Here is a 57,671-nt window from a genome sequence, read left to right on the forward strand (position 1 = left end):
GCCCGATCCTGAGAGCGGCAAGGCCATCAAGATCAAGGACGGCCGCTTCGGTGCCTACGTGACCGATGGGGTCACGAACGCCACCATCCCGAAGGCCGAGTCCATCGAGGAGATCGATTTCGACCGCGCCGTGCAACTGCTCGCCGACAAGCGTGCGAAGGGGCCGGCGAAGCCGCGCACCACCACCAAGCGAGCGGCCAGCACGACCACCCGGAAGGCCCCCGCCCGAAAGGCTGCTCCCAAAAAGTGACCGATCTCGCCAAGCGCGGCCTCTTCGTCACCATCGAGGGTGGCGATGGGGCCGGCAAGTCCACTCAGGCGGCCCTCCTCGAGGAATGGATGATCGCCGAAGGTCGGACGGTGCTCCGCACCCGCGAACCCGGTGGCACCGACTTCGGGCTCGAGGTGCGGGAGATCGTGCTGCACAGCCGCGGGCACATCACCGATCGCGCGGAGGCCCTGCTCTACGCCGCCGACCGGGCCCAGCACATCGCCACGAAGGTGCGGCCGGCGATCGAGCGGGGTGAGGTGGTCATCCAGGATCGCTACATCGACTCGTCGGTCGCCTACCAGGGAGCCGGCCGCGTGCTCGACGGCTCCGAGATAAGGCGGCTCTCCGAGTGGGCGACCGAGGGCCTGGCGCCCGATCTCACGATTCTCGTCGATCTCGACGAAGATCTGGCACGCGATCGACTGAACAGTGCGCAGAAGCGATTCGACAGGCTCGAAGCGGAGAAGGGCGCGTTCCATGGGCGCGTCCGGGAGTCGTTCCTGTCGATCGCCAGGGAGGAGCCCGAACGGTTTCTCGTTGTCGACGGCGCCCTGCCCCCGCTCGAGATCTCAGCGTTGATCAGGGCCCGTCTTGCACCGCTTCTCTCCAGCCCCGGCAGGTAAGTTGTCTCTATGAGCGTGTGGGACGAACTGACCGGCCAGTCCGAGGCCATCGATGTGTTCCGCGATGCCGCCGGGAACGTGGGCGGCGCGATGACGCACTCCTGGCTCATCACCGGCCCACCCGGTTCCGGCCGATCGAACCTCGCCTATGCCTTCGCCTCTGCGCTCCTCTGCCGCGACGGCGGCTGCGGCCACTGCCGCGACTGCCGGCAGGTCGCCGCGCGAACCCATCCCGACCTCGCAGTGCTCAGCACCGATCGCGTCATCATCTCGATCGAGGAGGTTCGCACCCTCGTGGCGAGTTCCCAGTTCTCGCCGTCGGTGTCGAGGTACCGGGTGATGGTGATCGAAGACGCCGACAGGATGGTCGAACGCACGTCGAACGTGCTGCTGAAGGCGCTCGAGGAACCGCCCGAGCGCACGGTGTGGATTCTCTGCGCGCCGAGCGAGGCGGATCTGCTGCCGACCATCCGATCGCGGGTGCGTTCGGTTCGGTTGCGGGTGCCGAGCACCGAGGATGTCGCGGCTCTTCTCGAACGGCGCGACGGCGTCACCCCGGAGACGGCGCACCGCGCTGCCCGGGAGGCCCAGAGCCACATCGGGATGGCCCATCGTCTCGCCACGAATGCAGACGCCCGCGCCAGGCGTGACGAGACGCTGTCGGTGGCCCTCGGCATTCAGAGCGTGCCGCAGGCGGTCATGGCGGCTGCTCGGTTGCTCGAGCTCGCGAAAGACGATGCGCTGGCCATCACGGACGAACGGGACGCCGAAGAACGTGAGAGCACCCTCCGGAGCCTCGGGGTCGAGCCGGGCCAGGCCGTTCCGTCTGGGCTCCGCTCGCAGGTCAAACAGCTCGAAGACGACCAGAAGCGGCGTGCGACGAGAAGCCTCCGAGACGGGATCGACCGCATCCTGGTCGACCTGCTCTCGCTCTACCGCGACGTTCTGCTGCAGCAGCTGGAGGCGCGGCTCGAGCCGATCAACGCGGCCATCCAGCGGGACATCGACGCGCTTGCGGCCCGCACCGAACCCGCCGACACGCTCGCCGTGATGGACTCCATCGCCGATGCGCGACGCCGTATCGCCCAGAACGTCACCCCAGCCCTCTCGCTCGAAGCGATGCTCATCACGGTCGCCCTGCCGGGCGCCGCACCACGAAAGGCCCACCCGTGACCGTTCCTCCCCGCAGAAGACTGGTCGGCGTCGTCGCTGTCGCCGCCGCTGCCGCCCTCGCTCTGTCGGGCTGCACCACGTGGTTCGCCGGCTCCGCAGACACTGCAGGCGGCGGCTCCGGCTTCTCGACCGGCGGTGCAGCGGCCGGTTCGTCGACACCGACCGGTGAGCAGGTCGATGCCGACCTGAAGCCCTTCTACGACCAGGCCCTGGCCTGGAAATCGTGCGCCAGCGGATTCGAGTGCGCCACGGCGAGTGTTCCGATCGACTGGAGCAACCCGACCGGCGACACGATCGAGCTCGCCCTCATCAAACAGCCCGCCAAGAGCAGCACGCGCCAGGGCACCCTGTTCGTGAACCCGGGCGGCCCCGGCGTCTCCGCGCTCGACTTCGTGAAGGACAGCGTCGACTTCGCCGTCGACCCCGAAGTGCAGCAGCAGTACGACATCGTCGGATTCGATCCTCGCGGCGTCGGCGCTTCGAGCGCGGTGAAGTGCGTCACACCCGCCCAGATGGACTCGTACCTCTACGACATCGTGCCCGGAAAGCGCGGTTCTGCGGAATGGCTCTCCGGCGCGGCAGCGGTCGCCAAGAGCTTCGGATCGGGTTGCGCGTCGGGTACCGGCGCACTCCTCGGGCACATCGACACGGAGAGCACCGTTCGCGATCTGGACGCGCTGCGCGCCTCGGTCGGCGACACCGGACTGAACTATCTCGGCTACTCCTACGGAACCTTCATCGGCAGTGAGTACGCGACGCTCTTCCCGGACAAGGTGCGTCGCATGACGATCGACGGGGTCGTCGACCCGACATCGACAGGTTTCGCCTCGAGTATCGGCCAGGCCAAGGGTTTCGAGGGCGCGCTCCGGGCGTACCTCGCCGACTGCCTGGGCGGCTCGAACTGTCCGTTCTCGGGATCGGTCGACAACGCGTCCAAGCAGGTGCAGACCCTGCTCACCGCGGTCGACACCACGCCCATCACGTCATCTGACGGACGAAAGCTCGGTTCGGCATCCCTGCTGACGGCCATCTTCTACCCGCTCTACACTCAGGACAGCTGGCCCTACCTCTCGCAGATGATCGCGCAGGTGAAACAGGGGGATGCGACGCTCGCCTTCCAGCTTGCCGACGCCTACAACGGTCGGAACCCCGATGGCAGCTATCAGAACAACCAGACCGAAGCGTTCACGGCTATCAACTGCCTCGACTACCCGGCGGTGACGGATGCTGACACCATCGCCTCGCAGAATGCCCAGCTCATCGCGGCCGCACCGACCTTCGGCCCCTGGTGGACCTATGGCGACATCGGCTGCGCCAACTGGCCGGAGGCTGCGACCCGCACGCCCGGCCCGGTGAGCTACAACGGATCCGCGACGATCCTCGTCGTCGGAACGACCGATGACCCCGCAACGCCCTACGCGGATGCGGTCGACGTGTCGAAGCAACTCGCGAAGTCGCAGCTCATCACCTACAAGGGTGAGGGTCACACCGCTTACGGGACATCCTCGTGCGTGCACGCGCTCGTCGACGCGTACTTCCTGACCGGCACCGCGCCGACCAGCGACCCGCAGTGCACCACCTGACCCGGCAGAGAAGTTGCATTGTCTGCAATGATTGACGGCGTGAGCGCAGTGACGAGTACAACGGAGGAGCCGGTCGGGCTGGGTCTTCGCGAGCGCAAGAGGATCGCCACGAGCCGCAGCATCCAGCAGGCCGTTCTCGAACTCAGCCGCGACAAGGGCCTCGACAACGTGACCGTCGACGAGATCAGCAGGCGTGCCGACATCTCACCGCGCACGTTCTTCAACTACTTCTCGTCGAAGGAGGCTGCGGTTCTCGGAGAATCTCCGTTCTCGCTCCCGTCGGCTGAGGTCGAGGCGTTCGTGCACGCCGGCCCCGAGGCGCCGATCTTCGACGGCCTGCTGGCCATCATGCGTGCCATCGCGGACATCGACAGCCAGGACTTCGACATGCACCAGCTTCGAAAGCTGGTCATCCGGGACTATCCGCACCTGCTTGTACAGCGGATCACCAGCATGCGCGAATTCGAGATCGATCTCACGTCGGTGGTGGAACGTCGACTGATCGAGGATGACCGGGTGACTGCCGCATCCGGTGAAATCCCTGATCAGCAGGCGGAGGGTGAGCGTGCTCGGTTGATCGCCCTCGTGGCGATCGCCGCGATGCGGCATGCCTGGGCGTGGTGGGCGGAGAGCCCCGACGGGCAGACGATGTCGAGTCTGTTGAGTCGCTCGTTTCGCGAGTTGCGAACACTCCTATAAGCTTGCTTGCTGTGCCGGTGGAATCCACAGGCCAGGCCGCCTTAGCTCAGTCGGTAGAGCGATTCACTCGTAATGAATAGGTCATCAGTTCGATTCTGATAGGCGGCCCCACGACGGAAGGCCCGGGAAACCGGGCCTTTCTCCGTCTGTGTGGATGTCGTCGCCGAAGATGAGGGAGAATGTGTGATGTCGAGCGGACTGCGCTGGGGAATTCTTGCCACCGGGGGGATCGCTTCATCGTTCGCCACCGACCTTCTGGCGAACGGGTTCCAATTGACGGCGGTGGGCTCGCGCTCCCAGCAGTCGGCGGATGAGTTCGCGGGCCGCTTCGGCGGAATCACGGCTCACGCGAGTTACGAGCAGCTCGTGGCCGACCCCGAAGTCGACGTGGTCTACGTGGCGACACCGCATCCGTTCCACGAGCAGAACGCATTGATGGCCATCGCCGCAGGCAAGCATGTGCTCGTCGAGAAGGCCTTCACCGTGAACGAACGGCAGGCCGAGCGTATCGTCGAGGCCGCGCGCGAAGCAGGCGTCGTCGTGCTCGAAGCCATGTGGACCAGGTTCCTGCCGCACATGGTGCGCATCCGCGAGATCATCGCGGCGGGCACGCTCGGCGATGTGCGCACGGTGATCGCCGACCACAACCAGAAACTCCCGTCTGACCCGCACCACCGCCTGAACGCCCCGGAACTCGGCGGCGGGGCGCTGCTGGACCTCGCGATCTACCCGGTCTCGTTCGCCGTCGACGTGCTGGGTGTGCCGACCGGGGTTCGGGCGAGCGCGAGCATGACGGCAACCGGGGTCGATCGACAGACGGCGATCATCCTCGAGCACGAAGGTGGGCGGCAGTCCGTGCTGCATGCCGCGCTCGACACGGCCGGACCGAACGTGGCCGCCGTGTTGGGAACCCAGGCCAGGATCGAGATCGACCGTACGTGGTACATGGCGACGACCTTCCGCGTGATCGACCCCGAGCAGAACGTGCTCGAAGAGTTCGATCATCCTGTCACCAGCCGGGGCATGCAGTACCAGGCCTGGGAACTCGAGCGGGTGGTCGCCGCCGGTGAATTCTCGAGCCCGCTTCTGCCGGGGTCGGAGAGTGTGGCGATCATGGGTGTGCTCGACGAGGTGCGGCGCCAGATCGGGCTGGAGTTCCCCGGGGAGTAGCCCCGCGGGGCGCGCTGGTACAGTGACCGGATGCCCGGCCATTCCGCTTCGGAGAATCCGCGTCGGCGGCGGTGGCGTGTCGCCGGAGCGTGGGGCGCCCTCGTGGTGCTGTGCGTCGCCTCGTTCGCGGGCGGAGCCGTCTTTGCTTCCGGCCGTGCCGACGTGTCCATGGATGCTCCCGCCCTCGCTGGTGCGCCGACGCCGGCGCTCGACCCGGTTCCCACGGCGACCGGGCCTGCCGTCGAGCGCCGACCCCAGCCGACGGCCGCTGCGGCCCCGGCCGTCGTGCGCACGTGTTCCGTGGACGCTCTGGCTTCGGCCGGCGGCCTCGGCACGTTCCAGGGAACTGTTCGTGACGCATCGACCGGGAGCATTCTGTTCGACCGTGGTGGGGAGCAGTTCTCGCGCACTGCGAGCGTGATGAAGGTGCTGACCTCTGCGGCCGCGCTCGCCGTTCTCGGGCCGGATCATCGAGTCACGACCCGCGTGGTGCGGGGGGCCGCGGCCGGCGAAGTCGTGCTGGTGGGCGGTGGCGACGTGACCCTCGCGAGCGGGGCCTCGAACATCTACAACGACAGCGCGTCGATGGATGACCTCGCGGCCCAGGTGAAGACGGCCTGGTCGGACGACCCGTCGTCGGGTGGCAGTTCCATCTCCACGATCACCCTCGATGCCTCGCTGTTCACCGGCGACACGTGGCAGCCGTCGTGGAACCGTGTCGAGCAGACGGAGGGCTCCACCGCAGAAGTCACCGCCCTCATGGTCGACGGTGACCGGGCCAACCCGTCGGCGGACACCTCGCCGCGGAGCGACGACCCGGTTGCGCGCGCCGGGGAGGCCTTCCGGTCGGCGCTCGGCCCGCTCGCCTCCGGCGCACGGCTCACGGAAGGCGCAGCGACCGCAGGGGCGACGACGCTCGGTTCGGTTCAGTCGGCTCCGGTGTCGACGATGGTACAGGAGGCGCTGCTTCGTTCGGACAACACCGAGGCCGAGATGCTCGCCCGGCTGACCGCCATCGCGCTGGGTGCCGGCTCGTCGTTCTCGTCTCTCCAGATCGCGATTCCCACTGCGCTCCGCGACGCGTACGGGCTCGATCCGACAGGGCTCGTGATCGTGGACGGATCGGGCCTCAGTGACGACGACGCCGTGTCGACGCGGTACATCACCACGCTGATGGACAGGGTCAACGCACGGGAGGCCAACCTGGGCGTGCTTCTCGACGGGCTTCCCGTGGCAGACCAGACCGGCACGCTCTCCTACCGGTTCACCGGCGGGAACTCTGTGGTGAACGGCAGGGTGTTCGCCAAGACGGGGTCGATCGATTCGGGCAACATGCTGGCCGGAGTCGTTCACGCGGCCGACGGCTCGGTGCTCACCTTCGCCTTCTTCGCCCTCGGCAGCCAGCTCGGTTCGGGGCGGGAAGCCCTCGACGCACTGACGGTGGGTGTCTACACCTGCGGCAACGCTCTTTCGAACGGCTGACCCCGTTGTGACCCTGTGCTCGGGACCCCCTGCCCTGCCCAGACGTAAGATTGTTCCGTCAACCAGCGGCTCGCCCCCCGGGCCGCGCATCAGCCAGACGAGGAGTTCACCGTGACGAGAGCGCTGTTCATCATCGACGTGCAGAACGACTTCACCGAGGGCGGCGCGCTCGGCGTGGCGGGCGGGGGAGCGGTGGCCGCGGGCATCTCGATGCTCCTGGCGGAACATCCCCACACCTACGACCTGGTGATCGCCTCGTGTGACTGGCATGACGGCGACAATGACAACGGAGGCCACTTCGCAGGATCCGACGAACCCGACTTCGTCAACACCTGGCCTGTGCACTGCGTGGCGGGAACGCGCGGCGCCGAGTACCACGACGCCCTCACCGAGGAGTCGATCTCGTTCCACGTGCAGAAGGGGCAGGGGGAGCCTGCATACTCGATCTACGAGGGCACCACCGAGGAGGGCGGCACCGTGCACCAGCTGCTCGACGAGCACGGAGTGACCGAGATCGACGTTGCGGGGCTCGCCACCGACTACTGCGTTCGCGCCTCTGCCCTCGACGCGATCGAGCACGGCCGTCATGTGCGCATCCTCACCGACCTGGTCGCGGGCGTCGACCCGCGCTCGAGCGAGGACGCCCTCGCGGAGCTCGGGCATGCGGGTGCCGAGCTCATCACCTCGGCATCGGTCGACGAGGAGTGAGTTCTTCGGGCATCCCGAACCTGGTCGAGATCGACGACCTGGCTGACCCCCGGCTGGCCGACTACTCGCACCAGACCGACGTGGCCCTCCGTAAGGCCCAGGGTACTGAGCACGGCATCTACCTGGCCGAGTCGGCGCTGGTGCTGGAGCGCGCTGTGCGTGCCGGTCATGTGCCTCGCTCTGTGCTGGCCCTCGGAGGCTCGGTCGATGAAGCAGTGGCTGCACTCGGACCGTTCGCGGAGACGACCCCGATCTTCGTGGGGCCGGGGGAACTGCTTGCCGAACTGACCGGGTACATCCTGCACAGGGGAATCGTTGCGGCGATGAATCGGCCGGCGCTGGCCGGCGTCGACGAGCTGTTGGCAGGCACCGGGCTTGTCGTGGTTCTCGAGAACGTGGCAGACCCCACGAATGTGGGAGCGATCTTCCGCTCGGTTGCAGCCATCGGAGCTGACGCGGTGCTGGTGACACCGCGCTGTTCCGACCCGTTCTACAGGCGAGCGATCCGGGTGAGCATGGGCACCGTGCTGCAGGTGCCGTGGACGCGCACGGGCGACTGGCCGGAACTCGGAGCGACCCTTCGCGGGGCAGGATTCGGAATCGCCGCCCTCGCGCTGGCCGAGGGTGCGGTCTCGCTCCGGGACTTCGCGGCACCGGATGCCCGGCCCGCCCGGCTCGCTTTGGTTCTCGGTGCCGAAGGAGAGGGACTGACTGAGGAAGCGTTGGCTGCGGCGGACACTCTGGTAAGCATCCCGATGTCGCACGGAATCGACTCGCTGAATGTGGCCGCCGCCAGCGCGGTAGCCCTCTGGGCGGTCTCCGGCTGATTTCCGTCGGGGCACCCCGGCGAAACCCGTTACCGTTAGAACGACCCATCTCGACCGAGGAGCCTGCCTCACCATGGTGCCCGACCAGCCTGCGTTCACCGACACGCCTCTCGCAACGACCGCCACCGGCCTCGTGCGCCCGCACGACATCGGACGCCTCACGATCCAGTGCGCCGACCAGCCGGGGATCGTCGCGGCCGTGGCCGGATTCCTCGCCGATCACGGCGCCAACATCACAGAACTCGGCCAGTTCTCGACCGACTCCGAGAACGGCGAATTCTTTCAGCGCACCGTCTTCCACTGCGAGGACGTGGCCGACCGCCTGCCTGAGTTCGACCGGGACTTCGCCGCGCAGGTCGGCAGCCGGTTCGGTATGACCTACACCTTCACCAGCGTCGCTTCGCCGAAGCGTGTGGCCATCATGGTGTCGAAGTACGACCACTGCCTGCTCGAGCTGCTCTGGCGGAACAAGCGCGGCGACCTCGACATGGACATCACGCTGGTGATCTCGAATCATGAGGACCTCCGTGCCGACGCAGAGAGTTTCGGCGTGCCGTTCGTGCACATCCCGGTCTCGTCGGCGACGAAGGCTGACGCAGAGGCCCGCCAGGTCGAGCTGCTCGCGGGCAACGTCGATCTCGTGGTCATGGCGCGATACATGCAGATCCTCTCTTCGGACTTTCTCGGCGCGGTCGGCTGCCCGGTCATCAACATCCACCATTCCTTTCTGCCCGCCTTCGCCGGTGCCGGGCCATACCTCAAGGCGAAGGCGCGCGGGGTCAAGCTCATCGGGGCGACTGCCCACTACGCCACGGCCAATCTCGACGAGGGGCCGATCATCGAACAGGACGTGGTGCGGGTCAGCCACCGCGAGAGCGTGGGCGAGCTCGAACGGCGGGGCGCCGAGGTCGAGCGGAGTGTTCTGGCCCGTGCTGTGCAGTGGCACTGTGAGGATCGCGTGATGACATACGGGAATTCCACCACCATCCTCTAGACCTCCGGGTCGACCGTGTTGCATCTGTGGAGAACTTCCAAGGAATCGTGAGTGTGAAGGAGAAGAAGATGGCAGAAGCCGGAATCATCGACGGCCGGGCCGTGGCGGCGCGGGTGCGCGAGCAGCTGAAGACCGATGTGGCGGAGTTCACGGCCCGCACGGGCATCCAGCCGGGTCTCGCCACCGTGCTGGTGGGCGACGATCCCGCGTCGGAGGTCTACGTGGCCAGCAAGCGAAAGTCGTCTGTGGCGGCCGGAATGGCCGACCTCCATCAGCACCTGCCGGAGGATGCCACGCAGGCCCAGGTCGAGGAGTTGCTCAGGCAGCTCGCGGCGAACCACGCGGTGTCGGGCATCCTGCTGCAACTGCCGGTACCCGCGCACCTCGATGCAGCCTCGCTCATCGAACTGATTCCGTTCGAGAAGGACGTCGACGGCCTGACCACCATGAGCGTCGGCCTTCTCGCCCAGGGGAAGCCGGGGCTTCGTCCGTGCACCCCCTCCGGCGTGATCGAGCTGCTCGACGCTTACGACGTACCGATCGAGGGTGCGAGGGTCGTGGTGATCGGGCGTTCCGAGCTCGTCGGCCGGCCGGTCGCGCAGCTGCTGGTCAACCGCAACGCGACCGTGACGATTGCGCACTCGCGCACGAAGGACCTGGCGGCGGTGTGCCGTGAGGCGGACATCATCGTGGCGGCCGTCGGCGTGAAGGGCCTGGTCACGGGGGAGTTCGTGAAGCCCGGCGCGACCGTGATCGATGTGGGCATCCACCGCGGTGCAGACGGCCTGAGCGGCGATGCCGACTTCGCGTCGGTGTCGGAGGTGGCGGCACTGGTGACGCCCGTGCCCGGCGGTGTCGGCCCGATGACGATTGCCATGCTGCTCGCGAACACTCTCCGCGCGGCCGAGCTGCAGTACTCGCTCGCCGACTGACCGCACCGGCGCCCGCAGGCCCGCCCGAGCGCCTGAAAGAGGATCAGGGCTCCTACTGCGCCCTCGGGGTGCTCAGCGGAGCCCTGGTCCTTGTTTACGCAGGGTGTGGGGGGTGCGGCGGGGCCGGGCGGGCAGGGACCGGGGCAGGGGCGCCGCGGGCGGTGCGGGGCGTCAGACGAGCAGCTGGCGCTTCGCGAGCTCGCGATAGAGCGGCGTCGTCCCCACGAGTTCGGAATGCGTTCCCACGCCGACCACGCTTCCGTGGTCGAGCACGATGATGCGGTCGGAGTCGACCACCGTCGACAGCCGGTGCGCGATCACGATCAGGGTGCGGTTCTCGGCCACCGCATCGATGGCTTCGCGGAGCATCTGCTCGTTGAGGCCGTCGAGACTCGAGGTGGACTCGTCGAGCAGCAGGATCGGCGGCGCAGCCAGCAGCGCCCGCGCAATGGCGAGCCGCTGGCGTTCGCCGCCGGAGAGCATCACGCCCTCCTCCCCGACCGGGGCGTCGAGCCCCTGTGGTGAGCGCCCGAGCACTTCGAGCAGGTTGACGGCGCCCAGCACCCGGATGCACTGCTCATCGGTCGCGTCGGGCGTCGCGAGCAGCAGGTTCGAGCGGATGCTGCCGGCCAGCACGGGGGCATCCTGTTCGACGTAGCCGATCTGCGAGCGGAGCTCCTTGCGGTCGAGGGCCCGAATGTCGACCCCGCCGACGCGGATCACTCCCGCCGTCGCATCGTAGAACCGCTCGATGAGCGCCAGGATGGTGCTCTTGCCGGCTCCCGACGGCCCGACGAGGGCAATGCGCTTGCCCCGGGGAACGCTGAAGCTCACCCCGCGCAGCACGGTCGTGCTCTGGATGCCCGGCGAGCCGGCTGCGCCTGAACCGAGTGTCGCGAGGGATTCCCGCGCGCCGAGCTCGTCCGCGGCGCCGGACGGGGCAGCCAGCTTGACGGTTCCCGGCCCGGAGAGCTCCCCCCGGGCATCCACCGCACCGTCGCCGGGCAGAGCGCCCTCGGCGTAGGAGAACTCGACACCCTCGAACTCGACGGCGAGCTCGACCGCCGACGGGTCGAACGCGCCGGCTGAGCCAGAAGCCGCTCCAGCCCCGGCCCCCCGCACATGCAGCGGAACGTCGTCGCGATCGGTCTGGCCCTCGCCCGGCAGGTCGATGATCTCCTGGATGCGACCGAGAGCGCCGAGCGCCGAGTTCACCGAGGTGAACGCCCCGAATGCCTGGCCGAGCGGCAGGATCATCATGAAAAGGAACAGGATGAACGACACCAGTGACGCGATGGTGATGGCCCCGCTCGCCACCCGGTACCCGCCGACGCCGATCACGGTGAGGAAGGCGACCTGCATCGCGATGCCGGCGACAGGTACGACCAGCGCCGAGATCCTGGCGACCTGGATGCCCATCAGCCAGGCGCCCTCGGCATCTTTCTCGACGGCGGCCACTTCGCGCTCTGTGGCGTTGGCGGCGCGTACTGTGCGGACGGCGCTGATGGCCCGCTCGACGCTCGCAGCGAGGTCGCCGACCTTCTCCTGCGCCTTGCGGCTCGCGACCCGGATGCGGGCGGAGAGCAGCACCACCACGACGATCGACACGCCGACGACGAGCACGGTCAGACCCAGCAGCACCGGGTCGATGATCAGCATGGCGATCAGTGCCCCGACGAAGGTCAGCGAGCCGCCGATCGCCTCGACGAGGCCCTGGGTGAGCACCGCGCGAAGCAGCGTGGTGTCGGATCCGACACGGGAGACGAGGTCGCCGGTGCGTCGCACATCGAATTCGCGGATGGGGAGGTTGAGCATCCGCCGCACCAGCTTTCGCCTCGACGACAGCACCACGCCCTCACCGGTGCGCTGCAGCAGGTAGTGCTGGAAACCGCTGATCAGCCCGGAGACGACGACGAGCGCGACCAGCGCCCAGACGAGTCCCGAGAGGCTCTGGTTGTTCGTGACGAGGGTGATGACCTGGCTGACGAGAAGCGGTTGGGCGAGGCTCGCAGCCGCCCCCAGCACGCTCAGCACGATCACGAAGGCGAGCACCTTCTTGTGCTCGAAGAGGTAGGGGAGCAGGTCGCTGAACCGGGCCCGGGGCCCGTCGTCCTTCGCCCGGCGCCGGCCGCGGGGTTGTGCAGTATTCGTCATGGCAACTTTCGATTCGCCTCAAGTTTATGTTGCGTCAGACAGCGGAGGGCGCCCCGGCCAGTGGTTGACCGGGGCGCCCTTCGAGGATGAAGCAGAGTGTGCGAAGCGAGGCTCAGCTCAGGTTGTCGTCGTACTCCACATCGCGGGTCTCCTTGCTGAGGAACAGCGCGACCAGCGTGATCGCGGCCATCACCGCCAGGTAGACCCCGACGAGCACCGGGCTTCCGGATGCGTCAGCCCACAGTGCCACGGCCACGAAGGGTGCGACGGCCGCCCCGAGGATCGAGGCGAAGTTGTAGCTGATGGCCGAGCCCGTGTACCGCACGTTGGCAGGGAAGAGTTCGGGCAGCACCGACGCCATGGGTCCGAACGTCAGCCCCATCAGGGTGAAACCGATGATGAGGAGGGCCATCGTTCCGATGAAACCGGCGCCGAAGAGCGGCACGAAGAGCAGGCCGAAGACGAGGATGCCGATCGTGGTGGCGATCAGCGTCAGGCGTCGACCGTACTTCTCGGCCAGGGGCCCGGACACCAGGGTGAAGATTCCGAAGAACACCACGCCGACGATGAGCATGATCAGGAAGTCGGTGCGCGAATAGCCGAGACCGGGCGTCGCAGCGGTGGTGGCCGTCGTTCCGTAGGTCAGTGTGTACGTCGTCATCAGGTAGAAGAGCGTGTACGTGGCGAGCATGATGAACGTGCCGAGGATGAGCGGACGCCAGCTCGACTTGAACACGCGGGCGACCGGGACCTTGGCGACCTCGCCGCTGTCGATGACCTTCTGGAAGGCCGGAGTCTCGACGAGCTTGAACCGCACGTAGAGTCCGACGATGACGAGCACGGCACTGATCACGAACGGGACGCGCCAGCCCCATGCAGCGAACGCGTCGGCCGACATCGTGAGGCTCAGCACGAGGAAGATTCCGTTGGCGAGGATGAAGCCGATCGGCGCACCCATCTGCGGGAACGTCCCGTAGATCGCCCGCTTGCCCTTCGGGGCGTTCTCGGTGGCCAGCAGCGCCGCGCCGCTCCACTCGCCGCCGAGGCCGAGGCCCTGGGCGAAACGGAACAGCGTCAGGAGCAGCGGAGCCCAGATTCCGATCTGGGCATATGTCGGCAGGAGTCCGATCAGGACGGTCGCGACACCCATGGTGAGGAGCGACGCGACCAGCGTCTTCTTGCGGCCGATCCGGTCGCCGAAGTGCCCGAAGATGATCGAACCGATAGGACGGGCGATGAACGCGATGCCGAACACGAGGAACGACGACAGGAGGCTGACGGTCGGGTTCGTGTTGTCGGGGAAGAAGAGCTTCGGGAACACGAGAACCGCAGCCGTGCCGTACACGTAGAAGTCGTAGAACTCGATCGAGGTGCCGATGAGGCTGGCGAGGATGACCCGGTTTCGAGTGTTGGCGGGTGCTGCGGGCGGGGCTGCGATCTGGGGCGAAGACATGGCGGCTTTCAGACAGGGGAAGAGGGGCGCGTGCGCGGGGCACACGGAGATCACGGTGGGCGAGAGCGTCGATCGGGCGCGAAGTCAACCACGGTGTGACGGGGGGTCGGTTGGTGAACCGCACCAATACCATACCTCGGTTCCGCCAACATGGCCTGCTGCCGTGAATCCTCCTCAGAGCGTGCGGAGCACCAGCGCTGTGGCGACCGCAGCCTCGGCGGCTTCGCGGCCCTTGTCCTCCTTCGAGCCGGGCAGTCCGGCCCGCTCGAGGCCCTGGGCCTCGTCGTCGAGGGTGAGAACGCCGAAGCCCACGGGCTTTCCCGTCAGCACGCTCACCTGCGTGAGGCCGCTGGTGGCGGCATCCGAGACGTATTCGAAGTGCGGTGTGCCGCCACGGATGATCACGCCGAGCGCCACGACCGCATCCGCTCCCGCCTCCAACGCCGCGCGGCAGACCACCGGCAGCTCGAAGCTCCCGGGCACGCGGAGTTCGGTGACGTCGACCTTCGCCTCGGCGAGCGCGGCCCGCGCACCGGCCAGCAGGCCCTCGGTGATCTGCGGGTGCCAGCGGCCCGCGACGATGGTCACCTTGAGCCCTGTTCCGTCGAGGGGGGTGGTCGTGGGGGATCCGGCGCCGCTCATGGTCGGTGGCCTTTCTGTAGTGGGGTGTGGGATATGGGGTGTGGGTCGTGGTGATGGCGCAGCAGCAGCAGCAGCCGCGTCAGCCGCGTCAGTCCTGTCAGCCCGGCAGGAGGTGCCCCATGCGGTCGCGCTTGGTATCGAGGTAGTCGGCGTTCGACCCGCCGCGACCGACGATCAGCGGCTCGCGTTCGGCGATCGTGATACCCAGTGCCCCGAGCTGGCGCACCTTGTCGGGGTTGTTGGTGAGCAGTCGCACGCGGTCGAGGCCGAGATCCGACAGGATCGCCGCCGCTGCACCGTATTCGCGTCCGTCGACAGGCAGACCCTGGGCGGTGTTGGCGTCGAGAGTGTCGAGGCCGTCCTCCTGCAGCCGGTAGGCGCGGAGTTTGTTGAGCAACCCGATTCCCCGGCCCTCATGCCCGCGGAGGTATATGACGACCCCGCCGCGTTCGGCGATCATGCTGAGTGCGGCATCCAGCTGGGGGCCGCATTCGCACTTCAACGAACCGAACGCTTCTCCGGTGAGGCACTCGGAGTGCACCCGGACGACGGCGCCCTCCGCGTGGGGATCACCGGAGACGACAGCCAGGTGATCCGTCTTCGTCTCGTTGTCGTGGTACGCGCGGAACCGGAACGACCCGTGGATGGTCGGCACGACCGTCTCGACCTCGAACGTCACGCGGGCGAGCGTCGTGGCGGCCGGGGCCGGCCCGACCCGGTCGAGCCACTCGATGAGAGCCGCGATCGTGGTGACCGGCAGACCTTCGCGTTCGCCGAGCTGCAACAGTTCGGGCATCCGTGCCATCGAACCGTCGTCGGAGACGATCTCGCCGATGACCCCCACCGGCACCAGCCCGGCGAGGCGCAGCAGTTCGACGGATGCCTCCGTGTGCCCGGGACGCTGCCGCACGCCCCCGTCGACGGCAACCACGGGCAGCACATGACCCGGCCTGATGAAGCTCGCCGGTGTGGCCGCACCGTCTGCCAGAGCGCGGAGGGTGTGTGCACGATCGTGGGCGCTGATGCCCGTCGTCACACCCTCCGACGCGTCGACCGTGATCGTGTAGGCGGTGCGCCGGGCATCCTGGTTCTGCTCGACCATGGGCGGCAGGCCGAGCCGAGCGGCGCGGGCGACGGTCATCGGCGCGCAGAGGAAGCCCGAGGTGTGCCGCACCATCCAGGCGATCCACTCCGGTGTTGCCAGCTCGGCCGACAGGATCGCGTCTCCCTCGTTCTCCCGGTCTTCGTCGTCGGCGACGATCACGGGCCGGCCGGCGCGGAGCGCGTCGAGAACCTCGGGCATGCTCGACAGCGTCATCGTGCGCTCCTCAGGGCCAGCAGTCGCTCGACATGCCGGGCCAGGATGTCGGTCTCGATGTTCACGCGGTCGCCGACGGCGAGCGAACCGAGGGTGGTCGCGGCCAGGGTCTCCGGGATGAGCGAGACCTCGAACCAGTGGTCTGCGGTTGGCTCCGGATGCCCGTGGGCCCCATCGACGTTCGACACCGTGAGCGACACCCCCGCCACCGCGATCGACCCCTTGTCGACGACCAGAGCTGCGAGCTCATCGTCGAGGCTGAAGCGCAGAACGCTCCAGGACTCGCCGGGCGTGACGGCGAGCACGGTGCTCGTGCCGTCGATGTGGCCCTGCACGATGTGGCCACCGAGACGGTCGCCGACCAGGGCAGCGCGTTCGAGGTTCACGGTGTCGCCCGGCCGCAGGGCGCCGATCGTCGACATGTCGAGGGTCTGCTGCATCACGTCGGCAGTGAACGTCTCAGCGGTCTGCGCGACGACGGTGAGGCAGACTCCGCTCACCGAGATGGAGTCGCCGTGCTTCGCGCCCTGCACAGCGAGGGGTGCGCGGAGGGTGAGCCGGATGACGTCGGCGGACGGTTCGAGGGCGAGCACTTCGCCCTTCTCTTCAATGATTCCGGTGAACACGGGCGGTCTCCTTCTGAGGGGCGGACAGTGCTGGCGTGGGGGCGGGCGGTGCCGGCTGCGCGGGCGGTGCGGGCCGGGCGACGATCCGCACGTCGGCGCCGACCGGGTCGACCGAATCGATGACCAGCCGCCGGGCATCCGGGAGCGACGGAACGCCGAGGTCGCCGAGCGCGAGCCCGGGGCCGCCGACCAGCACCGGCGCGAGGTAGACGACGAACTCGTCGACGAGTCCCGCCCGGACGAACGCGCTGGCGAGGGTCGGGCCTCCCTCGACGAACACCGAGCGCACCCCCTGGTCGTAGAGGTCGTCGAGCACGGCGGGGAGGTCGTGGGTGTCGTAGTGCCGCAGGGGCTCCGGATGCCGCGCCAGCGCGCTCCCGGCGGGAACCGTCCTGGCGCCGATGACGACAGGCGCCGGCTGGTGGGGGAGCAGCGAACCGTCAGAGCGCCGCGCGGTGAGCTCCGGGTCGTCGGCCAGCATCGTTCCTGTGCCGACCAGGATGGCGTCGACCCGGCCCCGACGCTCGTGCACGTCGCTCCGTGCATCCGGGCCGGTGATCCACTGGCTGGTGCCGTCGGCCGCCGCCGTTCGCCCGTCGAGACTCGACGCCCACTTCAGGGTGACGAACGGCCGGCCGGTTCGAACGGCGCTCAGCCAGGGCCGGATGCTCTGCTCGACGTCGTGCGCGAGCAGGCCGGCGACGGCGCGCACTCCTCGGGCTGCGAGAGAGGCGGCTCCGCCTGCGGAGGCGACCCCGGGGTCGCTGATCCCGAAGTACACGGCGCTGACGCCCGCGTCGGCGAGAGCCGTACTGCACGGCCCCGTGCGGCCCGTGTGGTTGCAGGGTTCGAGGGTGACGACAGCGGTGGCCCCGAGGGCGAGGCGCGGGTCGCCGAGGTGGGACAGGGCATCCACCTCGGCGTGCGGTGTGCCCGCACCACGGTGCCAGCCCTCAGCCAGAACCGTGCCGTCGGGAGCAAGCAGCACCGCGCCCACGCGGGGATTGACGCCCCAGGCCGGCCCGTTCCGCGAGAGCACGATGGCCCGGCGCATGGCGGCAGCCAACTCTGAGGCGCTCGGTGTGCCCGAGTCGCTCGGTGTGCCTGAGTCGCTCGGTGTGCCCGAGGCGCTCGCCTCGCACTCTGTCGGCCCCATCGGGCCGGCGGCCGCGTGCACACCCGCACGCTCGGCGTCAGCGCGGCTCTCGCTCGGCAGGGGCATCCGGAATCCTCGTCAGTGACGGTACCCGGGTGGCGCAGAACGCCCGTGAGTCGCCGGCAACGTCGACGACCACGCGTGCACCTCTCATCCGGACTCCTGGAGTCGTCGGCGAACCGACAACTCCATGACCGTCGGTTCCGGAATTTCACCGGATCAGCACGGGACGGCCCCACGGTTGTGGTTTCGCCCTGCGCTCGCGGACTCTCACCGCCGGTTCGGATTCTCACCGACCCCGGGCACGATGGAGGTAGTCTACTCCCCGCCCGCTGGGTGAGCCCCGAGTGAGATCCGCATGCGGCGGAGTGTTACAGCGTCGCGTCCTTGTGCGCGGTGAGCGCCTGGGACTTCGGGATGCGACCCAGGCGGGAGGCGAACCCCCACGACGTGACCTTCGCCAGAGCCTCGATCACGATGCCGCTGGTCATCTTCGACTGGCCCTCGAGCCGCTCCACGAACGTGATCGGGAACTCCTTGACGTCGCCGCCGGAACGCTCCACAAGCCAGGCCAGCTCGATCTGGAAGCAGTAGCCCGCGCTGTCGAGGCGCGAGAGGTCGAGGTTCCGCAGGGTCTCGGCGCTGAATCCCCGGTACCCCGAGGTGATGTCGTGCAGCTTCGACGAGAGCATGATGCGGGCATACGTCGTGCCCGAGCGGGAGATGAGCTTGCGGTACCAGGGCCAGTTCTCGGTCTTGCCGCCCGGGATCCAGCGTGCGCCGATGCCGAGGTTCGCCCCGTCGTCGAGCAGCTTCAGCAGGCGCGGCAGCTCCTCGGGCTGATGGGAGCCGTCGGCATCCATCTCGATGATCTGTTCGTAGCCGTGCTCGAGCGCCCAGCCGAACCCAGCGACGTATGCCGTTCCGAGCCCGTTCTTGCCCGGGCGGTGCATGATGTTCACGCGCGGGTTCGTGGCCGCGATGGCGTCGACGATCTCCCCCGTACCGTCGGGCGAATTGTCGTCGACCACGAGGATGTGCACCTCCGCGTCGGCGTTGAGGATGCGCTCGATCATCGCGGAGATGGTGTCCTTCTCGCGGTAGGTCGGCATGACGACGACAGCTCCAGGCAATGGGCTACCTTCCTTACGTGCTTCGCTCCGATCAGAGCAATCTCCCCACACTAACTCACCAGCATTGGCGCGGAAAATCGGGAGGAGGCCCTTCAATATACGACACAGCCTCCTAGTGTTGTGGTGTGAAGCCTGACAAGTCCCTCCCAGTGACAGGCGGGCGGCGACCGCGCGGTGCCGGTTCGGGCCGCACTTCGGGCCGTATATCGGGCGGCGCTTCGGGCGGATCGCCGGGCGGTTGGTCGGGCTGGTTCCGCGTGCGACGCATGAATGTGTCGGCGTTCTCGCCGGAGCGTTACGCCCGACTCATCCTCTCGACGTCCCGCGTGCCCTTCCTGCAGGTCGTGAAGACGAGTGCCGCGGCCATCCTCGCGTGGATCGCGACGGCGCCCCTGCTGCAGGGGCAGATCCCGCTCTTCGCGGTGATCGCCGCGATCCTCGTCGTGCAGCCGAGCGTCAACCAGTCGTTCGGCAAGGCTCTCGAACGTTGCGTGGGCGTGGTCATCGGTGTCGTTCTCGCGTACTTCGTGGGGCTGGCCTTCGGATCGAATTCGTGGGCCGTGCTGCTGGCCGTGATCGCCGCGTTGATGCTCGCCTGGGCGCTCCGGCTGGGCCCCACCTCCTCGGTGCAGATCCCGATCAGTGCGATGCTGGTGCTCGCGCTGGGGGCGACCACGCCGGGCTATGCCGTCAACCGCATCCTCGAGACCGTCATCGGGGCCCTCATCGGTGTGGCGGTGAACCTGCTCATCGTGCCGCCGGTCGCGCTTCAGCCCGTGCACGAAGCGGTTGCGCGGCTGGGCAACGAGGTGAGCGGCATCCTGGACTCGCTCGCGCGCATCCTGAGTAGCCCCACCACTTCGAACGAGCGCACCACGATGCTCGTCGAAGCGCGGCTGCTGACGCCGATGCGTGCCAAGGCGGCGGCGGCGCTGGCCGCGGGGGAGGAGAGCCTGAAGTACAACCCCAGGCGGTCGGTGCACCGCGACCTGCTCGAGGCCGACGGAACGCTGCTGGCGATGCTCACGATCCTCGTCACCCGCGTGGTGGGCATGGCGCGCGGAGTCGTCGACCACTACGACGAGAGCCTCCCCGAGGAGCCGCTCGTGGCGGAGGTGGTCTCCGAATTGCGGCGCGCGTCGCACGACCTCCGGCTGGTCATCCAGAACGCGGACCTGCCGGGTGCAGCGGGGCCGACGGTTCCGGTTCTGGATGATCTCCCCGCCCTCACCGCCCCGCTGACGATCGCCCGGCCGGGCAGCGAGCACTGGGTGCTGCTGGGGTTCCTCCTCGAAGACCTGCGCCGCATCCACGAAGAGCTGGTGGCCGCGATGGCAGACGAGCCCCCCGAGGGCTGACGCCGCCCGTCCCCGCGTCCCGCGTCCCACGCCCCACGCCCCACGCTCCCGAAGCCGGGCTGGCGGGGTGCGTTCGGGAAGGCGCCCCCAGACGGGACATCCGCGCGTGCGCGCCGGGGCGCGGAAGCGACAAACTGGCGCGGAACCGGCGATGGGCGAGCGCACCGCGCCAGGCCGCGCGGGTGCGTCAGGCGGGCGGGCGACGGTCGAACGACTTGAGGTGCGCGTCGGTCAGGGCCGCCATCTCCTCGTCGGTGAGGTCGTCGAGGCCCTTCGCCTCGGTGCGGTCGTGTTTCGACCAGCGCACGAACAGCAGGATGAGGATGGGGATGTCCGCGATCTCGGCGATGAACCAGAGCAGATCGCCCGAGAGCTGCTGGTCGCGGAGCGCGCTGGGGAACCAGCCGGGCACCGCCCCGAGCACAGGACCTGCGTGGTCGAGGATCTGGTCGTTCAGCCGTAGCAGGATGCCCGGGATGGCGTCGACGACGAGCTCGACGAACGCCAGCATGAACTCGGCCGCGATGAAGAGGCTGGTGCGCACGACGACCAGTTCGGTGAGCGGCAGCACGAGGATCAGGCCGACCAGCGGCACCAGCACCGTGATGGCGTCCTGAGCAATGGGGGAGGCCCGGAGACTTCCGGCGACGGGAGTCAGGAACACGGAGAACGCGGCCAGGGCGAAGACGGGGCCGAACACGGCGTTGCCCATCACGCCGATGACCCGGGACTCGAGCACGCGTTCGAGGACCGCCGCGCCACGGGGACTCCCGGCCAGGGCTTCGCGGGCGAGGGCGACGGGCTTGCCTGTCGCGACGAGGCCGGGAACGGCGAACAGCAGCAGCGCGATGCGGGTCGTGAACGCGAACCGCAACTGCTGGGAGTAGACGCCGAGGAATCCGAATTCGATCACCGCGAACGATCCGAGTCCCAGCAGATAGAACCCGGCCGAACGCTTCAGCGACCAGTGCACCCCGCGCTTCGCAAGGCTCCGGATGCCCAGGCCGTACAGCACGCCGGCAACGACGATCACCGCCAGCCCGACCGGTTCCACCTGCCAGGCCGTCACGAAATCAACGATGTCAGGCGTGGCAACTCCTCGGGGTTCTCACCCAGTATGCGCCTTCGACTCGGGAGTTTCTGTCGGTTTCGCCGGACAATACCGACCGAAACTCCCGAGTCGATGGAGGGCGGGGCGGGAGGCGGGGTGGGGGGAGGAAAACTAGACGAGGCGGTAGCGCTGGCGACGCAGGAAGCCGACGCGGTCGTAGACCGTGGCGAGCGTCTGCTCGGCGACCTCGTTCGCGCGGTCAGCCGCCGCCGAGAGGATGCGGTCGAGCTCAGCCGGGTCGGCCAGGAGTTCGAGGGCCCGCTCGCGGATCGGCGCCACGGTCTCGACGACCACCTCCGCGAGGGCCTTCTTCAGGTCGCCGTAGCCCCGGCCCGCGTATTCGGCCTCCAGCGAGGCGATGGGCTGGCCGCTGAGCACCGAGAAGACGGTCAGCAGGTTCGACACACCGGGCTTCGCGGCCGCATCGAAGACGATCCCGCCGTCGGCGTCGGTCACGGCCCGCATGATCTTCTTCTTCGTCACCGACGGTTCGTCGAGCATCCAGATCACTCCGGCCTTCGACTCGGCCGACTTCGACATCTTCGAGCCCGGATTCTGCAGGTCGAAGATCTTCGCGGTCTCTTTGAGGATGTAGGGCTCCGGCACAGCGAAGGTGTCGCCGAACCGGCCGTTGAAGCGGGTCGCGAGGTCGCGGGTGAGCTCGATGTGCTGTCGCTGGTCTTCGCCCACCGGCACTTCGGCCGCCTGGTACAGCAGGATGTCGCCGGCCTGCAGGATCGGGTACGTGAACAGCCCCACCGACGTCGTATCGGTGCCCTGCTTGGCCGATTTGTCTTTGAACTGCGTCATGCGGGCGGCCTCGCCGAACCCGGTGATCGTGTTCAGAACCCAGGCGAGCTCGGCGTGCGCGGGAACGTGCGACTGCACGAAGAGTGTCGAACGTGCCGGGTCGATTCCCGCCGCGATGTACTGCGCGACGGTGCGCCGCGTGTTCTCGCGAAGCGCTTCGGGATCCTGCGGCACCGTGATGGCGTGCAGGTCGGCGAGCATGTAGAAGGCTTCGTGCGACTCCTGCAGGGCCTTCCAACTGAGCAGGGCGCCCACGTAGTTGCCGAGGTGGAGAGACTCGGCGGACGGCTGCATGCCGGAGAGCAGGCGGGGCTTGGATGCCATGGGTTCAGTTCCTAACACAGAGGTGCCAAAAGTCTACGGTTGCTGCCGATGGTGCGCCGCAGCGGCGGCGGCGCACCAGTGGGTGTACGGAGCGATCTGATGCGCGGACCGCGTCAGATCGCGTAGTCGACCACGACGGGCGTGTGATCCGACCAGCGCTCGTCGTGAGCGGCGGCGCGATCGACCGAGTAGTTCGTCACACGGGCGGCGAGCTCGGGCGTCGCCATCTGGTAGTCGATGCGCCAGCCCGTGTCGTTGTCGAACGCCTGGCCGCGCCATGACCACCAGGTGTAGGGGCCGTCGACCTCACCGGCCTGCTGGCGCCCGATGTCGACCCAGCCGAGCCCGGGACCGGTCGAGCCGTCGACGCCCTCGACCGTCGCGCCCGCCTCGCCGAAGAACCGGTCGAAGTACGCCCGCTCCTTCGGAAGGAAGCCGGCGCGCTTGACGTTGCCCTTCCAGTTGCGGATGTCGAGGGTCTTGTGGCCCACGTTCAGGTCGCCGACGACCACCGCGAGCGGTGAGTGCAGAGCGATCTCGGGCAGGCGCGTCGCCATCCCGTCGAGGAACCGGTACTTCTCGACCTGCTTCGGCGTACCGTCTTCGCCCGAGTGCACGTAGGCGCTGACGACGGTGACGATCTGGCCGTTCACCTCGTAGTCCGCTTCGAGCCAGCGCCCGGCGCTGTCGAATTCGTCGTCGCCGATGGTGACCCGGTGGATGCTCGCGGCAGCCCGCGACGCGATGGCGACCCCCGCGCGGCCCTTCGCCGTGGCGGCGTCGTGGAGGATGTTCCACTCCGGCCCGAGCAGGCCCTCGATGTCCTCCGTGGCGGCGCGCACCTCCTGGATCGCGAGGATGTCGACGTCGCGGGCATCCAGCCACGCCCCCATGCCCTTCCGGAAGGCGGCCCGGATGCCGTTGGTGTTGATCGACGCGATACGCAGGTTGGTGGTGCCAGAACTCATGCCCTCAGTGTAGAGGGAGCCCCCGACACGCTACTTCCGGGGTGGGGTGGCGGCGGCGGGATCGATGGCGGGAGCCGCCTTCTCCGTGGCGAGCTCGCGGTCGATGCGCTTGAGCGAACGGCGGAGGTTCGTCTTGCGGAGCCCCCGGGCATCCGCGAGCTCTTCGGAGAGCTGCGCGTGCTTCGCCTCGAGCACCTGCCGGTGGGCATCCGCCTCCGTCTGCAGGGCCTCCTGCTCCTTCTGTTCAGGAGTCAGCTGCCGCGCTTCGATGCCGGCGTCGCTCATGCTGACCGTGATCCACGAGGCGACGATCAGCACGACCTGGCAGATCAGGTTGAACCAGATGAGGATGCCGATGATGACGGCGAAGGAGGCGAGCAGGGGGTTGGATGTCGCGCCGCCGAGCAGCGTCGAGCCGAGCGCCTTCAGCACCCCCATCGCTGCGCCGCCGAGGGCTGCACCCGGGAGGAGCTTGGAGAACGGGATCGGCACGCCCGAGAGGATCCGGTACACCCCGGCCAGCACGAGGGTGTCGAAGAAGAACACCACCACGAGGCCGATCACCCGGCCGACGATCTCGGCGAAGAGTGACGCGTGATCGAGCCCGATGAGGTCGTAGACGAACCCGAGCGCCGCCGTGGACGCAACGGTCATGGCCATCGAGACCAGCAGCACGACGGCGAACACGATCGCGAAACCGAGATCCTTCACCTTCAGCAGGGCGAAGTTGGTGGTGGGCCCTGGCACGTTGAAGATCAGGCGGATCGCGCTCCGCATGGCGCCCAGGAATCCGACGGCCGTGAGGATCAGCCCCGCGGCTGCGACGATCCCCGTCCAGCCGAGCACGGGGGACGCGGAGGTCAGCGCCTCGGGTTTGATCGCCCCGTTCTCGCCGATCAGCCCGGGAATGCCCGAATTGAGCTGGCTGATCAGGGCATCCTGCAAGCCGGGGTTGGAGGCCAGCGCGATGCCGAAGACGGAGAAGGTGACGGCCAGCGCCGCGAAGATCGCGAAGACGGCCTGGTAGCTCATGCCCGAGGCGAGGAGCGGCCCGCCATTGGTGCCGTAGTTCGTGAAGACCCGCACGGGCTTCGAGGCGACGACCTTGGCGATCAGACCAGCGATGCCGCCCTGCGGCTCCGAGGAGCGGGAGGCGGCATCGTCTGTCGCGTCTTCGACGACGTCACTGGGCTTCGCGTCTTTCGTCGTGGTTGTGGTCACGAGCCCAGCCTAGATCGAACGGGTCAGCGCTTGCCGAACATGATGGCCTGCTTGACTTCTGCGATCGCCTGCGTGACCTGGATGCCGCGGGGGCACGCCTCGGAGCAGTTGAAGGTGGTGCGGCAGCGCCACACGCCCTCTTTGTCGTTCAGGATGTCGAGGCGCACGGAGGACGCCTCGTCGCGGGAGTCGAAGATGAAGCGGTGGGCGTTCACGATCGCGGCAGGCCCGAAGTACTGCCCGTCGGTCCAGAACACGGGGCACGACGAGGTGCACGCGGCGCAGAGGATGCACTTGGTGGTGTCGTCGAAGCGCGCACGCTCGGTGGCCGACTGCAGGCGCTCCTTGTCGGGCTTCGACGAGGCCTGGAGGAACGGCTGCACTTCGCGGTAGGAGGCGAAGAACGGCTCCATGTCCACGACGAGGTCCTTCTCCAGCGGCAGGCCCTTGATGGCCTCCACGTAGATGGGCTTCGTGATGTCGAGGTCCTTCATCAGCGTCTTGCAGGCGAGACGGTTGCGGCCGTTGATGCGCATGGCATCCGATCCGCAGACGCCGTGCGCGCAGGAGCGACGGAAGGTCAGCGAACCGTCCTGCTCCCACTTGATCTTGTGCAGGGCATCCAGCACCCGGTCCGTCGGGTACAGCTCCACGTCGAAGTCCTGCCAGCGCGGCTCTTCGTCGACCTCCGGGTTGAAGCGGCGCACCATCATGGTGACGGTGAAGCTGGTGGTGGAGTTCGCCGGCGACTCTTTGTCGAGGGTTGCGGTTGCCATGGTCTAGTACTTCCTCTCCATAGGCTGGTAGCGCGTGACGACGACGGGCTTGGTGTCGAGCCTGATGTGGTCGCCGGCGTCAGCCGAGTGTGCGTCACCGGTGAGGTACGCCATGGTGTGCTTCATGTAGTTCTCGTCGTCGCGGAGCGGATAGTCCTCGCGGAAGTGACCGCCGCGGCTCTCCTTGCGGGACATCGCCGAGTAGACGGTGACCTCGGCGAGGTCGAGCAGGAACCCGAGCTCGATGGCCTCGAGGAGGTCGGTGTTGAACCGCTTCCCCTTGTCCTGCACCATGACGTTCTTGTAGCGCTCGCGAAGACCGGCGATCACCTTCGTGACCTCGATCAGGGAATCCTCGGTGCGGAACACCTGGGCGTTCCGGTCCATCGAGTCCTGCAGCTCTTTACGCATGTCGGACATGCGCTCGGTGCCGTCGGTGGTGCGGAGCATCTGCACCAGGTCGCGGATCGGCTTCGCGGGGTCATCCGGAAGCGGCACGAACTCCGCTGTCAGGGCGTACTCCACCGCGAAGTTGCCGGCGCGCTTGCCGAAGACGTTGATGTCGAGCAGGGAGTTGGTGCCGAGGCGGTTCGAGCCGTGCACGGACACGCACGCGCACTCCCCAGCGGCGTACAGCCCGGGAACCACGGTGGTGTTGTCGGAGAGCACCTCGGCCCTGATGTTGGTCGGGATGCCGCCCATCGCATAGTGCGCAGTGGGGAGCACCGGCACCGGCTCGGTGTACGGCTCGACGCCGAGGTAGGTGCGTGCGAACTCGGTGATGTCGGGGAGCTTGGCGTCGATGACGGCCGGCTCGAGGTGGGTGATGTCGAGGTAGACCCAGTCCTTGTTGGGCCCGCCGCCGCGCCCTTCGCGGATCTCGGTCGCCATGCACCGGGCGACGATGTCGCGGGGGGCGAGGTCCTTGATCGTGGGAGCGTAACGCTCCATGAAGCGCTCGCCCTCGCTGTTGCGGAGGATCGCGCCCTCGCCGCGGGCGGCTTCCGAGAGCAGGATGCCGAGGCCCGCCAGCCCCGTCGGGTGGAACTGGTAGAACTCCATGTCCTCCAGCGGCAGGCCCTTCCGCCAGATGATGCCGACCCCGTCACCGGTGAGGGTGTGTGCATTGGAGGTGGTCTTGAAGATCTTGCCGAAACCGCCGGTCGCGAAGACGATCGACTTGCCCTGGAACACGTGCAGCGCACCGGTGGCGAGCTCGTAGGCGACCACGCCGGCGGGACGCTTCTGGCCGTCCACCTCGACCATGATGAGGTCGAGTACGTAGTACTCGTTGAAGAAGTTGATGCCGTGCTTGACGCAGTTCTGATAGAGCGTCTGGAGGATCATGTGACCGGTGCGGTCGGCGGCGTAGCAGGCCCGGCGCACGGGGCTCTTGCCATGGTCGCGGGTGTGTCCGCCGAAGCGGCGCTGGTCGATCTTGCCCTCGGGTGTGCGGTTGAACGGCAGGCCCATGTTCTCGAGGTCGTAGATCGCGTCGATCGCCTCTTTCGCCAGGATCTCGGCGGCATCCTGGTCGACCAGGTAGTCACCGCCCTTGACGGTGTCGAACGTGTGCCACTCCCAGTTGTCCTCTTCGACGTTGGCGAGGGCTGCCGCCATGCCGCCCTGCGCCGCACCGGTGTGCGAGCGCGTCGGGTAGAGCTTCGAGATCACGGCCGTGTTGGCCTTGGGCCCGGCCTCGATCGCTGCGCGCATGCCGGCGCCGCCGGCGCCGACGATGACGACATCGTGCTGGTGGTAGGTGACGCCGTCAACGACGGTGCCGTCTGGGTAATCGGTCACTGGGATGCTTTCTGGTGGATCGTTACGGGACCGGGCAGAAGGAGAGAGCCTGGTCCGCCGGGATCAGAGTGCTGCAGGGGTCGAACGTGAAGACGACGAGCGTGCCGAGCACGATCAGCACGACGGCTGCGACGAACAGCGCACCGAGCAGGATGCGACGCACGGTCGGGTTCGACGCGTAGTCGTTCACGATGGTGCGCATGCCGTTCGAGCCGTGGATCATGGCGAGCCAGAGCATCACGACGTCCCAGATCTGCCAGAACGGGGTGGCGTACTTGCCCGCGACGAAGGCGAAGTCGATGGCCTTGATGCCATCGCCCTGCACGAGGTTCACGAAGAGGTGGCCGAAGATCAGGATGATCAGCAGCACACCAGAGGCGCGCATGTAGATCCAGCCGTACTTCTCCCAGTTGACGCGGCCCTTCGAGGCGCGCTGCTGGGGCTGGCGGGGGGACTCGATGATCGTCGACATCAGTGGGGCTCCGTAAAGACGTTGTGGAGATGGATCGGGGCGAAGCCCAGCGTTCCGATGACCCAGACGGCGATGACGATCCAGAACAGCAGGCGCTGGTACTTCGCGCCCTTGCTCCAGAAGTCGATGAGGATGATGCGGAGCCCGTTGAAGGCGTGGAACATGATGGCGATCACCAGCGCGGTCTCACCGAGCCCCATGATCGGGTTCTTGTAGGTGCTCATGACCGCGTCGTAGGCGCCGGGCGAGACCCGGATCATCGCCGTGTCGAGCACGTGAACGAGCAGGAAGAAGTAGATGGCCACACCGGTGATCCGGTGGAGCACCCACGACCACATGCCCGTATTGCCGCGGTACAGGGTACCGGCCGGCCGTTTCGACGAACTCCGGGCTGTGGTGAGCGTCGATACCGCTTCATTGGGCACGAGCAACCCCCTTTGGTTAAGGATGGGTTCGTGGCCCCGGCAACAGTTCTGGAACGCACGAATTCTGTATCAGCATAATGTTCGCATCGTGAAATGTCTTGTTAGGAGAGCCTTACCCGACGCTGCGCAGTGGGTTCAAGTCTAGGCACGCCGATCACCGATTCGTAGTGCTTGACGAGCTCGTCGCAGACGTTCGTCCACGTGCGGCCGAGCACGGCACGCCGACCCGCCTCACCGAACCGCAGTCGCAGTGTCTCGCTCGCGACCAGATCCTCGACGAGCTGGCGGAGCTCTGACGGATCCGCCGGGTCGTAGAGGTACCCGTCTGTGCCGTCGGCGACGAGGTCGATCGGCCCGCCGGCGCGGGGGGCGACCACAGGCAGACCGGCTGCGTGCGCCTCCTGCAGGGTCTGGCCGAACGTCTCCTCTGTACCCGTGTGCAGAAAGAGGTCGAAAGCGGCGTAGGCATCGGAGAGCGCCTCTCCGCCGAGCCGCCCGAGGAACGTGACGGGCATGCCGTCTGTCGCCCGGGCGACGGATGCCTCGCTCGGACCGTCGCCGACGACGGCGAGATGGATGCCCGGCACCCCCCTCAGCTCGGCGAGCCGTTCCACCTGCTTCTCCGGCGCCAGGCGTCCGACGTACCCCACGACGACCTCGTCTCCGTTCGGGCGGAGCCGCTCCCGGATCTCCGCGGCCGAGGGCCGCGACCGGTTGTTCGGGTGGAACGCCTCGAGGTCGACACCACGGGCCCACCGCTTGAGTCTCGGAACGCCGATGCTCTGCAGATCATCCATCGATGCGCTCGACGGAACGAGGGTGAGGTTCGCGCCCTCGTGCACCCACTTCACGAACTTCCAGGTGAGCTTCGTCGCGGGCCCGAGATGGTTGCGTTTCGCATAGCCGGCCATGTCGGTCTGGAAGATCGCCACCGAGGGGACGCCGAGCCGGTTCGCCGCGGCGATGGCCTGGGCGCCGAGGAAGAACGGAGAGGCGGCGTGCACGACGTCCGGTTCGAACTGGGCGATGAGGCGTTGTACGAGCAGGTTCGGAAGCCCGACCGGAAAGCTGCGGTAGCGCGCGGCCGGCACCTCGAAGACCGGGAATCCCCGGTAGTGCGACGGGGCGTGCGCCGCCGGGCAGATCACGATGGCGTCGTGGCCTTCCCGGGCAAGATGATCGAGCACCTTGCAGACGCTGTTGGTTACTCCATTGACGGTGGGGAGGAAGCTTTCGGTCACGATTGCAACTCTCATGGCTTCCACGGTAGGAAGCGAGTGTGGCGTTCCCATGAATGCGGAGTGACTGCGGGGTGCACATGTGGCTATCGGTAAGGTGGGGCGCATGAGTGCACACAACGACCTGATCGGGCGTTTCTACAGCGTCATCCCGGCCGGCGGAATCGGTTCGAGGCTCTGGCCGCTGTCGCGGGCGGATGCTCCCAAATTCCTGCACGACCTGAGCGGTTCGGGCCAGAGTCTGCTGCGCGACACCTGGGACCGGTTGGTGCCCCTCGCGGGCGAGCAGCGCATCATGGTCGTCACCGGCCGCGCCCACCGGGCTGCTGTGGAGCGGCAACTGCCCGCGCTCGCCGATGAGAATGTGGTGCTCGAGAGCGAGCCCCGTGAGTCGAGCGCTGCGATCGGGCTGGCGGCGGCCATCCTGAATCGGCGGGAGCCGGGCGTGATCATCGGCTCGTTCGCGGCCGACCATGTGATCGGGCATCCCGAGCAGTTCCGTGACGTGGTGCGTGAGGCGATGGTCACCGCGGATGCGGGCTACATCACCACCATCGGCATCATGCCCACCGAGCCCTCGATCGGGTTCGGCTACATCCACGCCGGCAAGCCGCTGGGGGTCGAGGGCGCTCCCGGGGCAATGTTCGTCGACAGTTTCGTCGAGAAGCCCGACCTGAAGACGGCCGAACGCTACGTCAAGACGGGCAAGTACCTCTGGAACGCGGGAATGTTCATCGCCCGCGCCGACGTCCTGCTCGAGCAGATCGGCCGTTCGCGGCCCGACATGCTCGCCGGCCTGATGGAGCTCGCGGAGGCCTGGGACACCCCGCGCCGAGGCGCCGTCGTCGACCACATCTGGCCCGAGCTCGAGAAGATCGCGATCGACTACACCGTTGCCGAGCCGAGTGCGAAGGAGGGCAAACTGGCGGTCGTGCCCGGAACGTTCAGCTGGGACGACGTGGGCGACTTCGCCTCGATCGCGAAGCTGCACTCGGGTGGCCGGAAGAGCGAGCTCGCCATCCTCGGCAAGAACGCGCGCATCCTCTCGGATTCCTCCAGCGGCGTCGTCGTCTCGAACAGCAACCGGGTGATCAGCCTGATCGGTGTGGAGGACATCATCGTGGTCGACACCCCCGATGCGCTGCTCGTCACCACGAGCGCACACGCCCAGCGGGTGAAGGCCGTCGTCGACGCGCTCCGCCTGTCGGGTTCAGGAGACGTGCTCTGACATTCCGATTGCGCAACGGCGCCGTCTGACGGCGTGGCCGACGGATAGGTTTGTTCCTATGAAGTCGACCATTCGCGCCGTTTCCGTTCTCGCCGTCGTCGCGTCAGCCGCCCTGGTGCTCGCCGGATGCGCTCCCGCTCCCGCGCCGTCGACCTCGTCGGCCAGCGCGTACTGCGCGCGCATGGTCACGAACTCGGGCGGTATCGACGACCGCTCGTTCAACCAGTCCAGCTGGGAGGGCCTGCAGAAGGCGGAGGCCGACCTCGGCATCACGGCCCAGGTGCTGGTGTCGACGAACGAGACCGACCTCGCTCCCAACGTGGAGCAGGCGGTGAACAGCGGGTGCGGCTTCGTGCTCACGGTCGGCTACGAACTGGCCGATGCAACGAGTGCCCAGGCGGCGTCGCATCCGTCGACCCACTTCGCAATCGTCGACGAGCAGGTGACCGCGCCGAACGTCAAGTCGATCCTGTTCGACACGGCCCAGGCCTCCTACCTCGCGGGCTATCTCGCCGCCGGTGTGTCGAAGACCGGGAAGGTCGCGACCTTCGGCGGTGGCAACCAGCCGCCCGTCACCCTCTTCATGGACGGATTCGTCGACGGGGTCGCCGCCTACAACGCCGCACACGGAACGAGCGTGCTGGCTCTCGGCTGGGACAAGGCGGGCCAGGACGGCGTCTTCACCGGCGACTTCGAAGACGTCAACAAGGGCAAGACGGTCACGCAGGCCTTCATCGACCAGGGCGCAGATGTGATCATGCCCGTAGCCGGCCAGGTCGGAGAGGGCGCCGCCGCAGCCGCTTCGGAGTCGGGAAACGCCAAGATCATCTGGGTCGACAACGACGGATATGACACCCTGCCGGCTGAGTACAAGTCGATCCTGCTCACGAGCGTCATGAAGAAGACCGGTGATGCTGTCGAACAGATCGTCGGAGACGACTCGAAGGGCACGTTCGACAGTGCCGCCTACATCGGTACCCTCGCCAACGGCGGTGTCGACCTCGCGCCCTACCACGACCTCGAATCGAGCCTTCCGGCCGGGCTCGCCGACGAGGTGACGGCGTTGAAGGCCGACATCGTCTCGGGCAAGGTTGTTGTGTCGTCGCCCAGCCAGCCCCGGTAACGAGCGCCGAGGAGCGTTCTGCGCCTGTTATCTGCGCCGTGCGCCAGATCCCGGCGTGAACATTTCAGCAGTATTAACGGGTCACCACGTCTTTGTAACGCTTGCGCTCCAAAGCGACCCTGAGGCAAGACGGCGCTCGTGACTTTGGGTAACGTGTATCCCCACAGCACCTGCGCCCCGCCCCGGGGCAACCTTTTGGAGGACATCTTGAGCAACACCAAACGCCGTCTGGTCTTCGGTGGCCTGGCCACCCTCGCAACCGCGGCCCTGCTTGCCGGCTGCGCGTCGGCCCCGACGACCTCGTCGTCGAATGCGCCGACTGCGTCCGCGGCAGCGAACTTCAAGCCCTGCATGGTCTCCGACCTCGGTGGCTTCGACGACAAGTCCTTCAACCAGCTGGGCGACGAGGGCCTGAAGGACGGCGCAGAAGCCGTCGGTGTGAAGCCGATCGAGGTGCAGTCCGCTGCAGAGACCGACTACGCGCCGAACATCGACAGCCTCATCTCGCAGAACTGCACACTGATCGTCACCGTCGGCTTCGCCCTCTCGGCTGCCACCGTCACCGCGGCACTCGCGAACCCGACCGTCGACTTCGCCATCATCGACGATGCTGCCGACAACAACTTCGACGGCAAGACCGACGCTCCGAACATCAAGCCGATCCTGTTCAACACGGCTCAGGCCGCGTTCCTCGCCGGCTACGCTTCGGCGAGCTACAGCAAGGCCGGAAAGGTCGCCACGTACGGCGGCATGAACTTCCCGACCGTCACCATCTTCATGGACGGCTTCGCCCAGGGCGTGGCGTACTACAACACGCAGAAGTCGAAGTCGGTGCAGGTGCTCGGCTACGACACGAAGAGCCCTGACTCGGCGACCTTCACCGGCGGCTTCGAAGCCAACGACACGGCCAAGACCACCGCTCAGAACTTCATCGACCAGGGTGCAGACGTTCTGCTTCCCGTCGGTGGCCCGATCTTCCAGAGCGCAGGCGCGGCGATCACCGACTCCGGCAAGGATGTCGCGCTGCTCGGTGCTGACGCTGACGTGTTCGACACCTTCCCGACCTACGACAGCCTCTACTTCACCTCGGTGCTGAAGGGCATCAAGCAGGCCACGAGCGACGTCGTCAAGGCAGCGGCCACCGGCGGTACCTTCGACACCACCGCCTACATCGGCGACCTGTCGAACGACGGTGTCGGCATCGCGCCGTTCCACGACTTCTCCAGCAAGATCGACTCCGGTCTGCAGGGTGAACTCGACACCATCAAGGCGAGCATCATCTCGGGTTCCATTCCCGTGACGTCGTACCTCACCAAGTAGTATCCAGCCCGTTGCGGGCACGGGTGGGGGAATCGGATTCGTCCGGTTTCCCCACCCTCTTTTTAACCATCCGACCCACAGGTAGATTGAAACAATGAAGCTCGAACTGCGTGGCATCACAAAGCGTTTCGGTTCTCTCGTCGCCAACGACCACATCGACCTGGTGGTGAAGCCCGGGGAGATCCACGCCCTGCTCGGTGAGAACGGCGCGGGCAAGTCGACACTGATGAATGTGCTCTACGGCCTCTACCAGGCCGACGAGGGCGAGATCCTGCTCGACGACGTCGTGCAGCACTTCGGAGGCCCGGGCGACGCGATGGGCTCGGGTATCGGCATGGTGCACCAGCACTTCATGCTCATCCCCGTCTTCACGGTGGCCGAGAACGTGATGCTCGGCAATGAACAGACCAAGGCCGGCGGGCGGCTCGACCTCACGGCGGCGCGGGCGCGTGTGAAGGAGATCAGCGCGCGGTTCGGTTTCGACCTCGACCCCGACGCCCTCGTCGACGACCTGCCCGTCGGTGTTCAGCAGCGGGTCGAGATCATCAAGGCGCTCAGCCGCGACGCGAAGGTGCTGGTGTTCGACGAGCCGACGGCCGTGCTCACCCCCCAGGAGACCGACGAGTTGATGGTCATCATGGGCCAGCTCCGAGACGCGGGAACCTCGATCGTCTTCATCACCCACAAGCTCCGCGAGGTGCGGGAGATCGCCGACCGCATCACGATCATCCGGCTCGGCAAGGTCGTCGGTGAGGCGGAACCGACCGCGTCGAACGCCGAACTGGCCTCGCTCATGGTGGGCCGCGCCGTCGAGCTCACCGTGCACAAAGAAGTCGCGAGGCCCGGTGACGCTGCCCTCGTCGTCGAGAACCTGTCGGTGGTGGATGCCGTCGGCCAGCTTGTGGTGAACAACGTCAGCTTCGAGGTGCACCGCGGCGAAGTGCTGGCGATCGCCGGTGTGCAGGGCAACGGTCAGACCGAGCTCAGCGAGGCGATCATCGGGCTGCAGGAGAAGGTGCTCGGCTCGATCACGCTCGACGGCCAGTCGCTCGTCGGCATGAGCGTCAACGGAGTGCTCGAGGCCGGGGTGGGCTTCGTTCCCGAAGACCGCAACCACGACGGTCTGGTCGGTGAGTTCACGATCGCCGAGAACCTCATGCTCGACCGGTCGAACACGGCACCGTTCGTGAAGCGCGGCACACTCCAGCTGAACTACCTCAACCAGTTCGCCGAAGAGAAGACCCGCGAATTCGATGTGCGTTCGCAGGGCATCCAGACCGCCGTCGGCCGCCTGTCGGGCGGCAACCAGCAGAAGGTCGTGCTCGCCCGGGAACTGAGCCGTGACCTCCGGTTGTTCGTGGCCGCCCAGCCGACCCGCGGCATCGACGTCGGCTCGATCGAATTCGTGCACAAGCGCATCGTCGAGACGCGCGACTCGGGCGTCCCCGTCATCGTCGTCTCGACCGAGCTCGACGAAGTCGTCGCGCTCGCCGACCGTATCGCGGTGATGTACCGCGGCAGCATCGTCGGGATCGTTCCCGGCAACACCTCACGCGACGTCCTCGGCCTGATGATGGCGGGCGAGGTACCCGATGTGATCACGACCATCGACACCGACACGATTGAAGGAGCGCTTCTGTGAGCGACACTGCAGTTGCCCCAACGCCTGCCCCCACCCCTCCGGCCGGCCCGTCGGCCGGTTCCGCTCCGGCGCCGAAGTCGAACCAGATCCTGCGGGACATCGCGGGCGGCAGTGTCGTCATCTCGATTCTCGCGGTGGTGCTGGCGCTGGTCGCCGGCGGCATCCTGATCGCGCTGACCGACGAGAACGTGCAGGCCGCCTCGGGCTACTTCTTCTCCAGGCCGGGTGACACGATCAATGCCATCTGGGTGTCGGTCTCCGGAGCCTACGGCGCTCTCTTCCAGGGCTCGGTCTACAACTTCGGGGCCCTCGACTTCGCGAAGGGCATCAAGCCGCTGACCGACACGCTCACCTTCGCGACGCCGCTGATCGTGGCCGGTCTCGGGGTGGGCCTCGCGTTCCGCGCGGGGATGTTCAACATCGGCGGCCAGGGGCAGATGCTCATCGCGGCGGCCGCCGCCGGTTGGGTGGGGTACTCCTTCCCGCTGCCCTACGGCCTCCACCTCGTGCTCGCCGTTCTGGCCGGCATCGCGGGTGGGGCGATCTGGGGCGGCATCGTGGGCCTGCTGAAGGCGCGAACGGGCGCCCATGAGGTGATCGTGACGATCATGCTGAACTACGTCGCCGTCTACCTCGTGTCGTACATGCTCCGAACGCCCGGGCTGCTGCAGGCGCCCGGGTCCAACAACCCGAAGACGCCGGCGATGCTGCCGACGGCGGTGTACCCCGACCTGCTCGGGCCGGGCTACAACCTGCACGCGGGGCTGCTGGTGTCGATCGCCGCGACGGTGTTCGTCTGGTGGCTGCTCTCCCGTTCGAGCCTCGGCTTCAAGTTCCGTGCCGTCGGGATCAACCCGAACGCCGCGCGGGTCGCTGGCATCGATGTGAAGCGCTCCTACGTCACCGTCATGCTGCTCTCGGGTGGGCTGATCGGTCTCGCCGGTGTCGCCCAGGTGCTCGGCACCGTCACCACGGGGTTCTCCTCCGGCATCGATGCCGGCATCGGCTTCGACGCCATCACGGTCGCCCTGCTCGGGCGGTCCAAGCCGTGGGGCATCTTCGTGGCGGGCATCCTGTTCGGTGCGTTCAAGGCCGGCGGATTCTCGATGCAGGCCGGCCAGGGCATCCCCGTCGACATCGTGCTCGTCGTGCAGTCGCTCATCGTGCTGTTCATCGCCGCGCCGCCGCTCGTGCGGGCCGTCTTCCGGCTCCCGACCCCCGGCGTGGCAGCCAAGAAGAAACCGGTCGCACTCTCGAAGGCGGTGGCAGCGAAATGAGTTCACCCATCACCGGATCGGGCAACCTCGGAGTCGAAGTCGTGGACCCGGGCGCCGTCTCGTCGGCCACCCAGCACGAGCACCCGGACTCGTCTAAGGGTCTCGAACGCACCATCATCACGTCCTGGAAGGCGCCGATCGCCTTCGGGATCTTCACGCTCATCGCCCTGGTGCTGTTCGTCGTGTTCGGTCGTGACGGCATCTCGACGTTCCGTCTCTCGAACGACAACGATCTGATCCAGCTGCCTGCCGTCGAGACTCCGACCCGCATCGCGGGCGTCGTCGTGACGGTGCTGCTACTGGTCATCGCGATCTTCGCGTACCTGCGGGTGCGGGCGAACCGCCACGTTCCGCTCTGGCTCACCAGCGTCTTCGGCGTGGTGTTCCTGTTCGGGTTCCTCGCCTGGGCAGCTGCCGGCCAGACGCTTCCCGTTCCCGGTCTCCTGGTTGGCACGGTCTCGCTCTCGGTGCCGTTGATCTTCGGCGCTATGGGCGGGGTCATCTCCGAGCGGGTCGGTGTTGTCAACGTGGCCATCGAGGGCCAGCTGCTCGCCGGCGCCTTCGCCTCGGCCGTCGTCGCGTCGATCACCGGGCAGCCGCTGCTGGGGCTCGTCGTGGCCTGCATCGCCGGCGCGCTCGTCTCCTTCGTGCTCGCCGCGTTCTCGATCAAGTACCTCGTCGACCAGGTCATCGTCGGTGTCGTGCTGAACGTGCTCGTCATCGGGCTGACGAACTTCCTCTACTCGCAGGTTCTGTCGAAGAACGCCGAGCTGCTGAATTCGCCGCCCCGCTTCGACCGCATCAACATCCCGCTGCTCAGCGAGATCCCGGTGATCGGGCCGACGCTGTTCCGGCAGACGATCGTGGTGTACCTGATGTACATCGGCGTTGCCGCGGTGTACTTCGCGCTGTTCCACACGAAGTGGGGTCTCCGCGTGCGGGCGGTGGGCGAGCATCCACAGGCCGCCGACACCGTGGGCATCAACGTCGGTGCCACCCGGTTCTGGAACGTGCTGCTCGCGGGAGCGATCGCCGGACTGGGCGGGGCGTACTTCACGCTCGGCTCGGTGGGCGCGTTCAACAAGGAGATGACGGCGGGAGCCGGCTACATTGCCCTCGCGGCGGTGATCTTCGGCCAGTGGGACCCGATCCGGGCGACGCTTGCCGCCCTGCTGTTCGGCTTCGCGTCGAACCTCCAGAACGTGCTCGGCATCATCGGTTCGCCGGTGCCCAGTGAGTTCATGCTGATGCTGCCGTACGTGCTGACCATCTTCGCCGTGGCGGGGCTGGTGGGCCGCTCGCGGGGCCCGGCGGCCTCCGGCAAACCCTACATAAAGTCCTAGGAGCACCGTCATGTCCACAGCCCCGGTCGACTGGGATGCCCTGCGCGCCGTCGCGAATGAAGCAGCCACCCACGCCTATGTGCCGTACTCGCACTTCCCGGTGGGAGTGGCGGCGATCGTCGACGACGGGCGGATCATCTCCGGCGCGAACGTCGAGAATGCCTCCTACGGGCTGACGCTCTGCGCCGAATGCGCCCTGGTCTCGTCGCTGCACATGACCGGCGGCGGCAAGCTCGTGGCGTTCACCTGCGTCGACGGTCAGGGCGGCGCACTGATGCCGTGCGGCCGCTGCCGGCAGCTGCTCTACGAACACTCCGCCGAGGGGATGCTGCTCGATACGGTGTCGGGCATCCGCACGATCGACGAGGTGCTGCCCGATGCGTTCGGGCCGCGCACACTGGTCGCATACAGCGAGGCCACGGCCGGGGCCTGAGGCCGACCCGCCCCGATCATCCACCACCACCCCCCCACCTGGGAGCACCACATGAGCATCGAAGCCCACGACGTCGTCGACCTGATCCGCACCAAACGGGACGGCGGTGCGCTGACCACCTCACAGATCGACTGGATGATCGACGCCTACACCCGCGGCTACGTCGAAGACTCGCAGATGGCAGCCATGGCGATGGCGATCCTGCTGAATGGTATGGGCCGGCCGGAGATCCGTGACCTGACGCTCGCCATGATCGCGAGCGGCGAGACGATGAGTTTCGAGGGGCTCGGCAAGACCACCGTCGACAAGCACTCCACCGGTGGGGTCGGCGACAAGATCACCCTGCCCCTGATGCCGCTGGTCGCATCGTTCGGGGTGGCAGTGCCGCAGCTCTCCGGGCGCGGGCTCGGGCACACCGGCGGTACGCTCGACAAGCTCGAGAGCATCCCGGGCTGGCGGGCGTCGCTGTCGAACGAGGAGATGTTCGAGCAGCTGCGCGACGTCGGCGGTGTCATCTGCGCGGCGGGGAGCGGTCTAGCGCCAGCCGACAAGAAGCTCTACGCGCTGCGGGACATCACGGGTACGGTCGAGGCGATACCGCTCATCGCGTCGTCGATCATGTCGAAGAAGATCGCCGAGGGAACCGCTGCGCTCGTTCTCGACGTGAAGTTCGGGTCGGGCGCTTTCATGCAGGACATCGCGAAGTCCCGGGAGCTCGCCCAGACGATGGTCGACCTCGGCAACGACGCCGGAGTGGTCACGTCGGCGCTGCTGACCGACATGCACCGGCCGCTCGGGCTGGCGATCGGCAACGCGAACGAGGTGCGCGAATCGGTCGAGGTGCTGGCAGGCGGCGGACCGGCCGACGTGGTGGAGCTGACGCTCGCGCTGGCCTCCGAGATGCTCGCTCTCGCCGGGCAGCCCGACGCGGATGTCGCGGGGGCGCTCGCCTCTGGTCAGGCCATGGACTCGTGGCGGGCCGTGATCCGCGCCCAGGGCGGGGACCCGGATGCGGCGCTGCCGGTCGCCCGCGAGACGCACACCGTGCTGGCTCCGTCGTCGGGGGTGCTGCTCGAGCAGCTCGCGCTGCCGTTCGGTATCGCGGCCTGGAGGCTCGGCGCGGGGCGTGCCCGGGCCGAGGATCCCGTGCAGCACGCGGCAGGCATCGACCTGCACGCCAAGGCGGGCGACACCGTGGTGGCAGGTCAGCCCCTCTTCACGCTGAGCGCCGACGAGCCGTCCCGCTTCGAGCGGGCCCTCGAGGCGCTCGACGGCGCCTACGCCATCGGCCCCGCGTCGGAGTACGTGGCGCGCGGCCCCCTCGTCGCGGAGCGTATCGCCCCGCGCTGACCTGCGGCGCTGCGCGGCTGGGGCAGGCTACTGAGCGGGGTCGCCGATGCGCTCGAGGGCGTCCGTCACGAGGGCCCAGAAGCGCGCGTGATCGAGTTTCACCGCGACCTGGGTGGTGCAGTCATCCGGAGCCGGTGCGCGGAAGTCCGCGACCGTCATCCCGAGCGTGAGCGTTCCGGTGAGTTCGATGTCGAGCGGCACGCGGCGGGTGGTCATGATGGTGGGATCGATCACGTAGGCGACGGCGCAGGGGTCGTGCACGGGGGGCGAATCGAAGCCCTGGTGTTCGCGGTAGGTCTCGCCGAAGAACTCCAGCAGTTCGCCGACGAAGCGGGCCGGCGCGGTGTCGATGGACGCGATGGCCGCCGCAACGGCCGGCGTTGCGAGCGCCTGGTGGGTGAGGTCGAGGCCGACCATCGTGAGCGGCCAGGCCTCGTTGAAGACGATGTGTGCGGCCTCGGGGTCGATGATGATGTTGAACTCGGATGTCGCGCTCCAGTTGCCGCCCGCGTAGGCTCCGCCCATCAGCACGATCTCCCGCACCCGCGACGCGATGCGCGGTTCCTTGCGTACGGCCATCGCGATGTTCGTGAGGCCGGCGGTGGCCACGAGCGTGATCTCGCCACGTTCGTGCGCCATGACCGTGTCGATGATGAGGTCGATGGCGTGACGCGGATCGAGGGTGATGGTCGGCTCGGGAAGCACGGGCCCGTCGAGCCCGGATTCGCCGTGGATGGTCTCGGCGACCTCGATCCTCCGCACGAGGGGCCTGGCGGCGCCGGCCGCGAACGGCACCCCGGTGATGCCGGCGACGCGCGCCACCGAGAGGGCGTTCCGCGTCACCTTGTCGAGCGTCTGGTTGCCGACGACCGTCGTGACCGCCACGAGTTCGACGTCGGGGTTGCCGTGGGCGAGCAGGATCGCGATCGCGTCGTCGTGCCCGGGGTCACAGTCGAGGATGATCTTGCGCGGCATGGCTGGTCCTTCGGCGTCGGGAACTGGATCTGGATCTAGTAACCATATATGAAATGTGTCTTCATATATGAAAGGATGTGCGGCATGACTGATACGAGAAACGACGTCGACCGAGCATCCGGAGCCCGGAGGGTGGAGTGGATCCGGTCACGCATGCCCCTCCTCACGGCGGCTCGCGAGGATTTTGCCCGCACCCGACCCTTCGAGGGGCACCGGATCGGGATGTCGCTGCACGTCGAGCCGAAGACGGCCGTTCTCGTCGAGACGCTGGCGGCGGGTGGTGCGGAGATCGTCGGCACCGGCAACCACGGCTCCACCCAGGACGACATCGTCGCCTACCTCAACGGCGTCGAGGTTCAGGGCCGCCGCCTCACGATCTTCGGCCGCCGCGACGACGACCTCGACGCGCACCACGCGAACGTCTCCCGCGTGCTCGATGCCCGGCCGAGCATCCTGCTCGACAACGGCGGGGATCTCGCGGCCGGAATCATCGCGCGCGGCGGCACGGCGAGCATCCTGGGCGGCACCGAGGAGACCACCTCGGGCGGCGACCGGCTCCGCACCGAGCTTGCGGGCCAGGTGCCCTTCCCGGTGATTGTGATCAACGACAGCCTGCTGAAGCAGATCGGCGAGAACAAGCACGCGGTCGGGCAGTCGGTGGCCGAGAGTTTCATGCGCATCACGAATCTGATGGTGCCGGGGGCGCGGTTCGTCGTGGTCGGTTACGGCTGGTGCGGGCGCGGAGTCGCGCACTACCTCCGTTCGCTCGGCGGCAAGGTGGCGGTCGCCGAGATCGACGAGTTGAAGGCGTTCGAGGCGGCGCTCGACGGGTTCCGGGTCTCGACGGCGGTCGATCTCGCGCCGTGGGCCGACGTGGTCATCACGGCCACCGGTCGCCCGGGCGTGGTCGGCACGGAGGTCTTCGACCGGATGAACGACGGAGCGATCCTCGCCAACTGCGGCCACTTCCCGTGGGAGATCGACGTGCCGTCGCTCCTTGCGTCCAGCGTCTCGAGTCACGCCGTCGACGAGGCGATCGACCGCATCGAGCTTCCGGACGGCCGCCATCTCGTACTCCTCGCCCAGGGACGCATGTTCAACCTGGCGGGTCGCTCACCCAAGGGCAACTCGATCCAGTCCATGGATCTGGGCTTTCTGCTGCAGACCCTCTCGCTCGAGCGCATCGCCCTGGAAGCCGGATCGGGGTCGCTCCCGGCCGGCGCCCAGCCGGTGCCGGATGACATCGAGCGCACGATAGCGCGCCGCATGCTCACCGCGATGTCGGCGTCGGAGTAGGGGAGGGCGGCGGATGACCGGCACTCGATCGCGCGCCGTGGATGCCCCGGTGCCGGGCCCGGACTACGCCGTTCCGGCCCTCGACAAGGCGCTCGACGTTCTCGAGCTGCTGGCCGGCAGCGACACGGGACTCAGCCAGGCGCAGATCGCCGCGGCGATCGGTCGGAGCGCCACCCAGATCTTCCGCGTGCTCACGCTGCTCGAGCGGCGCGGCTACCTCTATCGCGAGGCCGGCTCCGGGCTCTATCTACTCTCGACGATGCTGTTCGAGCTGGCGCACCGCCAGGAGCCGCTCCGCTCGCTCGTTGCCGCGGCCCTGCCCGCGATGCGGCGACTGGCCGATCAGACCCGCTCGTCGTGCAATCTCAGCGTTCTGGATGCCAGGCGGATGCGCGTGGTGGCGCAGGTCGTGAGCCCGAGCGACTTCGGGTTCCAGGTGCGTGTCGGGGCGCTGTTCCCCGTCGGCACGACGGCTTCGGGGCTGGTACAGCTCGCGTTCTCGGACGAGGGGGAAGGGGGCACGGCTGGAGCCGCAGACGCAGACGCAGACGCAGCCGCAGCCGCCGACGCCCTGCCCGCCTTGGCGGAGATCCGGGTGAGAGGGTACCTCGAGCAGCCCGATGCGCTGCAGCCCGGCGTCACAGACATCGTGTTCCCGGTGCTCGGCAGCGCGCGGGCGTTGGGCCCCGAAGGCGGAGCTCTGTCGCGCCACGCCCTCGCCGTGCTCACCGTGCCCTACGTAGCGACGAGCTTCAGCGACCGCACCAGCGATTTCGTGCGGGAGCGTGCCGGTGACGCCGCTCGCGAGATCGCCGAGTCCCTGCACGGCGGAGCCGCCTGATCCCTCGTTCCGTCGCCGCTGTCAGACGGGTCCGATAGATTGTGTTCTGCTCGGTGCTCGCACCGGAACCGCAACGGGGCCTCAGGCCTCGCACACCACAGGAGGAACCAGATGTCCGACAGAGGCGAAGAATACTTTCTGAGCGGAACCGACATCAGTATCAGTTCCCTGCCGAAGGTGTCGCTGCACGACCACCTCGATGGCGGCCTCCGTGCGGAGACGATCGTCGAGCTGGCCGACTCGATCGGGTTCGCCCTTCCGGCGGCCACTCCGGATGACCTGGCTGACTGGTTCGAGACGAGCGCGAGCTCGGGTTCGCTCGTCGACTATCTCAAGACGTTTGACGTGACGATCGCCGTCATGCAGAGCCGCGAGGGGCTCAGCCGGGTCGCCCGGGAGTTCGTTCAGGATCTCGCCGCCGACGGCGTCGTCTACGCTGAGGTGCGCTGGGCTCCCGAGCAGCACCTGTCGACCGGGCTCACGCTCGACGAGACGGTCGAGGCGGTGCAGGCCGGCATCGAACAGGGCATCGACGACGCGCGGGCGGCCGGTCGAGTCATCCGGATCGGGCAGCTCGTGACCGCGATGCGCCACGCCGACCGAGCGATGGAGATCGCCGAGCTCGCCGTGCGGCACCGCGACCGCGGCGTCGTGGGTTTCGACATCGCGGGCGCCGAGCTCGGTTTCCCCGCCGGCAACCACCGTGCCGCATTCGACTACCTCGCCCAGCAGTTCTTCCCGGTGACGGTGCACGCTGGCGAGGCCGACGGGCTCGACAGCATCCGCGGTGCCCTGTTCGACGGGCGCGCGCTCCGGCTCGGGCACGGCGTACGCCTCGCCGAAGACATCACCATCGAGCGCCAGGACGACGAGAGCACCTATGTGACGCTCGGCGGGCTCTCCCAGTGGGTGAAGGATCGAGAGATCGCGCTCGAGCTCTCACCGTCGTCGAACCTGCAGACCGGAGCGGTGAGCCGCTGGGGCGACGACCTGGCCGATCATCCGTTCGACCTGCTCTACCAGCTCGGCTTCAAGGTGACCGTGAACACCGACAACAGGCTGATGAGCAACACGACCATCAGCCGTGAGCTGGCGCTCCTCTCCGATGTGTTCGACTACGACCTCACCGACCTCGAGACATTCCAGTTGAATGCTGCTGCGGCGACGTTCCTTCCCCTGGAAGACCGTGAGGAGTTGGCTGACGTCATCTCCGAAGGTTTCGACGAAGCGTAGGCACACCGGATGCTCGCCCTTCCCGATGCGGCAATCCTCCTCGGCCGAACAGCGGCCGACTGGAGAGGCGCTGTTCTGCTCGCGGGGGAGGCGTTGCAGGCTGCCGGCTTCGTGCAGCAGTCATATGGGGCGCGGATGGTCGGCATGGTCGAGGAGTTCGGTGCCTACATCGTCATCGCGCCGGGGCTCGCGCTCGCTCATGCACGGCCCGGGCCCGACGTGCTGGCGCCGGGGATGTCGGTGGTGACGCTCGCGGAGCCCGTGGTGTTCGGGCATCCGTACAACGACCCGGTGTCGGTTGTGCTCGGGTTGGCCGTGATCACAGCCGATGAGCATGTGGCGGGCATCGCGGAACTGGCGAACGTGTTCAACGACCCGGCCGCTCTCGGCCGGCTCGGCGCGGCTCGGAGTGCGGCAGACGTGCGGGCGGTCTTCGAGGCTCCGGGAGTATTGTGACCGGTGACCCGGTGGCCGACTCACAGCCGCCCACCGCCCAGCCGAAGACCGACGGAGAATGACATGAAGATCGTGGCGATCTGCGGGGCCGGCGTGGGTACGTCGGGAATCCTCAAGGTGAACGCCGAGCGGGCCCTGGCACGCCTCGACATCGAAGCCGAGGTGACCGCCGCCGACTTGGCCAGCGTGGCCGTCGCTGCGGCCGACGCGCAGGTGATCCTCACGTCGCCGGAGTTCGTCGACCGGCTCGGCAAGACGAACGCCGACGTGATCGTGGTGCAGAACTACTTCGATCTCGACGAACTGTCGGCGAAGCTCGAGGCCGCGCTCGGCTGACGCCGCCCCGGGTTCCCCGCCCAGCGACCATCAACCGCCCGGCGACCGTCAGCCGCCCGGCGACCGTCAGCGGCCGAATCGCTCCGCCCGCTCGGCGAGCACGAGGTCGGCCGTGATCGCGCTCGCGGCGGCCTGGAGCGCCGGCAGGTACTTCTCGCGTACGGTGTCGCTCGTGCCGGTCGACGCCGCCGTCGAGATGTTGATCGCCGCGACGACCGCGCCGCTCTCATCGCGGAGGGGCGCCGCGATCGAGCGGAGGCCCGGTTCGAGCTCCTGGTCGACCACCGTCCAGCCGGCGCTCCGCACCCGGTCGAGCTCTTCGATGAGGGCGCTCTCGGAGACGACGGTGCGTTCGGTGAGTGCCTGCAGCTTCACGTGGTGCAGGTAGTCGTCCAGGGCATCCGGTGCGAGGCCGGCGAGCAGCACACGTCCCATGGATGTCGCGTAGGCGGGCAGCCGGGTGCCGAGGTTGATGCCGACCGACATGATGCGGTGCGTCGGAACCCGCACCACGTAGACGATGTCGGCACCGTCGAGCACGGCCGCCGAGGTGGCCTCGCCGATCGCGTGGGAGAGTTCTTCGAGGTGCGGCTGCGCCACCTCGGGCAGAGTGATGCCCGAGAGATAGCTGAACCCCAGCTCGAGCACCTTCGCCGTGAGCGCGAAGTCCCGGCCGTCGCTTCGCACGTAGCCGAGCTCGATCAGGGTCATCAGGAAGCGCCGGGTGGTCGCCCGGGTGAGCCCGGTGGCGCGGGAGATGTCGCTCAGCGTCATGCGCGGGGTGTCGCGGGAGAACACACGGATGACACTCAGGCCCCGCGCGAGCGATTGTACGAATCCGCTGCTGGGGCCGGGAATCTCGTCTGTCACGAGACCAGCTCGCGCATGCCCGCCTCGAGGGCCCCGAGTCGGAGCGCCACAGACTTCTTGCGCTTCTCCAGCCTGCCCGAGGTGCTCGAGACGTCGATGTAGACCTTGAGCTTCGGCTCGGTTCCGCTGGGGCGAACCATGATGCGCGATCCGTCGTCCATCCGGATGCGCAGGATGTCGCTCGGCGGAAGGTCCCCTGAACCCGCCGCGAGATCGTCGATGGCGGCCACGTCGATGCCGCCGATCGTCGTCGGCGGTGCCGCGCGCAGCCGACTCATCACGGTCTGGATGAACGTGAGGTCGCTGACCCGCAACGAGATCTGTGCCGAGCCGAAGTGACCGAACTTCTCGCTGAAACGGTCGAGCTGGTCGTCGAGCGTGAAACCGTCGACGGCGAGGTCGCTCGCGAGCGCCAATAGTGCGACTGCCGCAGAGATTCCGTCTTTGTCGCGCACGGTCTGCGGGTTGACGAGGTAGCCGAGGGCCTCCTCGTAGCCGAAGATGAGCCCCGGCACGCGGGAGACCCACTTGAAGCCGGTCAGCGTCTCTTGGAACCCCAGCCCATACGCCCGGGCGACCGCGGCGAGAGCGGGGGAGGAGACGACGGAGCAGGCCAGCGTGGGGCGCGCCATGCCGTTGGGTGCCGACGCCTGCCCGCTGCGCTCCGCGGCGTGGGCCTCGGCGGCCCGCCAGCCGAGCAGCGCTCCCACCTCGTTGCCGGTCAACCGGCGGAAACCCGAGTCGGCCCCCTTGTCGGGCACGGCTATCGCCAGGCGGTCGGCGTCGGGGTCGTTCGCGATGATGAGCTGCGCTCCGCCGGAACAAGCCGCTGCATAGGCCAGATCGAGGGCGCCGGGCTCCTCGGGGTTCGGGAACGCGACCGTGGGGAACCGGGCATCCGGCCGGATCTGCGCCGTCACCACGTCGGGTTCGATGTACCCTGCCGCACCGAGCACGCGCGAGAACGTCTCCCAGCCCACGCCGTGGAGGGCCGTGTAGACGACGCGCGGTTGGGCCCCGATCTCCGCAGCCGGAAGCCAGCTCACCGCGGCTGTCTGCGTGACGTAGGCCTCGAAGACCGATTCCGGCGCGAGTTCGTACTCACTCGAACGGGGCAGCTCCGAGATCGGCCCGGCCGCCGCCACGCGAAGGATGTGGGCCTCGATCTCGGAGTCGACCGGGGCGATGATCTGCGACCCCTCGTCGGCGTCGCCGAGATACACCTTGTAGCCGTTGTCGTTCGGCGGATTGTGTGAGGCCGTGACCATGACGCCGGCCGACGTGCCCAGGTGCCGCACCGCGAAGGCGACGAGCGGAGTCGGCAGCAGGCGCGGCAACAGGATCGCCCGCACACCCGCCCCCGCGAGCAGCTCGGCGGAATCGGTGGCGAAGACCTGGGAGTTCTTTCGCCCGTCGTAGCCCACGACCACCGAGGGCACCTCGCCCGGGGCGGCGCGTTCGAGCAGGAAGTCGGCGAGACCACGCGCTGCCTGGGCCACGAGAACACGGTTCATGCGGTTGGGTCCCGCCGCGATGGCGCCGCGGAGCCCGGCCGTGCCGAAGGCCAGCCTGCCGTCGAAACGGTCGGCGAGCTCGGCGACCGCCGTCTCGTCGCCGCCCTCGGCTGCCGTGACGAGCGCGGTCAGTTCGGCACGGGTCTCCTCGTCGGGATCCTGCGCGATCCAGGCGTGGGCGGCGGTGGCGAGCTCGCCGCGCGCGCTCACAGGGCCGCCACGATGCGGGCGAGGAGGGCAGTGATGACCGGCTCGGCCTGCTGGCCGGCCTCGAGCACCTCTCTGTGCGAGAGCGGCGTCTTCTGGATGCCCGCCGCGAGGTTCGTGATCAGCGACATGCCGAGCACCTCCATGCCCGCCTCGCGGGCCGCGATCGCCTCGAGGGCAGTCGACATGCCCACGATGTGGCCGCCGATCGCCTTGGCCATCTGCACCTCGGCCGGGGTCTCGTAGTGGGGCCCGCGGAACTGCACGTAGACGCCTTCGTCGAGTTCGGCATCCACCGACCGGGCGATGTCGCGGAGGCGCTTGGAGTAGAGATCGGTGAGGTCGATGAAGGTAGCGCCCTCGAGCGGCGAGTCGGCCGTGAGGTTGATGTGGTCGCTGATCAGCACCGGGCTGCCCGGCTTCCACGTTTCGCGGACGCCGCCGGCGCCATTGGTGAGGATCATCACCTTCGCGCCCGTCGCCGCCGCCGTTCGCACGCTGTGCACCACCCGGCGCACGCCGTGGCTCTCGTAGTAGTGGGTGCGCGCACCGATCACGAGGGCGTGCTTGCCGCCCGGCAGACGTACCGAGCGGAGCGAGCCGACGTGGCCGACCACGGCGGGCGCGCTGAAGCCGACGATCTCGGTGGCCGGGATCGTCGCGACGGTCTCACCGATGAGATCGGCCGCCTTCGCCCAGCCGCTGCCGAGCGTGAGCGCGATGTCGTGCTTCTCGATGCCGCTCTTCTCGGCGATCTGGCCGGCCGCCTCGCGGGCGATGTCGAAGGGGCTCGAGTCGGGCTGGTCGAGGGGGTTCAGGGTTGCTGCAGATGACATGCCTTTACTGTAGTTAACACAATCGTCATCTTCTGGGAGCAAACCGGAACCTGTGGAGTTTGTCGGCAGATGGGCGGCTGGGGAACAATGGACGCATGGCCTATGAATTCGAGCGCAAGCAGAGAATCACCGTTCTGGGCGGTGGGCCGGGCGGGTACGAAGCGGCCATCGCCGGAGCCCAGCTCGGTGGAGAAGTCACCCTGATCGAGCGGGTCGGGGTGGGCGGATCCGCGGTACTCACCGACGTGGTGCCCTCGAAGACCCTGATCGCGACGGCGGAGGCGGCCAATGCGATCGGCGACGCGGCAGACCTCGGCGTGCAGTTCTTCGCCCGTACCGACACAGGCCGGCCGATCCGCCCCGACGTCGCCGTGAACATCGCCGCGGTCAACAAGCGCCTGCTGGGGCTGGCGCGGCAGCAGTCGGAGGACATGAAGTCCACGCTCATCCGCTCGGGTGTGAAGATCGTCCAGGGCGAGGGGCGTCTCGACGGACCCGATGCCGTCATCGTCTCGACCGGTGGCCCCGACGGTGTCGACTTCGATCGCATCGAGGGCGACACGACCGTGATCTCGGTGGGGGCCAGCCCGCGCCTGCTCGCCAGCGCCATGCCCGACGGCGAGCGGATCTTCACCTGGACCCAGCTCTACAACCTGCAGTCGATCCCCGAGCACCTCATCGTCGTCGGATCGGGTGTGACGGGTGCCGAGTTCGCCTCCGCGTACACCGCACTCGGCTCGAAGGTGACCCTGATCTCGAGCCGCGACCAGGTGCTGCCGGGCGAGGATGCGGATGCCGCCGCGGTCATCGAGAACGTCTTCCGTCGCAACGGGATGACCGTGCTCTCGAAATCACGCGCCGATTCCGTCGCGCGCACCGAGAACGGCGTTGTCGCGACACTCTCCGACGGGCGGACGGTCGAGGGGTCGCACTGCCTGATGGCCGTCGGCGCGGTGCCGAACACAGCCGGTATCGGGCTCGAGGAGGCGGGGGTGCAGCTCACCGAGAGCGGCCACATCCGCGTCAACCGCGTCGCCCGCACGAGCGTGCCGAGCATCTACGCGGCCGGGGACTGCACGACGTTCCTGCCGCTGGCCTCGGTCGCCTCGATGCAGGGGCGCACGGCGATGTTCCACGCGATGGGCGATGCGGTGAATCCCACCGAGATCAGGAACGTCGCGTCGAACATCTTCACGCAGCCCGAGATCGCGACCGTCGGCTGGACGCAGCGGCAGATCGAGGAGGGCATCGCCCAGGGAGACATCTACAAGCTCCCGCTGTCGGAGAACCCGCGGGCGAAGATGATGGGCATCAAGGACGGTTTCGTGAAGCTGTTCGCGCGCACAGGATCCGGCACGGTGATCGGCGGTGTGATCGTGGCGCCGAAAGCCTCAGAGCTGATCTTCTCGATCGCCCTCGCGGTCGAACACCGGCTCACAGTAGACCAGGTCTCCCGGGCGTTCACGGTCTACCCGTCGCTGACCGGGTCGATCACGGATGCTGCCCGGGCGATGCACATCGTCCTGTAGGGCTTCACTCGTCTTCTCGCTCACAGGGCCTGTGGATGCCCGGGGTCATCCACAGGGGTGCGGCTTCATCGTTACTGAGCTAACCTCAGTGCTTATGAAACTGAAGTCACTCGCCGTCCTGCCCGTCATCGCCGCCCTGCTCTGCGCGGGTGTGACGGCCGCCCACGCGATACCCGATATCACCGATCCCTTCGCCTCGCTTGCAGCGGGGTCGGAGCCCTCGCATATCCTTGTCGACGGCTTCGGCGACATCTACACGCTGAACACTGGGAACGGGTCGATCAGCAAGATCCACCCCGATGGCACGTTCGACGGCTCGTTCCACGCCGAGTTCCCGCCGCTCTCGCAGCCGAACTCGTTTGCGACAGACGGTCATGGCGCGCTCTACGTGTCGAGTTACAGCGCGAGCACGGTGTGGCGGGTCGACAGCGCGACGGGCACCATCGATTCCGGCTTCTCGACGCATCTCGGAACTGAACTCGACGGCCAATTGCCCGAGTCAGTGACCGTGGACCTCGCGGGCAACATCTTCGTCGCAACCTACTCACCCGCAGCGGTCGTGAAGATCGCGCCCACCGGCGACGTTCTCGGGCGTTTTGCACTGGCCCTCGGATCGGGTCCGGTCGACATCACCACGGATTGGGCCGGTTCGGTCTATACGGCGAACGCAGGCGACAGCACAATATCCCGGGTCGCCTTCGGCGGGGCCGGTGCTGGGGTCGTGGACCGTCGCTTCGCCGTGCTCGACACCGGGGCGATGCCGATCTCGGTGACCAGCAACAATCGGGGGCAGCTCTACACCGCGAATTCGGGAGACAACACGGTGAGCACTATCGACCTCGCACTCCCGCCGGGCTCGGCTCCCGCTACGACGACACTGATGCCGCCGGATTCGTATCCCTACAACGTCAGCTCCGACCGCCTGGGGAATGTGTTCGTGACCAACCTCGGTACAGCCTCGGTCTCGCTGTTCGAGTCGACGGGTCGTTTCACCCCCGTCGTGGCGCAGCTCACGAGCGCTGAGACGCCGGAAGCAGCGGCCATCAGCGGATACGGTCAGCTCTACACGGCCAATGGTCTCTCGAGCACAGTCACCCGGTTCGGATTGGGCCCGACCTTCGCGATGTCACCCGTAGCGTCGGCTCGGGTGGGAGACTCGTACAGCTCCGGTGTCACCGTCACCGGACTCGACCCGATGACCTTCTCCGTCACCGGCTTCCTCCCTCCCGGAATCGGGGTCGACAAAGGCACCGGCACCCTCGCCGGCACGCCGACCACGGCCGGGACCTTCACCTTCGATCTCGTTGCGGCGAACGTTGCGGGTGCGACAGCGCAGACGGTCACGATCACTGTCGCACCAGCGCCCGGCAGTACGGGCTGCTGGTACTGGCACGAGGCCTGTGGCCTCTAGTGAGCGCGCGGCGGGCGGGCAGCGCGGGGCGGAGGGCGCTACGCGAGCAGGCCGCGGATGTCGTCCGCGGTCAGGGCGCTGCTGAAGACGGCGTCGTCGTCCATGACGGCATCGAAGAGCTTCGACTTCTGCTCCTTCAGTGCCATGACCTTCTCCTCGATGGTGTCCTGGGCGACAAGTCGGTAGACGTTGACGCTCTTCGTCTGGCCGATGCGATGGGTGCGGTCGATCGCCTGCGACTCCGTGGCGGGATTCCACCAGGGGTCGAGCAGGAAGACGTAGTCGGCTTCGGTGAGGTTCAGTCCGAATCCGCCCGCCTTCAAGCTGATCAGGAACACGGGGGAAGTACCCGATTTGAACGAATCGATGATCTTTGCGCGGTTGCGGGAGGAGCCGTCGAGATACTCGAAGCCGATGCCCGCGGCCGTCAGCCTCTCGGCGGCCAGCCCGAGGAACGAGGTGAACTGGCTGAAGATCAGGGCACGATGACCTTCGGCCACGACATCGTCGAGCTGCTCGAGCAGGGCGTCGAGCTTGCTCGACGGGATCGACCGGTACTTCTCGTCGATGAGCGATGCGTCGAGGCTCAGCATCCGGAGCAGGGTGAGCGAGCGGAACACGATGAACCGGTTCTTGTCGAGATCGTCCACCAGGCCGAGGAGTTTCTGCCGCTCCTTCTGGAAGAAGGTGTCGTAGAGCCGGCGGTGTGCGGGGGAGAGAGCGATCTGCAGCACCTGCTCCTGTTTGGCAGGCAGCTCGGGAGCGACGAGCTGCTTGGTGCGCCGCATCATGAGCGGCCGGATGCGCCGCCGGAGCTTCGGCATCAGGGAGTCGTCGAGCATCCGTTCGATCGGGCGCACATACTCCTCCGTGAATCGGCTCGCCGCCGGGAAGAGCCCGGGCGCAACGATGTCGAAGAGCGACCAGAGCTCCATCAGGTTGTTCTCGAGAGGCGTTCCCGTGATGGCCAGTTTGAAGGGAGCATCGAGTTCCTTGGCGCATTCGTGCAGCTTCGACGTGTGGTTCTTGACGAATTGGGCCTCATCGAGAATAAGGCCCGACCATTCGACAGCGCGGTACGCGGACGCGTCGAGCCGGAAGAGCGTGTAGCTCGTCACGACGACGTGGGCTCCCGCCGCGGCATCCGAGACGCTCTGCCGGCTTTTCGCCTGGGTCGACGTGATGCCCCGAACGAGCAGCCCGGGGGTGAAGCGCGCGGCCTCGGCCAGCCAGTTGGACACGACCGACGTCGGCGCGACGACGAGGAAGGGCGGAGCATCCGGAGCCGCATTCCGCGCGTGCGCCAGCATCGCGAGCGTCTGGAGCGTCTTGCCGAGGCCCATGTCGTCGGCGAGCACGCCGCCGAGCCGCTGCTGCTCGAGAAAGGCGAGCCACTGGAAACCCTCGACCTGGTAGGGGCGAAGCGTCGCCTCGACGCCCGGCGGCACCTTCGGCTTGGGAATGTCCGTCAGCTCGTTCAGCCCGGTGACCGCCTCCCGCCAGGCGGCGGCCTGCACGGTGTCTTCAGCGAGTTCTTCGAATTCCGACCACAGGCTCGACTGGTAGCGGCTGATGCGCACGCCGGTCTCCCACTCGTCGAGGGTGTCCGCCTCGTCGAGCAGTTCGCGCAGCCGGTCGAACACCGGATGATCGAGCGTCAGGTAGGTCTTGTCGATCATCAGGAGCTTCTTCTGGTTCTTTGCCAGCGCCTTGAAGAGGGGTCCGAACGGCACCTGGTAGCCGCCGACGTTCACTACGACCCCGAGGTCGAACCAGTCGCGCTTGTCGCTCTCCACGGTGGTGAACGTGAGCTCGGGCTCGCCTGTGAGCTCGCGGTAGTCGGGGCGCTTTCCAACGACGTCCACGCGAAGCCCGAGCTGGCCCTCCAGCCTCGGCAGGGTCTTGTCGGTGAAGATCGCCGCGTCGTACCCCTGCAGCGCCAGGCTGGGATTCAGCGGTTCGAGCGTGGCGACATCCAGGTCACCGAAGGCGTCGAGCGCCTCGATGGATGCGCCGTCGGGCTCGGCGGCGAGCACCTCTGCCACGCGGGCGAGCGTCTCGCGCTCGGTCGTGGGATCGCGGAGCACAGCGCTGGCGTCGTCGGATCGGCTCTCGCCGTCGGCATCCGGATAGAGCTCCGCCCGCACCATCCGTGAACCCACCGCGTACTCCCAGCTCCAGTCGAGCGAGAGTACGCTCTTCGCGCGGAACCGTGCTGCGAGCACGAGCACCGGGGGCACCACCTCGGGCAGCTCGACGGAATCGTCGGGACTGTCGACGTCGATCGAGCGTCGCAGCCGTGGGAGGAAGTCCTCGACGAACTCGTCGACCTCGTCGGGCGGCACCACGATGTCGGTGTTTCTCTCGAGCAGTTCCAGAGCCTGCTCACTGAGCCCGTTCGGCACGGGCGCGATGCTCACGCGGAGCGCGGGCAGGAGCTCGTAGCTGTACACACCGTGGGAGCCGATCGCCCCGACCGACTGGCGCGGCGATGCGGTGCCGTCGATCACGGCGACGGCGGCGAGCTGCAGCGCGCCGGCTGTTCCGCGGGTCGCGTCGAGTCGCACAGAGCCTTCAAATCCCCGGCTGATGACCGCGCTCTTCTTCGTGCCGAGGAGCGGGATCCCGAGCCTCGCGGCCTCGTCGAGCAGGTGCCAGAGCAGCGGGCTCGTGAATTCGTCGAGGTACAGCCAGTCGGTCTCGTGCCCGGTGTAGAGCTCTCGGGTGGCCCGGTGCACCGCAGCGAACTGGGCGAACCAGCGCAGGTGCTCCGGCTCGAGGTTGAGCCGGTTCACCTGGTGCGTGAACGAGGACCACGTGACGTTCGCCTTGATATACCCGCCGGAATCGGAACGGATGACAGGCCGAACCCCCAGCCTCCGAGGTGGTTGCCCGATCGTGTCGTCGTTCGCCTTCGACGCCTGAGCGGGTCGCGACGCTGGCCCCCGCCACTGTTCCCGCGTGCGCGGAACGAATTCGCGCACCTCGAACTGCAGCCCCATGCGGGTGGGCGGTTTCGGTGTGCCACCGCGTGCGCGGCCCGCCGATCGGGTTCCGGATGTCGCGGCGGCACCGCCACCCGGCGCGCTGGCCGCGCCCGCGGCACCGCCGACGATCGCGCGCCAATCCCCCTCGTCGATCTCGGGCTTGCGGATGACCGCGGGAGCCAGGCTCGGATACCACTCGGTCCCACGGTCCCATGCCATCGCGGCGTCGGCGTGACTCTCCACGTCGAGCAGCCCGGCGGTGGGCTCGGGCGAGGAATCGGGGGTCGGAGCCGAGGCCGCCGCCGGAGCCGCCGCCGATCCGCCTTCCTCCCCGTCGAGTGCGCGGAGTCGACGGGCTCCGCCCTCGCCGACATCGGCCGGCAGGTGGGCCCGGGGTGCCGCCAGCGCGCCGTTCTCGGCGTGGCCGAGGTCGCGGAGGTACGCCTGATTGCTGCTCAGCAGGGTCGCGGCGACGTGTTTGCAGTTGGTCTGCACCGGGCAGGAGCAGGTGGAGCTGAGCGGCAGCCAGTATCCGTTCGCCATGCGGGTGAGCCGCGTGCGGCAGAGGTAGGGGAGGGGACCGGTGCCCACGACTTCGGCGGCCAGGGCCCCGCCGCTGCCCGTGGGCGTTTCGTCGACCGCCTCTGGCGCTCTGCCGGGTTCCCCGGGTTCAGCGTCTACGCCGCGTTCCCCGGGTCCAGCGTCCGCGCGGGCATCCGGTTTCCAGCGCAGCCCGAGCACGGATTCGGCTCGTGCGTAGGCCCGGCCCCGGTCGTACGCACCTCGGCCGACGAGTCGCACGATGTCTGCGGCGTCGACCAGCGGAAAGGCGGAAGACGGCATGCCCCCATGTTCTCACGCCCCGCCGACGCCGCCTCCGGTCTGCGGCCCGCCGATGAGCTCGGTGCAACCCGCTGGGCAGTGGACAGCTTCCGGAGCTACGCCGCGCTGTCGGTGATTTCGAGCAACCGGTGCCCCGACGAGACGGTCGCACCGACCGCCGCATCGATCGACGTCACGGTGCCGTCTTTGTGCGCCTGGATGGGCTGCTCCATCTTCATCGCCTCGAGCACGAGAATCAGGTCGCCCTTGACGACCCTGTCGCCCTCGGCGACGGCGACCTTGACGATGGTGGCCTGCATGGGGGCCTTCACGGCGTTGCCGGTGGAACTTCCACTCACCGACGAGCCAGCGCTTCGCCGGGGGGCGGCCCCGAGGGCCTGGCTGCCGCCGCGCGATCCACCGGAGGCCGCTGCCATCAGGCGTTCGGGCAGCACGACCTCGATGCGCTTGCCGTCGACCTCGACGACGACGGTGTTCAGGGCGGGGGCGGGGGTGGCGGCATCCAGTGACCCGCTCCACGGCTCGATCGTGTTGTCGAACTCGGTCTCGATCCACCGGGTGTAGACACCGAAGGGCGTGCCGGCCGCGGGGGCGAAGGCCGGGTCGCGCACGATCGCGCGGTGGAACGGCAGAACGGTGGGGAGCCCCGCGACCTCGAACTCGTCGAGGGCGCGCCGGGCGCGTTCGAGAGCCTCTTCACGCGTGGCTCCCGTCACGATGAGCTTGGCGAGCAGCGAGTCGAACGAGCCGGAGATGACGTCGCCCGCCTGCACGCCGCTGTCGACACGGATGCCCGGGCCGCCCGGCGCCTTGAAGACGTGCACCGGGCCGGGGCTCGGCAGGAATCCGCGGCCGGCGTCTTCCCCGTTGATGCGGAACTCGAAGGAGTGCCCGCGGGGGGCGGGATCGTCGTACCCGAGCACGCCGCCAGCGGCCAGCCGGAACTGCTCCCGCACGAGGTCGATGCCGGTGATCTCCTCGGAGACCGGATGCTCGACCTGCAGGCGCGTGTTCACCTCGAGGAACGAGACGGTGCCGTCGACCGCCACGAGGAACTCGCACGTTCCGGCGCCGACATAGCCGACCTCTTTGAGGATCGCCTTCGACGCGCGATACAACTCGGTGACCTGCGCCTCACTGAGGAACGGCGCGGGGGCCTCCTCGACGAGCTTCTGGTGTCGCCGCTGCAGCGAGCAGTCGCGGGTCGACACGACGACGACATTGCCGTGGGCGTCGGCGAGGCACTGGGTCTCGACGTGGCGCGGCCGGTCGAGGTACTTCTCGACGAAGCACTCGCCGCGGCCGAAGGCGGTGATCGCCTCGCGGGTCGCGGATTCGAAGAGCTCGGGAATCTCCTCGACGGTGCGCGCGACCTTCAGGCCGCGGCCGCCCCCGCCGAAGGCAGCCTTGATGGCGACAGGCAGGCCGTGCTGGGCCACGAACTCGAGTACTTCGTCGGCCCCGGAGACCGGATCCAGCGTGCCGGGGGCGAGCGGCGCGCCGACGCGCTCGGCGATGTGCCGGGCCGACACCTTGTCGCCCAGCAGCTCGATGGCCGAGGGGGAGGGGCCGATCCAGACCAGCCCGGCGTCGATGACGGCCTGGGCGAAGGAGGCGTTCTCGGCGAGGAAGCCGTAGCCCGGATGCACGGCATCGGCGCCGGACCGCTTGGCGACCGAGAGGATCTTGTCGATGACGAGGTATGTCTCAGCGCTGGTGGTGCCACCGAGGGCATACGCCTCGTCGGCGAGCTGCACGTGCAGGGCATCCCTGTCTTGGTCGGCGTAGACCGCGACGGAGCCGATTCCACTGTCTTTTGCTGCCCGGATCACGCGCACCGCGATCTCGCCGCGGTTGGCAATGAGGACTTTCGTAATTCGGGACATAGTCCCATAGCCTATTCGCCCGGCGGGCCACCCTTTTGGCACGTGCCTACAAAAATGCGGGATCGAACGGCGCGAACATCTACAACGGAGGTGTCGGCGGAGCGTTCCAGAGCTCGGTGATGCTGATGCCGAACTGAGCGAACAGGTCGCGGAGGGTCGGCAGCGACATCCCGATCACCGTCGACGGTGCACCGCTGATGCTCCGGATGAACGGGGCGGCCATCCCGTCGATGGTGAAGGCGCCGGCGACCTCGAGTGGCTCCCCGGAGGCGACGTAGGCGTCGATCTCGGCGTCGGTGATGTCGTCGGCAAACTCGACGCTGGCGCTGGTGACAGCGCCCCGGCCGGTCACGGGCGGGAGGGCGAGCGGCGCCGGGGATGCTGTGGCCGTCTCTCGGCCTCGGGTCGCCGGCACCGATGTGCGCGGCACCAGAGCGGCGGAGAGGCGGTGGTCGATCATCCAGTGCCCACTGTGCAGCACGCCGGAGCGCCCGCGCTGGCGGCGCCAGCGGTCCCGCGCGACGTCGGGCAGGTGCGGCTTGCCGTAGATCACGCCGTCGAACTCGAAGGCCGAGTCCCCGCCCAGCACGAAGCCGTCGATCGGTTCGCCGCCGGGGGCCCCGCCCACTACGGCCTCGGCCTTCAGCCGCGCGAGCAACAGCACGAGCTCCTCCGCGGCCAGCGGTCGGCCCGAGGCCTTCTCGGCGGCGAGCACCGCGGCCTCCTCGTCGACGTGCGAGGGCAGGATGACCGGTTCGATGCCGATCTGGCGAAGGAGGGCGAGCCGGGCGGGCGAAGTCGAGGCGAGGTAGAGCCGCATGGATCGAGCCTAGCGACAGGTGCCCAGGACTTGCAGCCGCTCCTCCACAGGCGCGTACCTCGTCGAGTTCTGCACAGGATGCTCGGGGCCCGCGACCCGCCGACGTCATCTGTGTGACGCTTGGTTCATGACAGACAAGTACAGCGCCGACGTCGAACTCGACGTCACGAACGTGGCCCACGGCGGGGTCTCCGTTGCACGGCTCGACGGCCGGGTGGTCTTCGTGGCCGACAGCCTTCCCGGCGAGAGGGTGCGGGCACGCATCTCCAGCGACGACCACTCCTCGTTCTGGCGGGCTGAGACTCTCGAGGTGCTCGAGGCCTCACCGCACCGTCGTCCGCACATCTGGGCCGATGCCGCGCTCGATCGCGACCCGGCGAGGCGTGCAGGCGGAGCCGAGTTCGGCCACATCGCCCTGCCGTGGCAGCGGGAGCTGAAGCGCCAGGTGCTGGTCGATTCGCTCGG

The 57,671-nt window shown here is 67.9% G+C and carries 51 protein-coding genes, 1 tRNA gene and 1 riboswitch (2 of these 53 cut by a window edge); of the genes, 29 read left to right on the top strand and 23 right to left on the bottom strand.

Translation table 11 applies throughout. The annotated features are described in order from the left end of the window. The 12 genes from topA to folD all read left to right on the top strand — a co-directional run. Positions 1 to 250, top strand: partial view of a type I DNA topoisomerase gene (gene topA / locus B7R21_RS03900; protein WP_116282215.1) — the 3' portion only. The gene continues 2,624 nt to the left of window position 1, outside the view; only the last 250 of its 2,874 coding nucleotides appear in the window; its start codon lies off the left edge, out of view; the stop codon is at positions 248 to 250. Beyond that, positions 247 to 894 carry a dTMP kinase gene (tmk, locus tag B7R21_RS03905; protein ID WP_116281946.1) on the top strand — a complete coding sequence of 216 codons (648 nt, stop codon included), beginning with the start codon at positions 247 to 249 and terminating at the stop codon, positions 892 to 894. Before topA ends, tmk begins: the two co-directional genes overlap by 4 nt. Before the next feature lie 9 nt (positions 895 to 903). Beyond that, positions 904 to 2,067 carry a DNA polymerase III subunit delta' gene (locus B7R21_RS03910; RefSeq protein WP_116281947.1) on the top strand — a complete coding sequence of 388 codons (1,164 nt, stop codon included), beginning with the start codon at positions 904 to 906 and terminating at the stop codon, positions 2,065 to 2,067. After that, a complete protein-coding gene (locus tag B7R21_RS03915) occupies positions 2,064 to 3,650 on the top strand; it encodes an alpha/beta hydrolase (protein WP_116281948.1) in 1,587 nt (528 codons plus the stop codon). The genes B7R21_RS03910 and B7R21_RS03915 overlap by 4 nt, the downstream gene beginning before the upstream one ends. 48 nt (positions 3,651 to 3,698) lie before the next feature. Then, complete coding sequence (locus tag B7R21_RS03920; protein ID WP_172592045.1) at positions 3,699 to 4,349, top strand: TetR/AcrR family transcriptional regulator; 651 nt, start codon at positions 3,699 to 3,701, stop codon at positions 4,347 to 4,349. Positions 4,350 to 4,384: 35 nt separating this feature from the next. After that, positions 4,385 to 4,460: transfer RNA gene (locus B7R21_RS03925), tRNA-Thr, on the top strand. 75 nt (positions 4,461 to 4,535) lie between these two features. Continuing rightward, on the top strand, positions 4,536 to 5,519 hold the full coding sequence (locus B7R21_RS03930) for a Gfo/Idh/MocA family protein (protein WP_116281950.1): 984 nt from the start codon (positions 4,536 to 4,538) through the stop codon (positions 5,517 to 5,519). A gap of 30 nt (positions 5,520 to 5,549) precedes the next feature. Beyond that, entirely contained in the window at positions 5,550 to 7,001 is a 1,452-nt protein-coding gene (locus B7R21_RS03935) for a D-alanyl-D-alanine carboxypeptidase/D-alanyl-D-alanine-endopeptidase (RefSeq protein WP_253259621.1), read from the top strand. Positions 7,002 to 7,112: 111 nt separating this feature from the next. Continuing rightward, a complete protein-coding gene (locus B7R21_RS03940; protein WP_116281952.1) occupies positions 7,113 to 7,709 on the top strand; it encodes an isochorismatase family protein in 597 nt (198 codons plus the stop codon). Continuing rightward, positions 7,706 to 8,536, top strand: coding sequence for a TrmH family RNA methyltransferase (locus tag B7R21_RS03945; RefSeq protein ID WP_437184175.1), 831 nt, complete (start codon positions 7,706 to 7,708; stop codon positions 8,534 to 8,536). The genes B7R21_RS03940 and B7R21_RS03945 overlap by 4 nt, the downstream gene beginning before the upstream one ends. 73 nt (positions 8,537 to 8,609) lie before the next feature. Then, entirely contained in the window at positions 8,610 to 9,530 is a 921-nt protein-coding gene (gene purU, locus B7R21_RS03950; protein ID WP_116281953.1) for a formyltetrahydrofolate deformylase, read from the top strand. 68 nt (positions 9,531 to 9,598) lie between these two features. Continuing rightward, positions 9,599 to 10,462 carry a bifunctional methylenetetrahydrofolate dehydrogenase/methenyltetrahydrofolate cyclohydrolase FolD gene (gene folD / locus B7R21_RS03955; RefSeq protein ID WP_116282217.1) on the top strand — a complete coding sequence of 288 codons (864 nt, stop codon included), beginning with the start codon at positions 9,599 to 9,601 and terminating at the stop codon, positions 10,460 to 10,462. Positions 10,463 to 10,633: 171 nt separating this feature from the next. Here folD and B7R21_RS03960 read toward each other — a convergent pair whose 3' ends face one another. The 7 genes from B7R21_RS03960 to B7R21_RS03990 form a co-directional block, all read right to left on the bottom strand. After that, on the bottom strand, positions 10,634 to 12,616 hold the full coding sequence (locus B7R21_RS03960) for an ABC transporter ATP-binding protein (protein WP_116281954.1): 1,983 nt from the start codon (positions 12,614 to 12,616) through the stop codon (positions 10,634 to 10,636). Positions 12,617 to 12,728: 112 nt separating this feature from the next. Then, positions 12,729 to 14,069: an MFS transporter gene (locus B7R21_RS03965; RefSeq protein ID WP_116281955.1), complete on the bottom strand. Its 1,341-nt coding sequence runs from the start codon at positions 14,067 to 14,069 to the stop codon at positions 12,729 to 12,731. Between the two features lie 174 nt (positions 14,070 to 14,243). Then, positions 14,244 to 14,711 (bottom strand): 6,7-dimethyl-8-ribityllumazine synthase, encoded by a 468-nt coding sequence (gene ribH / locus B7R21_RS03970; RefSeq protein ID WP_116281956.1) that lies wholly within the window; start codon positions 14,709 to 14,711, stop codon positions 14,244 to 14,246. A gap of 97 nt (positions 14,712 to 14,808) precedes the next feature. Continuing rightward, a complete protein-coding gene (gene ribA, locus B7R21_RS03975) occupies positions 14,809 to 16,029 on the bottom strand; it encodes a GTP cyclohydrolase II (protein WP_116281957.1) in 1,221 nt (406 codons plus the stop codon). Further along, positions 16,026 to 16,655 carry a riboflavin synthase gene (locus B7R21_RS03980; protein ID WP_116281958.1) on the bottom strand — a complete coding sequence of 210 codons (630 nt, stop codon included), beginning with the start codon at positions 16,653 to 16,655 and terminating at the stop codon, positions 16,026 to 16,028. The genes ribA and B7R21_RS03980 overlap by 4 nt, the downstream gene beginning before the upstream one ends. Next, positions 16,636 to 17,709: a bifunctional diaminohydroxyphosphoribosylaminopyrimidine deaminase/5-amino-6-(5-phosphoribosylamino)uracil reductase RibD gene (gene ribD, locus B7R21_RS03985; protein ID WP_253259652.1), complete on the bottom strand. Its 1,074-nt coding sequence runs from the start codon at positions 17,707 to 17,709 to the stop codon at positions 16,636 to 16,638. Before ribD ends, B7R21_RS03980 begins: the two co-directional genes overlap by 20 nt. A 240-nt stretch (positions 17,710 to 17,949) precedes the next feature. Then, a riboswitch (FMN riboswitch) is annotated at positions 17,950 to 18,120 on the bottom strand. 62 nt (positions 18,121 to 18,182) lie between these two features. Further along, positions 18,183 to 18,944, bottom strand: coding sequence for a polyprenol monophosphomannose synthase (locus tag B7R21_RS03990; RefSeq protein ID WP_253259622.1), 762 nt, complete (start codon positions 18,942 to 18,944; stop codon positions 18,183 to 18,185). A gap of 125 nt (positions 18,945 to 19,069) precedes the next feature. On the opposite strand from B7R21_RS03990, the gene B7R21_RS03995 reads away from it, so the two are divergent. Then, positions 19,070 to 20,302: an FUSC family protein gene (locus B7R21_RS03995; RefSeq protein WP_367379382.1), complete on the top strand. Its 1,233-nt coding sequence runs from the start codon at positions 19,070 to 19,072 to the stop codon at positions 20,300 to 20,302. 187 nt (positions 20,303 to 20,489) lie between these two features. On the opposite strand, the gene B7R21_RS04000 is transcribed toward B7R21_RS03995, so the two are convergent. From B7R21_RS04000 to B7R21_RS04040, 9 genes are all read right to left on the bottom strand, one after another. Beyond that, the gene (locus tag B7R21_RS04000) at positions 20,490 to 21,371 is read right to left on the bottom strand and encodes a cytochrome c oxidase assembly protein (RefSeq protein WP_253259623.1); all 882 of its coding nucleotides are present in this window, start codon (positions 21,369 to 21,371) and stop codon (positions 20,490 to 20,492) included. Positions 21,372 to 21,524: 153 nt separating this feature from the next. Continuing rightward, positions 21,525 to 22,547, bottom strand: a complete 1,023-nt coding sequence (gene trpS, locus B7R21_RS04005) for a tryptophan--tRNA ligase (protein ID WP_116281961.1) — start codon at positions 22,545 to 22,547, stop codon at positions 21,525 to 21,527. Positions 22,548 to 22,660: 113 nt separating this feature from the next. Then, positions 22,661 to 23,515: an exodeoxyribonuclease III gene (locus B7R21_RS04010; protein ID WP_116281962.1), complete on the bottom strand. Its 855-nt coding sequence runs from the start codon at positions 23,513 to 23,515 to the stop codon at positions 22,661 to 22,663. Positions 23,516 to 23,545: 30 nt separating this feature from the next. Continuing rightward, positions 23,546 to 24,736, bottom strand: a complete 1,191-nt coding sequence (locus tag B7R21_RS04015) for a YihY/virulence factor BrkB family protein (protein WP_116281963.1) — start codon at positions 24,734 to 24,736, stop codon at positions 23,546 to 23,548. Positions 24,737 to 24,759: 23 nt separating this feature from the next. Further along, positions 24,760 to 25,512: a succinate dehydrogenase iron-sulfur subunit gene (locus tag B7R21_RS04020; protein WP_116281964.1), complete on the bottom strand. Its 753-nt coding sequence runs from the start codon at positions 25,510 to 25,512 to the stop codon at positions 24,760 to 24,762. A gap of 3 nt (positions 25,513 to 25,515) precedes the next feature. Then, positions 25,516 to 27,315, bottom strand: coding sequence for a succinate dehydrogenase flavoprotein subunit (gene sdhA / locus B7R21_RS04025; protein ID WP_116281965.1), 1,800 nt, complete (start codon positions 27,313 to 27,315; stop codon positions 25,516 to 25,518). Between the two features lie 22 nt (positions 27,316 to 27,337). Continuing rightward, positions 27,338 to 27,787 carry a succinate dehydrogenase hydrophobic membrane anchor subunit gene (locus B7R21_RS04030; protein ID WP_116281966.1) on the bottom strand — a complete coding sequence of 150 codons (450 nt, stop codon included), beginning with the start codon at positions 27,785 to 27,787 and terminating at the stop codon, positions 27,338 to 27,340. Further along, positions 27,787 to 28,212 (bottom strand): succinate dehydrogenase, cytochrome b556 subunit, encoded by a 426-nt coding sequence (sdhC, locus tag B7R21_RS04035; protein ID WP_301182549.1) that lies wholly within the window; start codon positions 28,210 to 28,212, stop codon positions 27,787 to 27,789. Before sdhC ends, B7R21_RS04030 begins: the two co-directional genes overlap by 1 nt. Positions 28,213 to 28,313: 101 nt before the next feature. Continuing rightward, a complete protein-coding gene (locus tag B7R21_RS04040; protein ID WP_116281968.1) occupies positions 28,314 to 29,468 on the bottom strand; it encodes a glycosyltransferase family 4 protein in 1,155 nt (384 codons plus the stop codon). Positions 29,469 to 29,556: 88 nt separating this feature from the next. Between B7R21_RS04040 and B7R21_RS04045 the strand changes: the two genes are divergently transcribed. The 8 genes from B7R21_RS04045 (at position 29,557) to B7R21_RS04080 (ending at position 39,166) form a co-directional block, all read left to right on the top strand. After that, on the top strand, positions 29,557 to 30,678 hold the full coding sequence (locus tag B7R21_RS04045) for a mannose-1-phosphate guanylyltransferase (protein ID WP_116281969.1): 1,122 nt from the start codon (positions 29,557 to 29,559) through the stop codon (positions 30,676 to 30,678). Positions 30,679 to 30,736: 58 nt separating this feature from the next. Beyond that, positions 30,737 to 31,801 carry a BMP family lipoprotein gene (locus B7R21_RS04050; protein WP_116281970.1) on the top strand — a complete coding sequence of 355 codons (1,065 nt, stop codon included), beginning with the start codon at positions 30,737 to 30,739 and terminating at the stop codon, positions 31,799 to 31,801. Positions 31,802 to 32,008: 207 nt separating this feature from the next. Continuing rightward, positions 32,009 to 33,121, top strand: a complete 1,113-nt coding sequence (locus tag B7R21_RS04055; protein ID WP_116281971.1) for a BMP family lipoprotein — start codon at positions 32,009 to 32,011, stop codon at positions 33,119 to 33,121. A 94-nt stretch (positions 33,122 to 33,215) separates the two neighbouring features. Further along, on the top strand, positions 33,216 to 34,763 hold the full coding sequence (locus tag B7R21_RS04060; RefSeq protein WP_116281972.1) for an ABC transporter ATP-binding protein: 1,548 nt from the start codon (positions 33,216 to 33,218) through the stop codon (positions 34,761 to 34,763). After that, positions 34,760 to 36,040 (top strand): ABC transporter permease, encoded by a 1,281-nt coding sequence (locus B7R21_RS04065; protein WP_116281973.1) that lies wholly within the window; start codon positions 34,760 to 34,762, stop codon positions 36,038 to 36,040. The genes B7R21_RS04060 and B7R21_RS04065 overlap by 4 nt, the downstream gene beginning before the upstream one ends. Next, on the top strand, positions 36,037 to 37,383 hold the full coding sequence (locus B7R21_RS04070) for an ABC transporter permease (protein ID WP_116281974.1): 1,347 nt from the start codon (positions 36,037 to 36,039) through the stop codon (positions 37,381 to 37,383). The genes B7R21_RS04065 and B7R21_RS04070 overlap by 4 nt, the downstream gene beginning before the upstream one ends. A gap of 10 nt (positions 37,384 to 37,393) precedes the next feature. Next, positions 37,394 to 37,816, top strand: coding sequence for a cytidine deaminase (locus B7R21_RS04075; RefSeq protein ID WP_116281975.1), 423 nt, complete (start codon positions 37,394 to 37,396; stop codon positions 37,814 to 37,816). Positions 37,817 to 37,867: 51 nt separating this feature from the next. Next, positions 37,868 to 39,166, top strand: coding sequence for a thymidine phosphorylase (locus B7R21_RS04080; protein WP_116281976.1), 1,299 nt, complete (start codon positions 37,868 to 37,870; stop codon positions 39,164 to 39,166). Positions 39,167 to 39,193: 27 nt separating this feature from the next. On the opposite strand, the gene B7R21_RS04085 is transcribed toward B7R21_RS04080, so the two are convergent. Next, positions 39,194 to 40,141 carry a nucleoside hydrolase gene (locus B7R21_RS04085; protein ID WP_116281977.1) on the bottom strand — a complete coding sequence of 316 codons (948 nt, stop codon included), beginning with the start codon at positions 40,139 to 40,141 and terminating at the stop codon, positions 39,194 to 39,196. Positions 40,142 to 40,225: 84 nt separating this feature from the next. On the opposite strand from B7R21_RS04085, the gene B7R21_RS04090 reads away from it, so the two are divergent. From B7R21_RS04090 to B7R21_RS04110, 5 genes are all read left to right on the top strand, one after another. Beyond that, positions 40,226 to 41,437: an adenosylhomocysteinase gene (locus B7R21_RS04090; protein ID WP_116281978.1), complete on the top strand. Its 1,212-nt coding sequence runs from the start codon at positions 40,226 to 40,228 to the stop codon at positions 41,435 to 41,437. A 13-nt stretch (positions 41,438 to 41,450) separates the two neighbouring features. After that, entirely contained in the window at positions 41,451 to 42,278 is an 828-nt protein-coding gene (locus B7R21_RS04095; protein ID WP_116281979.1) for an IclR family transcriptional regulator, read from the top strand. A gap of 111 nt (positions 42,279 to 42,389) precedes the next feature. After that, entirely contained in the window at positions 42,390 to 43,511 is a 1,122-nt protein-coding gene (locus B7R21_RS04100; protein WP_116281980.1) for an adenosine deaminase, read from the top strand. Between the two features lie 9 nt (positions 43,512 to 43,520). Beyond that, a complete protein-coding gene (locus B7R21_RS04105) occupies positions 43,521 to 43,967 on the top strand; it encodes a PTS sugar transporter subunit IIA (RefSeq protein WP_116281981.1) in 447 nt (148 codons plus the stop codon). 63 nt (positions 43,968 to 44,030) lie between these two features. Continuing rightward, the gene (locus B7R21_RS04110; RefSeq protein ID WP_116281982.1) at positions 44,031 to 44,303 is read left to right on the top strand and encodes a PTS sugar transporter subunit IIB; all 273 of its coding nucleotides are present in this window, start codon (positions 44,031 to 44,033) and stop codon (positions 44,301 to 44,303) included. A 66-nt stretch (positions 44,304 to 44,369) separates the two neighbouring features. On the opposite strand, the gene B7R21_RS04115 is transcribed toward B7R21_RS04110, so the two are convergent. Genes B7R21_RS04115 through B7R21_RS04125 form a run of 3 tightly spaced genes read right to left on the bottom strand, consistent with a single transcriptional unit; the run spans position 44,370 to position 47,730 of the window. Next, a complete protein-coding gene (locus B7R21_RS04115; RefSeq protein WP_116281983.1) occupies positions 44,370 to 45,173 on the bottom strand; it encodes an IclR family transcriptional regulator domain-containing protein in 804 nt (267 codons plus the stop codon). Then, entirely contained in the window at positions 45,170 to 46,897 is a 1,728-nt protein-coding gene (locus tag B7R21_RS04120) for a phospho-sugar mutase (protein ID WP_116281984.1), read from the bottom strand. Before B7R21_RS04120 ends, B7R21_RS04115 begins: the two co-directional genes overlap by 4 nt. Beyond that, positions 46,894 to 47,730, bottom strand: a complete 837-nt coding sequence (locus B7R21_RS04125; RefSeq protein WP_116281985.1) for a purine-nucleoside phosphorylase — start codon at positions 47,728 to 47,730, stop codon at positions 46,894 to 46,896. The genes B7R21_RS04120 and B7R21_RS04125 overlap by 4 nt, the downstream gene beginning before the upstream one ends. A gap of 95 nt (positions 47,731 to 47,825) precedes the next feature. Between B7R21_RS04125 and B7R21_RS04130 the strand changes: the two genes are divergently transcribed. Next, positions 47,826 to 49,259 carry an NAD(P)H-quinone dehydrogenase gene (locus B7R21_RS04130; RefSeq protein ID WP_116281986.1) on the top strand — a complete coding sequence of 478 codons (1,434 nt, stop codon included), beginning with the start codon at positions 47,826 to 47,828 and terminating at the stop codon, positions 49,257 to 49,259. Between the two features lie 94 nt (positions 49,260 to 49,353). After that, the gene (locus tag B7R21_RS04135) at positions 49,354 to 50,670 is read left to right on the top strand and encodes a hypothetical protein (protein ID WP_116281987.1); all 1,317 of its coding nucleotides are present in this window, start codon (positions 49,354 to 49,356) and stop codon (positions 50,668 to 50,670) included. Positions 50,671 to 50,708: 38 nt separating this feature from the next. Here B7R21_RS04135 and B7R21_RS04140 read toward each other — a convergent pair whose 3' ends face one another. The 3 genes from B7R21_RS04140 to B7R21_RS04150 all read right to left on the bottom strand — a co-directional run bounded on the left by B7R21_RS04140 (position 50,709) and on the right by B7R21_RS04150 (position 57,206). Beyond that, complete coding sequence (locus B7R21_RS04140; RefSeq protein ID WP_116281988.1) at positions 50,709 to 54,500, bottom strand: DEAD/DEAH box helicase; 3,792 nt, start codon at positions 54,498 to 54,500, stop codon at positions 50,709 to 50,711. Positions 54,501 to 54,595: 95 nt separating this feature from the next. Continuing rightward, the gene (locus B7R21_RS04145) at positions 54,596 to 56,386 is read right to left on the bottom strand and encodes an acetyl/propionyl/methylcrotonyl-CoA carboxylase subunit alpha (protein ID WP_116281989.1); all 1,791 of its coding nucleotides are present in this window, start codon (positions 56,384 to 56,386) and stop codon (positions 54,596 to 54,598) included. A 79-nt stretch (positions 56,387 to 56,465) separates the two neighbouring features. Further along, positions 56,466 to 57,206: a Maf family protein gene (locus B7R21_RS04150; RefSeq protein ID WP_116281990.1), complete on the bottom strand. Its 741-nt coding sequence runs from the start codon at positions 57,204 to 57,206 to the stop codon at positions 56,466 to 56,468. A gap of 127 nt (positions 57,207 to 57,333) precedes the next feature. On the opposite strand from B7R21_RS04150, the gene B7R21_RS04155 reads away from it, so the two are divergent. After that, positions 57,334 to 57,671, top strand: the 5' end (the start) of a protein-coding gene (locus B7R21_RS04155) for a class I SAM-dependent RNA methyltransferase (protein WP_116281991.1). The gene runs 928 nt beyond the window's last position; 338 of the gene's 1,266 nt are visible here — the first part of the coding sequence; it begins with the start codon at positions 57,334 to 57,336; its stop codon lies beyond the right edge, outside the window.

The organism is Subtercola boreus, from assembly GCF_003399625.1.
GTDB classification, from domain to species: Bacteria; Actinomycetota; Actinomycetes; order Actinomycetales; family Microbacteriaceae; genus Subtercola; species Subtercola boreus_C.

Excerpts from the sequence above, each read along its gene's own strand:
- B7R21_RS03965 (WP_116281955.1), bottom strand. The coding sequence starts at position 14,069 with ATGTCTTCGCCCCAGATCGCAGCCCCGCCCGCAGCACCCGCCAACACT.
- trpS (WP_116281961.1), bottom strand. The coding sequence starts at position 22,547 with ATGGCATCCAAGCCCCGCCTGCTCTCCGGCATGCAGCCGTCCGCCGAG.
- folD (WP_116282217.1), top strand. The coding sequence starts at position 9,599 with ATGGCAGAAGCCGGAATCATCGACGGCCGGGCCGTGGCGGCGCGGGTG.
- B7R21_RS04050 (WP_116281970.1), top strand. The coding sequence starts at position 30,737 with ATGAAGTCGACCATTCGCGCCGTTTCCGTTCTCGCCGTCGTCGCGTCA.
- B7R21_RS04030 (WP_116281966.1), bottom strand. The coding sequence starts at position 27,787 with ATGTCGACGATCATCGAGTCCCCCCGCCAGCCCCAGCAGCGCGCCTCG.
- B7R21_RS04140 (WP_116281988.1), bottom strand. The coding sequence starts at position 54,500 with ATGCCGTCTTCCGCCTTTCCGCTGGTCGACGCCGCAGACATCGTGCGA.
- B7R21_RS04150 (WP_116281990.1), bottom strand. The coding sequence starts at position 57,206 with ATGCGGCTCTACCTCGCCTCGACTTCGCCCGCCCGGCTCGCCCTCCTT.
- B7R21_RS04145 (WP_116281989.1), bottom strand. The coding sequence starts at position 56,386 with ATGTCCCGAATTACGAAAGTCCTCATTGCCAACCGCGGCGAGATCGCG.
- ribA (WP_116281957.1), bottom strand. The coding sequence starts at position 16,029 with ATGACGCTGTCGAGCATGCCCGAGGTTCTCGACGCGCTCCGCGCCGGC.
- B7R21_RS04100 (WP_116281980.1), top strand. The coding sequence starts at position 42,390 with ATGTCCGACAGAGGCGAAGAATACTTTCTGAGCGGAACCGACATCAGT.
- B7R21_RS04085 (WP_116281977.1), bottom strand. The coding sequence starts at position 40,141 with ATGCCGCGCAAGATCATCCTCGACTGTGACCCCGGGCACGACGACGCG.
- B7R21_RS04125 (WP_116281985.1), bottom strand. The coding sequence starts at position 47,730 with ATGTCATCTGCAGCAACCCTGAACCCCCTCGACCAGCCCGACTCGAGC.
- B7R21_RS04060 (WP_116281972.1), top strand. The coding sequence starts at position 33,216 with ATGAAGCTCGAACTGCGTGGCATCACAAAGCGTTTCGGTTCTCTCGTC.
- B7R21_RS04105 (WP_116281981.1), top strand. The coding sequence starts at position 43,521 with ATGCTCGCCCTTCCCGATGCGGCAATCCTCCTCGGCCGAACAGCGGCC.
- B7R21_RS04090 (WP_116281978.1), top strand. The coding sequence starts at position 40,226 with ATGACTGATACGAGAAACGACGTCGACCGAGCATCCGGAGCCCGGAGG.
- B7R21_RS04070 (WP_116281974.1), top strand. The coding sequence starts at position 36,037 with ATGAGTTCACCCATCACCGGATCGGGCAACCTCGGAGTCGAAGTCGTG.
- B7R21_RS04110 (WP_116281982.1), top strand. The coding sequence starts at position 44,031 with ATGAAGATCGTGGCGATCTGCGGGGCCGGCGTGGGTACGTCGGGAATC.
- purU (WP_116281953.1), top strand. The coding sequence starts at position 8,610 with ATGGTGCCCGACCAGCCTGCGTTCACCGACACGCCTCTCGCAACGACC.
- B7R21_RS04080 (WP_116281976.1), top strand. The coding sequence starts at position 37,868 with ATGAGCATCGAAGCCCACGACGTCGTCGACCTGATCCGCACCAAACGG.
- ribH (WP_116281956.1), bottom strand. The coding sequence starts at position 14,711 with ATGAGCGGCGCCGGATCCCCCACGACCACCCCCCTCGACGGAACAGGG.
- B7R21_RS04095 (WP_116281979.1), top strand. The coding sequence starts at position 41,451 with ATGACCGGCACTCGATCGCGCGCCGTGGATGCCCCGGTGCCGGGCCCG.
- B7R21_RS04135 (WP_116281987.1), top strand. The coding sequence starts at position 49,354 with ATGAAACTGAAGTCACTCGCCGTCCTGCCCGTCATCGCCGCCCTGCTC.
- B7R21_RS04020 (WP_116281964.1), bottom strand. The coding sequence starts at position 25,512 with ATGGCAACCGCAACCCTCGACAAAGAGTCGCCGGCGAACTCCACCACC.
- B7R21_RS04010 (WP_116281962.1), bottom strand. The coding sequence starts at position 23,515 with ATGAGTTCTGGCACCACCAACCTGCGTATCGCGTCGATCAACACCAAC.
- ribD (WP_253259652.1), bottom strand. The coding sequence starts at position 17,709 with ATGCGCCGGGCCATCGTGCTCTCGCGGAACGGGCCGGCCTGGGGCGTC.
- B7R21_RS04130 (WP_116281986.1), top strand. The coding sequence starts at position 47,826 with ATGGCCTATGAATTCGAGCGCAAGCAGAGAATCACCGTTCTGGGCGGT.
- B7R21_RS04045 (WP_116281969.1), top strand. The coding sequence starts at position 29,557 with ATGAGTGCACACAACGACCTGATCGGGCGTTTCTACAGCGTCATCCCG.
- B7R21_RS03930 (WP_116281950.1), top strand. The coding sequence starts at position 4,536 with ATGTCGAGCGGACTGCGCTGGGGAATTCTTGCCACCGGGGGGATCGCT.
- B7R21_RS04075 (WP_116281975.1), top strand. The coding sequence starts at position 37,394 with ATGTCCACAGCCCCGGTCGACTGGGATGCCCTGCGCGCCGTCGCGAAT.
- B7R21_RS03935 (WP_253259621.1), top strand. The coding sequence starts at position 5,550 with ATGCCCGGCCATTCCGCTTCGGAGAATCCGCGTCGGCGGCGGTGGCGT.
- B7R21_RS03960 (WP_116281954.1), bottom strand. The coding sequence starts at position 12,616 with ATGACGAATACTGCACAACCCCGCGGCCGGCGCCGGGCGAAGGACGAC.
- B7R21_RS03910 (WP_116281947.1), top strand. The coding sequence starts at position 904 with ATGAGCGTGTGGGACGAACTGACCGGCCAGTCCGAGGCCATCGATGTG.
- B7R21_RS04040 (WP_116281968.1), bottom strand. The coding sequence starts at position 29,468 with ATGAGAGTTGCAATCGTGACCGAAAGCTTCCTCCCCACCGTCAATGGA.